General features: G+C 49.8%; 49 protein-coding genes, 1 tRNA gene and 1 pseudogene (2 of these 51 cut by a window edge). 30 read left to right on the forward strand and 21 right to left on the reverse strand.

Annotation, left to right across the window (positions count from 1 at the left end):
• The 3 genes from JIN82_RS15515 to JIN82_RS15525 all read left to right on the forward strand — a co-directional run.
• On the forward strand, nt 1-376 hold the 3' portion of the coding sequence (locus JIN82_RS15515; RefSeq protein ID WP_200312586.1) for a Fur family transcriptional regulator. 113 nt of this gene lie to the left of the window's left edge; only the last 376 of its 489 coding nucleotides appear in the window; its start codon lies beyond the left edge, outside the window; its stop codon occupies nt 374-376.
• A gap of 73 nt (nt 377-449) precedes the next feature.
• A complete protein-coding gene (gene argH, locus JIN82_RS15520; RefSeq protein WP_200312587.1) occupies nt 450-1,802 on the forward strand; it encodes an argininosuccinate lyase in 1,353 nt (450 codons plus the stop codon).
• 165 nt (nt 1,803-1,967) lie between these two features.
• Nucleotides 1,968-3,050 carry a phosphate acyltransferase gene (locus tag JIN82_RS15525; RefSeq protein ID WP_200312588.1) on the forward strand — a complete coding sequence of 361 codons (1,083 nt, stop codon included), beginning with the start codon at nt 1,968-1,970 and terminating at the stop codon, nt 3,048-3,050.
• Nucleotides 3,051-3,193: 143 nt separating this feature from the next.
• On the opposite strand, the gene JIN82_RS15530 is transcribed toward JIN82_RS15525, so the two are convergent.
• Both JIN82_RS15530 and JIN82_RS15535 read right to left on the reverse strand, forming a co-directional pair.
• Nucleotides 3,194-4,093, reverse strand: a complete 900-nt coding sequence (locus tag JIN82_RS15530; protein WP_200312589.1) for an alpha/beta fold hydrolase — start codon at nt 4,091-4,093, stop codon at nt 3,194-3,196.
• Between the two features lie 229 nt (nt 4,094-4,322).
• Complete coding sequence (locus JIN82_RS15535; protein WP_200312590.1) at nt 4,323-5,210, reverse strand: transglutaminase family protein; 888 nt, start codon at nt 5,208-5,210, stop codon at nt 4,323-4,325.
• Nucleotides 5,211-5,695: 485 nt separating this feature from the next.
• Between JIN82_RS15535 and JIN82_RS15540 the strand changes: the two genes are divergently transcribed.
• The 8 genes from JIN82_RS15540 to JIN82_RS15575 all read left to right on the forward strand — a co-directional run bounded on the left by JIN82_RS15540 (nt 5,696) and on the right by JIN82_RS15575 (nt 13,623).
• Nucleotides 5,696-5,770, forward strand: a tRNA-Val gene (locus JIN82_RS15540).
• Between the two features lie 1,774 nt (nt 5,771-7,544).
• Nucleotides 7,545-8,408: a DUF2262 domain-containing protein gene (locus JIN82_RS15545; protein ID WP_200312591.1), complete on the forward strand. Its 864-nt coding sequence runs from the start codon at nt 7,545-7,547 to the stop codon at nt 8,406-8,408.
• A gap of 612 nt (nt 8,409-9,020) precedes the next feature.
• Nucleotides 9,021-9,683: a hypothetical protein gene (locus tag JIN82_RS15550; protein ID WP_200312592.1), complete on the forward strand. Its 663-nt coding sequence runs from the start codon at nt 9,021-9,023 to the stop codon at nt 9,681-9,683.
• 140 nt (nt 9,684-9,823) lie between these two features.
• Entirely contained in the window at nt 9,824-10,273 is a 450-nt protein-coding gene (locus tag JIN82_RS15555) for a hypothetical protein (protein ID WP_200312593.1), read from the forward strand.
• A gap of 435 nt (nt 10,274-10,708) precedes the next feature.
• Nucleotides 10,709-11,326, forward strand: a complete 618-nt coding sequence (locus JIN82_RS15560) for a PEP-CTERM sorting domain-containing protein (protein WP_200312594.1) — start codon at nt 10,709-10,711, stop codon at nt 11,324-11,326.
• Nucleotides 11,327-11,523: 197 nt separating this feature from the next.
• Nucleotides 11,524-12,213: a YndJ family transporter gene (locus JIN82_RS15565; RefSeq protein WP_200312595.1), complete on the forward strand. Its 690-nt coding sequence runs from the start codon at nt 11,524-11,526 to the stop codon at nt 12,211-12,213.
• Between the two features lie 191 nt (nt 12,214-12,404).
• Entirely contained in the window at nt 12,405-12,962 is a 558-nt protein-coding gene (locus tag JIN82_RS15570; RefSeq protein ID WP_200312596.1) for a hypothetical protein, read from the forward strand.
• A gap of 70 nt (nt 12,963-13,032) precedes the next feature.
• Nucleotides 13,033-13,623: an HD domain-containing protein gene (locus JIN82_RS15575; RefSeq protein ID WP_200312597.1), complete on the forward strand. Its 591-nt coding sequence runs from the start codon at nt 13,033-13,035 to the stop codon at nt 13,621-13,623.
• A 713-nt stretch (nt 13,624-14,336) separates the two neighbouring features.
• Here the strand turns inward: JIN82_RS15575 and JIN82_RS15580 are convergent.
• On the reverse strand, nt 14,337-19,343 hold the full coding sequence (locus JIN82_RS15580; protein WP_200312598.1) for an SUMF1/EgtB/PvdO family nonheme iron enzyme: 5,007 nt from the start codon (nt 19,341-19,343) through the stop codon (nt 14,337-14,339).
• A 444-nt stretch (nt 19,344-19,787) separates the two neighbouring features.
• On the opposite strand from JIN82_RS15580, the pseudogene JIN82_RS15585 reads away from it, so the two are divergent.
• The 11 genes and pseudogenes from JIN82_RS15585 to JIN82_RS15635 all read left to right on the forward strand — a co-directional run.
• Nucleotides 19,788-19,964, forward strand: a pseudogene (locus JIN82_RS15585) (HD domain-containing protein); the annotation flags it as partial.
• A 101-nt stretch (nt 19,965-20,065) separates the two neighbouring features.
• Nucleotides 20,066-20,464: a hypothetical protein gene (locus JIN82_RS15590; RefSeq protein ID WP_200312600.1), complete on the forward strand. Its 399-nt coding sequence runs from the start codon at nt 20,066-20,068 to the stop codon at nt 20,462-20,464.
• A 76-nt stretch (nt 20,465-20,540) separates the two neighbouring features.
• Complete coding sequence (pheA, locus tag JIN82_RS15595; RefSeq protein WP_234042098.1) at nt 20,541-21,641, forward strand: prephenate dehydratase; 1,101 nt, start codon at nt 20,541-20,543, stop codon at nt 21,639-21,641.
• Nucleotides 21,642-21,785: 144 nt separating this feature from the next.
• Nucleotides 21,786-23,978: a tetratricopeptide repeat protein gene (locus JIN82_RS15600; protein WP_234042099.1), complete on the forward strand. Its 2,193-nt coding sequence runs from the start codon at nt 21,786-21,788 to the stop codon at nt 23,976-23,978.
• Between the two features lie 9 nt (nt 23,979-23,987).
• Nucleotides 23,988-25,124, forward strand: coding sequence for a molybdopterin-synthase adenylyltransferase MoeB (gene moeB / locus JIN82_RS15605; protein WP_200312602.1), 1,137 nt, complete (start codon nt 23,988-23,990; stop codon nt 25,122-25,124).
• A 109-nt stretch (nt 25,125-25,233) separates the two neighbouring features.
• A complete protein-coding gene (locus tag JIN82_RS15610; protein ID WP_200312603.1) occupies nt 25,234-26,976 on the forward strand; it encodes a putative Na+/H+ antiporter in 1,743 nt (580 codons plus the stop codon).
• 21 nt (nt 26,977-26,997) lie between these two features.
• Nucleotides 26,998-27,582 carry a riboflavin synthase gene (locus JIN82_RS15615; protein WP_200312604.1) on the forward strand — a complete coding sequence of 195 codons (585 nt, stop codon included), beginning with the start codon at nt 26,998-27,000 and terminating at the stop codon, nt 27,580-27,582.
• A 113-nt stretch (nt 27,583-27,695) separates the two neighbouring features.
• The gene (locus JIN82_RS15620) at nt 27,696-28,184 is read left to right on the forward strand and encodes a redoxin domain-containing protein (RefSeq protein ID WP_200312605.1); all 489 of its coding nucleotides are present in this window, start codon (nt 27,696-27,698) and stop codon (nt 28,182-28,184) included.
• A gap of 307 nt (nt 28,185-28,491) precedes the next feature.
• Nucleotides 28,492-28,746 (forward strand): hypothetical protein, encoded by a 255-nt coding sequence (locus JIN82_RS15625; protein ID WP_200312606.1) that lies wholly within the window; start codon nt 28,492-28,494, stop codon nt 28,744-28,746.
• A gap of 149 nt (nt 28,747-28,895) precedes the next feature.
• Nucleotides 28,896-30,269: a protoporphyrinogen oxidase gene (gene hemG, locus JIN82_RS15630; RefSeq protein WP_200312607.1), complete on the forward strand. Its 1,374-nt coding sequence runs from the start codon at nt 28,896-28,898 to the stop codon at nt 30,267-30,269.
• Nucleotides 30,270-30,479: 210 nt separating this feature from the next.
• The gene (locus JIN82_RS15635) at nt 30,480-31,853 is read left to right on the forward strand and encodes a DEAD/DEAH box helicase (RefSeq protein ID WP_200312608.1); all 1,374 of its coding nucleotides are present in this window, start codon (nt 30,480-30,482) and stop codon (nt 31,851-31,853) included.
• Nucleotides 31,854-32,916: 1,063 nt separating this feature from the next.
• Here JIN82_RS15635 and JIN82_RS15640 read toward each other — a convergent pair.
• From JIN82_RS15640 to JIN82_RS15710, 15 genes are all read right to left on the reverse strand, one after another.
• Nucleotides 32,917-33,465, reverse strand: coding sequence for a transposase (locus tag JIN82_RS15640; protein WP_200312609.1), 549 nt, complete (start codon nt 33,463-33,465; stop codon nt 32,917-32,919).
• Between the two features lie 986 nt (nt 33,466-34,451).
• A complete protein-coding gene (locus JIN82_RS15645; RefSeq protein WP_200312610.1) occupies nt 34,452-36,908 on the reverse strand; it encodes a secretin N-terminal domain-containing protein in 2,457 nt (818 codons plus the stop codon).
• A 46-nt stretch (nt 36,909-36,954) separates the two neighbouring features.
• Nucleotides 36,955-37,536: a hypothetical protein gene (locus JIN82_RS15650; protein WP_200312611.1), complete on the reverse strand. Its 582-nt coding sequence runs from the start codon at nt 37,534-37,536 to the stop codon at nt 36,955-36,957.
• 56 nt (nt 37,537-37,592) lie between these two features.
• Nucleotides 37,593-38,141 carry a hypothetical protein gene (locus tag JIN82_RS15655; protein WP_200312612.1) on the reverse strand — a complete coding sequence of 183 codons (549 nt, stop codon included), beginning with the start codon at nt 38,139-38,141 and terminating at the stop codon, nt 37,593-37,595.
• Nucleotides 38,138-39,391, reverse strand: a complete 1,254-nt coding sequence (locus JIN82_RS15660; RefSeq protein WP_200312613.1) for a hypothetical protein — start codon at nt 39,389-39,391, stop codon at nt 38,138-38,140. The genes JIN82_RS15655 and JIN82_RS15660 overlap by 4 nt, the downstream gene beginning before the upstream one ends.
• A complete protein-coding gene (locus JIN82_RS15665; protein WP_200312614.1) occupies nt 39,388-40,245 on the reverse strand; it encodes a type II secretion system minor pseudopilin in 858 nt (285 codons plus the stop codon). Before JIN82_RS15665 ends, JIN82_RS15660 begins: the two co-directional genes overlap by 4 nt.
• A 103-nt stretch (nt 40,246-40,348) precedes the next feature.
• On the reverse strand, nt 40,349-41,113 hold the full coding sequence (locus JIN82_RS15670) for a hypothetical protein (protein WP_200312615.1): 765 nt from the start codon (nt 41,111-41,113) through the stop codon (nt 40,349-40,351).
• Entirely contained in the window at nt 41,091-41,510 is a 420-nt protein-coding gene (locus tag JIN82_RS15675) for a hypothetical protein (protein WP_200312616.1), read from the reverse strand. The genes JIN82_RS15670 and JIN82_RS15675 overlap by 23 nt, the downstream gene beginning before the upstream one ends.
• Nucleotides 41,511-41,522: 12 nt before the next feature.
• Nucleotides 41,523-42,065, reverse strand: coding sequence for a pilus assembly FimT family protein (locus JIN82_RS15680; protein ID WP_425511519.1), 543 nt, complete (start codon nt 42,063-42,065; stop codon nt 41,523-41,525).
• Nucleotides 42,037-42,492 (reverse strand): type II secretion system major pseudopilin GspG, encoded by a 456-nt coding sequence (gene gspG / locus JIN82_RS15685; RefSeq protein ID WP_200312618.1) that lies wholly within the window; start codon nt 42,490-42,492, stop codon nt 42,037-42,039. The genes JIN82_RS15680 and gspG overlap by 29 nt, the downstream gene beginning before the upstream one ends.
• A gap of 206 nt (nt 42,493-42,698) precedes the next feature.
• A complete protein-coding gene (locus tag JIN82_RS15690) occupies nt 42,699-43,154 on the reverse strand; it encodes an ExbD/TolR family protein (RefSeq protein ID WP_200312619.1) in 456 nt (151 codons plus the stop codon).
• A gap of 50 nt (nt 43,155-43,204) precedes the next feature.
• Nucleotides 43,205-43,480, reverse strand: a complete 276-nt coding sequence (locus JIN82_RS15695) for a DUF1232 domain-containing protein (RefSeq protein WP_200312620.1) — start codon at nt 43,478-43,480, stop codon at nt 43,205-43,207.
• A 108-nt stretch (nt 43,481-43,588) separates the two neighbouring features.
• Nucleotides 43,589-47,170, reverse strand: coding sequence for a DEAD/DEAH box helicase (locus tag JIN82_RS15700; RefSeq protein WP_200312621.1), 3,582 nt, complete (start codon nt 47,168-47,170; stop codon nt 43,589-43,591).
• A gap of 356 nt (nt 47,171-47,526) precedes the next feature.
• Nucleotides 47,527-48,216: a DUF3109 family protein gene (locus JIN82_RS15705; protein WP_200312622.1), complete on the reverse strand. Its 690-nt coding sequence runs from the start codon at nt 48,214-48,216 to the stop codon at nt 47,527-47,529.
• A gap of 13 nt (nt 48,217-48,229) precedes the next feature.
• Nucleotides 48,230-48,754 (reverse strand): rhodanese-like domain-containing protein, encoded by a 525-nt coding sequence (locus tag JIN82_RS15710; protein ID WP_200312623.1) that lies wholly within the window; start codon nt 48,752-48,754, stop codon nt 48,230-48,232.
• Nucleotides 48,755-48,793: 39 nt separating this feature from the next.
• Between JIN82_RS15710 and JIN82_RS15715 the strand changes: the two genes are divergently transcribed.
• The 4 genes from JIN82_RS15715 to JIN82_RS15730 all read left to right on the forward strand — a co-directional run bounded on the left by JIN82_RS15715 (nt 48,794) and on the right by JIN82_RS15730 (nt 52,959).
• On the forward strand, nt 48,794-49,399 hold the full coding sequence (locus tag JIN82_RS15715; RefSeq protein ID WP_234042101.1) for a hypothetical protein: 606 nt from the start codon (nt 48,794-48,796) through the stop codon (nt 49,397-49,399).
• Nucleotides 49,400-49,453: 54 nt separating this feature from the next.
• Nucleotides 49,454-50,560: a pyridoxal-phosphate-dependent aminotransferase family protein gene (locus JIN82_RS15720; protein WP_234042102.1), complete on the forward strand. Its 1,107-nt coding sequence runs from the start codon at nt 49,454-49,456 to the stop codon at nt 50,558-50,560.
• 260 nt (nt 50,561-50,820) lie between these two features.
• On the forward strand, nt 50,821-51,321 hold the full coding sequence (locus JIN82_RS15725; RefSeq protein ID WP_200312625.1) for a sigma-70 family RNA polymerase sigma factor: 501 nt from the start codon (nt 50,821-50,823) through the stop codon (nt 51,319-51,321).
• Nucleotides 51,322-51,378: 57 nt separating this feature from the next.
• Nucleotides 51,379-52,959: a FecR family protein gene (locus JIN82_RS15730; RefSeq protein ID WP_200312626.1), complete on the forward strand. Its 1,581-nt coding sequence runs from the start codon at nt 51,379-51,381 to the stop codon at nt 52,957-52,959.
• Between the two features lie 45 nt (nt 52,960-53,004).
• Here JIN82_RS15730 and JIN82_RS15735 read toward each other — a convergent pair whose 3' ends face one another.
• The 3 genes from JIN82_RS15735 to JIN82_RS15745 form a co-directional block, all read right to left on the reverse strand.
• The gene (locus JIN82_RS15735; protein WP_200312627.1) at nt 53,005-53,655 is read right to left on the reverse strand and encodes a class I SAM-dependent methyltransferase; all 651 of its coding nucleotides are present in this window, start codon (nt 53,653-53,655) and stop codon (nt 53,005-53,007) included.
• Between the two features lie 20 nt (nt 53,656-53,675).
• The gene (locus JIN82_RS15740; protein WP_200312628.1) at nt 53,676-54,623 is read right to left on the reverse strand and encodes a hypothetical protein; all 948 of its coding nucleotides are present in this window, start codon (nt 54,621-54,623) and stop codon (nt 53,676-53,678) included.
• Between the two features lie 187 nt (nt 54,624-54,810).
• Nucleotides 54,811-55,017 carry a hypothetical protein gene (locus tag JIN82_RS15745; RefSeq protein ID WP_200312629.1) on the reverse strand — a complete coding sequence of 69 codons (207 nt, stop codon included), beginning with the start codon at nt 55,015-55,017 and terminating at the stop codon, nt 54,811-54,813.
• A gap of 179 nt (nt 55,018-55,196) precedes the next feature.
• On the opposite strand from JIN82_RS15745, the gene floA reads away from it, so the two are divergent.
• The 4 genes from floA to JIN82_RS15765 form a co-directional block, all read left to right on the forward strand.
• Nucleotides 55,197-56,228, forward strand: a complete 1,032-nt coding sequence (gene floA / locus JIN82_RS15750) for a flotillin-like protein FloA (RefSeq protein ID WP_200312630.1) — start codon at nt 55,197-55,199, stop codon at nt 56,226-56,228.
• Nucleotides 56,229-56,297: 69 nt separating this feature from the next.
• Entirely contained in the window at nt 56,298-56,819 is a 522-nt protein-coding gene (locus JIN82_RS15755) for a hypothetical protein (RefSeq protein WP_200312631.1), read from the forward strand.
• Between the two features lie 147 nt (nt 56,820-56,966).
• The gene (rplI, locus tag JIN82_RS15760) at nt 56,967-57,434 is read left to right on the forward strand and encodes a 50S ribosomal protein L9 (protein WP_200312632.1); all 468 of its coding nucleotides are present in this window, start codon (nt 56,967-56,969) and stop codon (nt 57,432-57,434) included.
• 199 nt (nt 57,435-57,633) lie between these two features.
• On the forward strand, nt 57,634-57,671 hold the start of the coding sequence (locus JIN82_RS15765) for an SLC13 family permease (RefSeq protein ID WP_200312633.1). 1,789 nt of this gene lie beyond the right edge of the window; 38 of the gene's 1,827 nt are visible here — the first part of the coding sequence; its start codon is at nt 57,634-57,636; its stop codon lies beyond the right edge, outside the window.

A 57,671-nucleotide genomic window follows, 5' to 3' on the forward strand; every position in this document is an offset into this window, starting at 1 on the left:
CACCGCTGATGAGCTCTGGGAGCGCATTCGTAAAACATCTCTAAAAGCATCGCGGGCAACTGTCTATCGTACTATCAGCCTGCTGGTAGAAGCTGGCTTGCTGCACGAGATTGATCTCGGTGGGGATCAAAAAACATACGACCCTAACTTCCTCGATAGCCCTAGCCACAACCACCTTATCTGCATCGACTGCGGTGAAGTGGTTGAGTTTGAAGATAGCCACATCGAGCTCCTAACTGACTGCATCACCCGCCGCCTCGGCTACCGACCACAAAAACAATCACTGCGCATTGAAGCCTGCTGCGACAAACTCAGAAATAATGGCTCGTGCCCGAACCTGCTGAAAAAACGCCTCGCGGCAAAACGCATCCACTAGCCACAGCTAGCAATTTCCCCCCAGCATGCGAAAACACTTGTAACCCAGCCCACTCCACTCGACACTCGCGCGCATGTGGAAAGGACGTTTTCAAAAAGCAACCGCCGACCTCGTACAACAATTTGGGGAATCTATCTCCTACGACTGGCGTCTCTATAAACACGACATCGCGGGCTCCATCGCCCATGCTAGAGCTCAGCTCACCGCTGGGCTACTAACCCAACAAGAATTCGACGATATCGAAAAGGGCCTTCGTGAAATCGAAGCTGATATCGACGCAGGAAACTTCGAGTTCTCTATCGCCCTCGAAGATATCCACATGAATATCGAATCCGAGCTGACCAAACGCATTGGCGCAGCTGGAGGAAAACTGCATACTGCTAGATCTCGTAACGATCAGGTAGCTACCGATACTCGCCTCTACTGCCGCGAGCAAGTTGGCAATATCATCGAACTCATCACTCAGCTTCAGACTGTCTTATTAAATAAAGCTGAGCAGTACGCCGAAGCCGTCGTACCCGGATACACTCACCTACAGCGCGGCCAGCCAGTTACCATTGGTCACCATTTGTTAGCTTACGTGGAAATGTTCCAGCGCGACAAGTCACGCCTTCACGGATGTCGCAAGCGCCTCAACGTTTGCCCACTCGGCTCAGGTGCTCTAGCTGGCTCCACTATCAACTTGGACCGCCACGCCATCGCCGCTGAGTTAGAATTTTCAGATGTCACCCATAACAGCATGGATGCCATCTCTGATCGCGACTACATCGCCGAGATGTTATTTATCTTCTCACTCTGCGGTGCTCACCTTTCCCGCCTCAGTGAAGACCTCATCCTCTGGTGTTCTAGCGAGTTTGGTTTTGCCACTCTCAGCGACGCCCACACCACTGGCTCATCATTGATGCCGCAGAAGAAAAACCCAGACGTTTGTGAGATCACTCGCGGCAAAACTGGACGCCTCTACGGCAACCTCACAGCTATTCTCACAGCTATTAAAGGTCTACCTCTAACGTACAACCGCGACCTACAGGAAGATAAAGAGCCACTGTTTGATTCCATCGACACCATCGACCTCACCTTGCGTGTGAATACCGAGATGATTGCAGACATGGAAATCAACGTCGACACCTGCCTAGCAGCTGCCTCAGACCCACTTCTACTTGCTACTGACCTCGCCGATTACTTGGTGAAAAATGGCGTACCATTCCGCCAAGCTCACGAGCTGGTAGGTCTCGCCGTTGCAGAGTCAGCCAAGTCAGGCATTCCTCTCGACCAGCTAGATCTCAGTAAAGTTTCTAGCGAATACAAACCGGATGCCAAAGACGTTTTCAGTCTAGCAACAGCGCTGAAAGCACGTACTAACCCAGGCGCTCCATCGCCAGAAAACGTACGTAAGGAGATCCAACGTTTACGTGAGAAAATCTAATAGACGCCTGTAAAACCCCCAGCACAGCTCATTGAAAAACAGTCAGCTAGCAATTTGAATCATCCATAAATGCACCGTGCTCCCATTCTGTTGCAACTTTTAGATTGTAGTAACAGGGTGCATGGTCGTAGTGTATCTTATTAATACGCGTTGCGGTTTCATAATATGTCAGAATCATCTCAAACACCTATCTTTTCCACTCCAAACATTCTCACTGGAAAATTATACGAGACCCTTAAAAGGCACCCAAAGCGAATAGTATTTGCTGATGGTGAAGACGAACGAGTCATTCGTGTCGCCTCCCGTATGGTAGAGATGGAAATCGGTATTCCTATTTTGCTAGGCAACCGTGACCGCATTCGCCAAATGGCTGCCGATCTAGATGCTAGCCTGCTTTTTGTTAATGTGCTGCAGCCAGATCTATCTAGCGAGCTGCCATTGTTCATCAAGCGTCTGAAGAAATCTGAGCGCTACCGTGGCCGCAACATCCTCAATCCTGAAGACGTCGTTACCCGCCCGCACAACTTTGCCGCTTTGATGATTCAATACGGTCACGCCGATGCTATGGTGGCTGGTAATAACTCCATCCCAGCGTCCGTTTTCCGTGCTGCTTTCAGCATGATCAAACCTGACGCTAAGGTGGAAAAAGTCTTTGGTGCTAACATCCTCGTTGCCCAACACCTCACTAACTTCGGCCGCGACAACATTCTTTTCCTCGCCGACTGCGGTGTGATCCCTGAGCCTAACATCAAAGACCTAGCAACCATCGCTACCGTCACAGGTCAGTTTGCTCACCATTTCCTCGGCCGCATGCCTCGCGTCTCACTACTGAGCCACTCGACTAAAGGCATCTCACAAACACCATCAGCCAAGAAAGTAGCCGCCGCCACCGAGCTCGCTACCCAAATGGTCACAGATGCTAGACTCGATATCAAAATCCGTGGTGAAATCCAAGCTGACGTTGCTCTGGACCCAGCCGCTGCTGAGGTAAAACTCGAAGATAGCGACATCAACAACCCCTCAGACGTGCTCGTCTTCCCTAACTTAGACGCCGGCCACATGGCGCTCAAGCTACTGCAGCACGTTGCCGGAGCACAGAACTACGGCCAGTTTGTTCTCGGTCTAGAAAAACCTGTTGTGCAGGTTCCGCGTACCGCCACTGAAGAAACATTGCTAGGCTCAGCTGCCATTGCAGGTGTGCAGGCGATCCGCTTCAACGACATCTACATCGAAAGCCTGAAAGGTTAATTCATTTCCATAACAACAAAAATAACGAGTAAAGGTATCTGGCCTTTGCTCGTTTTTTTGTGCCTGGAAAATCAGCCCCACTGAACTAACAACTCACCAGCTGGCAATCTAGCTGGATCAACTAGCTGGATCAACTAGCTGGATCAACTAGCTGGATCAATAACAACTGGTAGCGTGCGGTCTAACCATTCATCCAGAGCGGCAAATACCAAATGCGACCGCTCGTCGGCAAATGGCTCGTGCAACAACCCATCCAGCTCAAAATACTCAGCGCGCTCAGAGTCTAGGCTTTTAATGAATGCTTGAGCTTTTTCAGCTGGGCAAACTTCGTCGGCACTTCCCTGTGTTAGCAAGATAGGCAGCGACTTGGGCACCTCTGCCACACAGGCTTGCACCTTAGCGGCAAACTCCACTAACAACACAGCCCAGCCGATAGAAATTCTCGAATGTCCCAGCTGGCTATGTTTTGCTCCAGATCGCTGATCCACCTCCTCGCGGCTGCGGTCAGCCTGTGAGGAAACCGGCACCACCATGCGGCACATTTCCTCTTCCACGTGGGTATCTATCGTCAGCTCAGGGACTAGGCTGGCTAACCACCGCACCCCTCTGACAAACCACTTTGGTCTATCTTGTATAGGATCTAGCAGCGGCGAGCTCAGCCACATCATCTGCGGCCGCCTCAGCTTGCCTGCTAGAGATTGCTCAAGATGCCTGAGCGCTAACAACCCGCCCATAGAATGACCCGCCACTACCAGCGGCAACTCTTCCAGGCCCTCCATGCAGCTGGCGATAATCCTATCTAGCAAATCTTCATCGCTAATGTGCCCACGTCTTCCTGGGCTCCAGCCGTGTCCCGGCAAATCCATCACCACACACATGCCACCACGCTCGGTGAATGGATGCAGCACTTCCTGATAGCGGTCCGCATGGTCGCCCTGACCGTGATAAAACATCACCGCAAAACGCACCTCACCCACTGGCATCAAAGTAAGCTGATGCAGCAAATGGCCTTCCACGGAGACGCGTTTTGAACTCGAAATCATACCGACAAACTAGGCGCGATCCAGCCATTAGGCAAAGCCTGAATCCCCACATAAGCATACATTTTTCTCAGTTCTCTAGCCAAACTCAGCCGAGACACATTCATCCAGCCAAGATCTCACCATTTCCCACAGAAATGCCTAGCTAGAAATAGCTAGCCAGTTCCCCAGCTGATCCAGCTCTGCAGCTTCATCCACCCAGATCCTCTCAGCTAGCATCAACCGATTTCAGCTACTCACCCTTCTCGCCCTTGGCATCACCAGCGTGCGCATCCTCGCCTACACCATCTAGGCTGCGGCGTAGCTCGCGGAACAATGCCGCATCTTCATCCAGATTTTTTGCCGCGTAACTATGCTCCAGCTCGTGCACCACACGCAGCAGAATTTCACCTAACGGACAGGCATGAGAAGCCGCATCTTTGGCATAAGGGGAAATCTCTGGGTGCTTGCGCAATAGCTCAGCCACCTCAAATTTCCGCCCACTATGAAAACAATCTACCAAGAACGCCTTGCCGTCCACATCCATGCGCGCCAGAAAGTGCCCTGGGTAGTTACACCCCTCCACATTCAGCTGGAAACGTCGCGCTAACAGCATGAACAAACACGCCAGACTCGTAGGATTTCCCTCGCCACTCTCTATCACGCCGCACAGATCGTAATGATGCACCGCATCCACCTGCTTAGCTGCCCCCTTATAGCGCTTTTTGGCAAATAACCACTTGCGCATTTCATCCGCCGTTGGGTTCGCATTCACCTCGCGCAGCTCGTCAGCTAGCAAATCAAGCTCGTCTGGCAGTGACGGGCGCAGATCCACACCATCGTGGAAAAAATCAGCCAGCACACCTAGCAAATCTTCAAATCGCTCCCAGTCGTCACACAGCTCACGGCCTCCACCAGTAGGCACCTGCCACTCGTCGCGCAAGCGGCGGCGGCGACCATGCACCAGCAGACCAGATAAATAATTCTTCACCTCATCAGACATCCTAATGCCCAGCGCCGCCACGTCATCGCTGATGTCACCATCATAATCTTTAAACGCAGACTCCACAGCTGGACGCACCTGTGGGTCGGCGTCATCCAGCAAATGCAGCAAATGCGGTAAATCCTTTATAGAGGTCATATCGTTATTCTAGAAGCCATCCGCCATTTGCCAAACTAGAATTCTGTCTTATACGAAATTTCATCCACTACTAACGCTCCAATTCCCTATCAATACAGCCATAAGAGACCAAACAGCAGTTCGATCATTTTTCCTTAGCGGCTTAGAGATCAGCAAAATGCAAAAGTTTACACCATCATCCACCCGCCAAGCTACACACAGCAATGGCAATCTCCACTCACCCAACACCGCAACACATTCGCTCACCCCATAGCAAAAACTGCTAGCCACCGCGCCAGCCAGCCAGCTGGAAAATATCCCATCACCCATTCACACCACATTTTCTGGCTAACTCATTCACACTTACTCAGAAAAACCACTCCCTCCACCACACCCACCAGCTAGCTAGAAATAAAAATCCCACTTCATACAAAAAAATACTTGCATCAAAGCGCCCATCCAGACTAGCTTTCGCCGCCCTCGCAAGAGGCCAACAGCAAATGAAAGCTCGGTTAGCTCAGCGGTAGAGCGCTACCTTGACATGGTAGATGTCACAAGTTCAAATCTTGTACCGAGCACCATTTGAAAATAAAGGACTTAGCAGCAAATGCTAAGTCCTTTTTTTGCGCCTTATTGAGAAGCTAGCAAAAGCACGGCCAGAGGCCTAAGGTGCGCAACGCTGCAAAAAATGCACAGAGAGTATAGTAAAAGCCCAGCAATCTAGCTAGCCGCGTCCTATCTCGCAGGCACTCACTCATCTCTCTTCTCCACTCACTATTCAATCCCGCAGGGATTGCAGGCATCTAGACTGCGTGCGCTTTAGCGCCGCTCTCAGCTTCCAGCCACACGATAAAGTATTTGTGGAGAAGCTAGCAAAAGCCCGGCCAGAGGCCTAAGGTGCGCAACGCTGCAAAAAATGCACAGAGAGTATAGTAAAAGCCCAGCAATCTAGCTAGCCCCGTCCTATCTCGCAGGCACTCACTCATCTCTCTTCTCCACTCTCTATTCAATCCCGCAGGGATTGCAGGCATCTAGACTGCGTGCGCTTTAGCGCCGCTCTCAGCTTCTAGCCACACGATAAGGTATTTGTTGAGAAGCTAGCAAAAGCCCGGCCAGAGGCCTAAGGTGCGCAACGCTGCAAAAATGCACAGAGAGTATAGTAAAAGCCCAGCAATCTAGCTAGCCCCGTCCTATCTCGCAGGCACTCACTCATCTCTCTTCTCCACTCACTATTCAATCCCGCAGGGATTGCAGGCATCTAGACTGCGTGCGCTTTAGCGCCGCTCTCAGCTTCCAGCCGAACGATAAGGTATTTGTTGAGAAGCTAGCAAAAGCACGGCCAGAGGCCTAAGGTGCGCAACGCTGCAAAAATGCACAGAGAGTATAGTAAAAGCCCAGCAATCTAGCTAGCCGCGTCCTATCTCGCAGGAACTCACTCATCTCTCTTCTCCACTCACTATTCAATCCCGCAGGGATTACAGGCATCTAGACTGCGTGCGCTTTAGCGCCGCTCTCAGCTTCTAGCCACACGATAAAGTATTTGTTGAGAAGCTAGCAAAAGCCCGGCCAGAGCCCTAAGGTGCGCAACGCTGCAAAAAATGCACAGAGAGTATAGTAAAAGCCCAGCAATCTAGCTAGCCGCGTCCTATCTCCCAGGCACTCACTCATCTCTCTTCTCCACTCTCTATTCAATCCCGCAGGGATTGCAGGCATCTAGACTGCGTGCGCTTTAGCGCCGCTCTCAGCTTCTAGCCACACGATAAGCTATTTGGCTAACTCCCCCGCGAGTAATTCCAGCTAGCTGGGTTTCATCATTCAGGAAATCATGCTACAAGTTCAGGAAATAATTACAAAAAAAGAGCTCAAGGCATGGTTTACCCCATTGGCTCATAGATGGCTGAAATTCAGCTTTGTCAATGCCATGAAAAATAGATCCACTCTATAGCCAAAGAATAGAATTCACTCTCCTCTCGTCAATCCCCCTAAGGACCCACAGGCTCCTGAAGGTTCTGCATTCAAGCGTATATAGTAACTGCTAAAACCTGCCTGCCTAGCCGCCATCTAGCTATTTCATTGACTCATTAGAGGTTTCTAGCAACATGAGATTAATTCACAAAAGCGACCTATCAGACCATATCCCGAAGGCTTCATTCACTGAGCACTGAAAACTTTCCACTGCTAACTAAGGGCGTAGCCCGCCATCCTTTCCGATCATGAAAATTATCAATCTAGCTAAACATCCCGCCCGCCAGCTCAACAAAATTAATGGTCGTAGCCTCGGCTAATCGGATTTCTAAAATGTTAAATTACTCAACCATTACTACGAACCAATACTGTTCTGCCAAGAAATCTTCGATGAGTGAGCTCACACCGTTTCTGCAAGAGGAGAAGCGCAAGTCGGAGGAAGACCTGCAGCGCCAGCGTGATCTATGCGCCGAGTTAGCGGAGCAACCCAAGCAGGTGATTAATGGCCTTGTGTCACCGAGCGGGGCGTGGTCATCCAACCCTCGCAGCCTCCTCGATCATTGGTCATTCCTCTTCTCTCTCGACGCGTGGACGGATGCTGAGGGAGCACTTCATACCGACAAAATGACCATTCGGAAGGTTGTCGATGGTGACGAGCTTCAAAGGTTGGAGGAATCGATCAACGCCGAATCTATTATTTCGATCGCGCTTCACATTGGGCAACTCGAGGGATTCGATTGCCGTCAGGGTGCTTTGGTCGAGATTGTCGAGTCTGGGGTGGACGACGAAGACCTTAAGCGATTTGCCGCAGATTTGGCGACTCCGGTAACCGTCGATTCTAGAGGTCTCGGGCGCTTCACACTGGATCGTCGAGTTGGTTGGTTTGAGGGTGAAGCGAGATGGGGGCTGCGTAAGATTCGCCTCAATCTTACTCCTACGGACGTCTCTGATCCCTCAGGCGTCATTGGTAGAGCTGAAGAGCTCTGGGGGCAGCGGAAGACTCTGACTCGGCAGGCGTGCGAGGTTGCGGCTAGCACATTGCTCGAAGTAAAGAACGCAAGCTGGCTCAACGAAGGCGAGCAGCCAATGTCCAAGGATAAATTCATGCGCAAGATGAAGCTGGAATCGATCACGGTTGAAGAGGATGGGAGTTTCGACTTCTGGTTTGAGGACGGAGACATTTTCTGGGGACACTCGATCGAAGTTCGCGGCGATCCAGAGCGAGGGTTCTTCGATGCGGGCTTCCACGGATAGGGCTGAACAAGCGGGTGCTACCAACAGGCTACTCGCCGGGAGTCGAAAGCGTCATGATAATCACAACCTCAACCTTGAAGTCGAAGGTGCGCTGCCTGTAGCCTGTGGCAGACTCTTGACGTTCACCCCATCACATACACCAGCTCCCGCAGCACCGAGCGCGTGATGCCTTTGTTACTGTTGCAGCAGCAGATGTGGTTCTGCATCGCTGCCGAGGCATGTTTGAAGCGAAAGCTGCAGTCTTGCAGAATCGCGTATCTCTCCACCTCGGGCCGCGCGCCTAACTTCCACTACTGCCAGATTGATCGACTGTAGGATGGTTGTAGAGAGTGTGTGTGATGCAACATAACTACCTATCAGCTAATTACGCATTGACTCATTAGATATTTCTAGCAACCTCTATTAGATTCACTGGAGACTAAAAACTTTCCGCTACTAACTATGGGCGCAGCCCGCCATCCTTTCCGATCATGAAAATTATCATTCTAGCTAAACATCCCGCCCGCCAGCATTACAAAATTAATGGTCGTAGCCTCGGCTAATCGGATTTCTAAAATGTTAAATCACTCAACCATTACTACGAACAAATACTGTTCGGCAAAAAATCCTTAGATGTCGCATACCGATGAAATAGCCCACCGATTGGCTGAAATCCTCTTGCTGGAGCTGCCGGAGTTTCGATACACGCGATCAAGGACTCAGCTACGGAAGAGAACCGCAGATTTTTCTGACAACCTAATTATTGATGTCACAACTAGGAATGGCACCGACTATTCACTCTCCTTTTATTTAGGTGTAGCTCATACTGAGACCGAAAAGCTGATTTCTGAAATCGAAGAGCGGAAGATCACTCCATACGACAGAACCGTGTTTCTTTATTCAGTTAACCAGCAGAACTTTGAGTTACTAGATTTCACAGGTGATACTTGCTGGTATGGTTTGAAACGAGACACAGACTTTTCAGAGGTGTCTAGTGGAATTCAACGATTCATTCGTGAGTGCGCTCAATCATATTTTCAGCATTTTCATGACCTCCTGACTATCAGGGCCTCCTTGGAGGCCAGAGATGGACTAGGCCAGAATCAAACACCTTTTAAGCAGGTGTTGGCGATTGATGCTCTCTTAGGGGACTCCGATCACATTAGGAGCTATCTTGTGCTTCTTCAGAGCGAATTGGACGGTGGATATCGCCATGATGTCCAGAGTTTCAATGAATTCTATCAAGCTATCTCAATTCGATTTCCCCATCTCTTTTCTTCGTTTGAGCTCAAATAGGTCAGAACGGGCGAACAATGCGCAGCACCACAAATCCGACCGCGCTGGCGACTTGGAGGATTGACGGGAGGAGGGAGCTTGATAGAAGTATTAAAAGCGCGCTGAGTCGGTCGGATTGGGTGTGCTAGACATACTAAAAAATGGAACGCCTTCACACATCATACAGTAATCTTGGATCTTGGCGTTTGTCGAAGTTAGCTGACTCCATCGCCATTAAGTACAATCCAGTTCCAGCAATTATCACTTGCTCTATTATTTGTATCCTTTGTGGACTCAGTGCCTACTGGCTATTTGGAGTTGTTACTGACACTAACCAATCCAAAATAAATTTGGCTATCGGCACACTAATTACAACTGCTGTTCTCTACCCCACTGCCACCTTACTATACATAGCCAGCCAATATAAGAAAGGTGACCTCATTCATTTTACCCCGTCGACGAACACACTCAATATTCCAAGAATAGGCCTATCCATTGATAACGCCATGAACCGAGTTTACTTTTCTCAAGAGCATTTTACTGATGGAAATAACCACTTCTTCGAATACAACATCGTCATTGATGGAGAGACACAAATTTCTAAGCTCTAGTGTTTCCAATGGTTTTAAGTCAGTTAGCTCCAAGCTAGATAAGTTGGGATTCCACACCCAAAACCACAAGATCCGCCTATAAATATACTCTGTATAACAAGGCGCTGCTCCCAAGCGCTTCCCCCCGAATTAATAAGCTTTATGATAATTGCAATCTTACCCCAAAAAGCTAGCACGCTGAGCGCTCAGCGCTTGGTGTGCTAGGCATCAGCTCAATGAGTTTTTTCACTGAACACCACTAAAGAGCAAGGCTGAAGCCAGGCTAACTGAATACTAGCTATTTCATTGACTTAATAGAGTTTTTCAGCAACACAAACTACAGCTTTAGCTAATAGCAATTTAGAAATTTTGGATTTACAAACAGCTAACACCAACAGAAAAAATAACTTGAATTGTTAGAATTCAGGTATGGTCTAGCTATAAACACCTACAAAGATGAAATACATTTCAAAACCAGTGAGAACTTTTAGTGCCTTCGCAGCCTCTATAGTATACCTCGCAGGATCAGCTAACGGAGCCCTTGTCCTTACCTTTACTGAAGACTTTGAGGGAGTAAATTTGGTTATCTCAGGAAGCGTTAATCTTGCAGCCACCTTGGGCTATGATGTTACGTCAGTTAACTCCAATGAGTTGATTGACCCAAGTGGAGGATTTATTTTGGGAGGGTCTTCTTCTCCCATTAACTCAGGCTCTCCATACAATAGCGACTCGTACTCGGTTAGTGACGCTTGGATGCCTTTCGGTACAGGTTCCCTCAGCTATGCTTCTTTAGGTAATGGAGATAGAGTAGCACTTTTTAGCAACGGCGCTATAGGTTTGCCCACCGGTTATGTTTCAGGCGAAAGCCTTTCCGCAACAAACTCATGGATAGGTAGCACGTTTGACAGCTTAGGTTTAACGCAAGGCTCCTACACCACGACGTTAACAAATGTATCCATAAGTGACACCGTGACAGTGAACGTAGGTGTGGTACCTGAACCCTCCACTGCCTTACTAATAGGTATAGGTATACTAGGTACTATTGTTCGTCGTCGGCCCAACTATAAGAAATAGCGCGTTGTATGTTTTCAGCTAAACCATCTGAATTCTGCTAACTGAACACTGATCACTACTTTTCGATCTCTTCGTAAAAGCCCAAATAAACCTGCTAGCTAAGCTCTGGTCCTCCTAGCTAGATTTCTCAGGCTATATAGGTTGACTCAAGTTAGAGTGCTAGGCTAGAAACATCTATTGCCCACCCAGGCACCTCTATGCCGCTAGCCTCTGTTATAGCCCTACTTGCAGCGCCAGTTTTATTGACGATTGCTGTCGGCTGCTTCCTGCTTCGGCGAGCATTTGCTCGTGACAAGCTGCTAGCTGAAGAGCTCGCTCTAGCGGGCGCGTATGTCTTTCTTGTTGGCAGCATGGTTTGGTTAGGCGTCTTTCTTAATGGCTCCACGCTGCTCGGTTTTGGCACGCCGTGGACGTGGATCACGGCGGCCCATTTTGCCTTTGCTGGCTTCGGCGCCCTAACGGTAACGGCCTTGAGCTGCCGAGTTGTTACTCATCCACGCTCTAAGAAACTATTGCGTATTCTTTTGGTCGTGCATCCCATAGCCTATCTGGTCACAGCGGCAGGCATTCTAGGCTACCGCTACTGCGACGAGCTGGCCTCGTCGGCCTATCTAATGATCTTTATCATCCAGCTGGCAGCGGTATTATTTGGCCAGCCGACACGGATGAACCGAGCGCCCTTGGCACTGCTAATCCTCGCGCTAACGATTCCTCTGTTCACCATGGTGCCAGCCTTAGCATGGGCCTGGGGCAAACCCATCTTCGGTATCCCCGATATGGTGCGCTACCATGGCATCATCAATGCGATCGGCCACGTTGGGCTCGGGCTGCTAGCCTTTGCCTGGGGGCGCCCCAAGTCGCATTCCAGCATGCGTAGAAACCCCTGATAGAAGCAAAAAAATCGACTCCTTAGCCTATGGCCATTTTTAGCTATCATCTGGTAGAAACAACATCCCTGACTACTGCTAGAGCTTTATGGAATCCTCCAACAAAGCATCAGGTGGCTGGATTGCATCATGCAGAGTGCACGGCAACGATGACTCTGGGCTCCCCTATCCTATCGCCAGCTAGATTTCATTTGAGACACCTTGCTGTATTTGCAGCGTGGGAAAATGAGCAGGCATTAGATGATTTCTTAACAAACTCACAGCTAGGAAATACTCTATCAGCTGGCTGGCATGTACGGCTCGAACTGATTCGCCGCTGGGGGCAATTTTCAGAATTTGATGATTTGCAGGTCAGCGACAACAAGGCGGAGAACGACCAGCCCGTTGTCGCAGTGACTCTGGCACGCTTGAAGCTGCCACAGCTGTTTCGTTTCATTCGCTGGGGCAGACCAGTGGAGAGACAAGTTAGAGATCACCCAGCCGCTAAGCTGGCGCTAGCCTCTATGCGCCCGCTGGGCACATTCAGCACCTTTAGCATTTGGCGCAGCCAGAGAGAGATGGCGGAGATGGTTCACGGCAAAGGTGCCAGCGCTGAAAATGACCAACATGCTAGAGCGATGACTGAGCGTGAGCGCAAAGATTTCCACTACCAGTTTACGACGCTGCGTTTCCGCGCGCTCGCCGAATACGGAGAATGGTTAGGACAAAGCTCTATCGTGCCGAATTTGGCTAAAAATCTAAACAGCTAAGTCTGATAGGTCCAATAGGAGCTAGATGCCGTTATTGCCATGTTTGGCTTGCTTCGCTATGATCGGTGGCATGGCAGATCTAGATCAGCAGCTGAATTTCCTCATTGAGATCGACCGGCTCAAGTCGGTGTATCGACAGAACTTGGTCAAATCTGACAATAACAGAAATGAAAATAGCGCCGAGCATAGCTGGCATATTTCCATGGTGGCTAACACGCTGCATCAATATGCCGCTGAGCCGGTGGACATTTCTCGCGTCATTCACATGCTATTGATCCACGACATTGTAGAGATTGATGCTGGAGATACATTTGCTTTTGCTGATGCAGGCCAGCAGGAGGCTCAGGAAAATAAAGAAATCGCCGCAGCTACGCGGCTCTTTGGTTTGCTGCCCGATCAACAATTTCTGGCGACAAAAAACTTATGGTTAGAATTTGAAGCAGCAAAAACCGCCGATGCTAGATTTGCCAAGGCAATGGACCGGCTACTGCCGCTGCTGCAGAATATGGCAAATGATGGCGGCAGCTGGGTGCAACATGGCGTGAGCAAATCGCAGGTAATCAAACGCAACCAGTTCCTTGAAGGACTATCGCCAGAGCTGTGGGACTACGCGCTTGGGCAGATCCAGCTGGCGGTAGAAAATGGCTGGCTGACAGATTAATGCAGCCCGCCACCATCATGAGATCTATCAATCTGACTAAACATCCCGCCTGCCAGCTCAACTGACCGCATGTACGTGATCTCGGCTAATCGCCCCGAAATGTTAGACCGTTTAACCAGCACTACGAATCAACACTTTTAGACTTAAAAATCAGTGCCTCTTTTCCCATACACTTTAGAGATAAAAAAGAATGCTGAAGGCTCACTCTCTCTGTACAGAGCAGGCTCTGGACCTTCCTCCTTCCTGTGTTATTTGCGAGATTCCCCCAAATTATTGTCTGACATCAGCGCTTCTATCTCTTCAAGTGTAGAGAACACTCCTAGACTAACTAAAACTCCCCTGCTCACAGCAAGGCGACTTTTATGGAGATCATACAAAGATTCTAAAATCTTCTCACAGACGGATTCAGGATTCAGTAAAATAGAGTTCTGGCTTTGCAGTACAAAAAAAGGAGATTTATTTTTGTTTCTCGATTGTAAGAACAACTCCCCCTACAAAGAGGAGGCCTTAGGTATTGATATACAACGAACCCTTGACGCATTCAACAAATCCTAACAAGGAGATACAGCCAACTATATATTCGCCTCCGAGTTTAAAAACGCCCAGTAACTTTAAACCAAAATCAAGTTGGATGGCGTTTTCTCAACAACCTGAGCCGTTGGCAGATGCCAACGGCTTTTTTGGCTTTCCGTCGAGGACGGGGCGAGAGCCCGCTACTCGTTCGGATGAGCGGGGCGGATGCAGCGGAAGCCGACCTCCCCATACGGGTCCTCACCGTCCGGAAGATATGGGATGCGATACATGACCCGTGAGTCGGAGCTGTTGTGCCACCATGCGCCACCGCGGAGGATGCGCCGCGGATCTTCTGGGGCGGTTGCAGGCCCCTTCGGATCGAATTCTTCCAGAGCCGAATACGGGCTGTACCAATCCCAAGTCCATTCGTAGGCATTACCAGCCATGTCGTAGAGTCCATAACCGTTAGCCATGTCCGCGGCTGTGCCGGAAGCGATATCCTGGTTTCCGTTAAAGTAGCCTACTGGTCGGGTAACTGGGTAGGGATCATTCTGCTGACCGACCGACACGAGGTATTGCCACGTGTTAGCACGCCCCTCAGCGGCTTGATTGCCCCATGGGAAATCCATGCCTTCAAGCCCACCGCGCGCGGCGTACTCCCACTGCGCTTCGGTAGGCAAGCGATAGCCGTTGCCGCTCCAGTTCACGTTTTCCGCTGTGAGGTCGTAGTCGCCGCTGCGGTAGACCTGCATACCGTCGGTATCGATGTAGTAGGTAGGAACGAGTCCTTCCATCTCGCTGCGGGCGTTGCACCACTTGACGGCATCGTACCATTTAACTGGCACAACCGGGTGGTCATCGGGTGGTGTATGCTGCTGAAGACCGGCCTCGAGTTCTGTCGGCAGGTCATAGCCGTTGTCGTTGGCCCAGAGGACCACCTTGCGCCAGTCGCCGCGCGTTACCTCGAACCTGTCCATATGGAAGGCCTTCAGGTTGACCGTATGTAACGGCGAGGCAGATCCGGAAACGTTCTCACCCATCGTGAAGGAGCCGGCGGGAATGAGGACCATATCGCGTTCAAAGTTAAGTTGAACCGCACCCGGAGATTGCGCAATCTGGTGGCTGTCGTTGATGCCGGCAGGTGTGAGTTCTACGCTTACACGATAGAACTGGCGGCTGCCCGATTTAGGCGTTGTGAAGACGATATGGGTACCTTGGCCCGAGATCGTCTGACTAGAGGGCTGCATATCATTCGTCAGGTCATCGCCGCTAATCACGGTATAATCACGACCGATGTGTCCCAGCCAATCGAGAGAAAAAGTACCATCCGACACGGAGGGATCGAGCATGACCCTGGCTCCAGTTCTGATACCAAAGACGAATTCCTGGGCAACTGTGAGCCCATTGCCGTCCACATCCGAATTTTCTACTGCATCGTAATTGCCGTTGGTTGCGAGACCGAGCACATCGAACCACCAGTGCGGGGTGCCACCAGCCGCAAGATGTGGCTCAAAATCAACCGTCAGTGTGCGCGGCTGATCCATCACTACCGTAATGTTAGATACGCTACCGTCGTTACCGCTCGGTAGATCCCCAGCCCATTTAAGGAAGCTGAACCAATTTCCGGGCTGTGCAGCAAGATCCACGGAGGAACCGAGCGGATACCATTGCGAGGCATTGTACGGCCAGACGCTCCCTTCAGCGCCGGAATCGATATCCAGCAGAACCTGAGTTTCCCAGTTCCATGTCAGTGCGATATTACCGGTTACCGTAACGGTTCCGCTGTTTCCGGCACCGCTGCTGATCACAGCTCCGCTTGTATTCCAGCCGGTCGGGATGTAGCGGGTGCGGCCCGCAGACACTGGATCCACAGAGACGTCAACCACCGTTCCGTAAGCGACCGTAAGTGGCCCTGCGGGAACCGGAGTACCGAATGGGGAGTTGACGGTCAGCGTGTACTTGTCGGTCGTAAACTCTGCAACTGCCGTGCCGAACGGGGCATTCAGTGAGTCAATGAGCAGTTGATTGCCATCTTCTACCGCCCCAGTTGTGTCACCGCTCCAACCGGTGAAGCGGGCATGGGTATCGGCGACGGCTGTAATCGATAATGGAGTGCCGGCATCGTGCCAGACCTTGGAAAGATCGACGGAACCCGGTCCGGATGCCGAGACATTCACGGAGTGTTGCGTGGCCCACTGCCAGTCAAAGACGAGGTCATCCGTCAGCGTCAAAGAGATCGAATTACCGCTGCCGTTAACTGGGCTGCTGTCACCGAGTACATAGCTGTATCCGATCGGCACATAGCGGGTGCCGCCAGAGACATAGGTGGAGGCCGTGAAGGTGATCTCGGAGTTCGCATTGTAGCTATAGGAGCCAGTGGCTGGACTCACGGCATTCACCGGGGAATTGACAGCCACACTGTAGGTCGAAGAGGCACTGGAGAACTCGGCGGTCACAGGTCCGCGGGCCCGGTCCATAGTGAATGAGATGGATGAGCCGTTGACGGTTGCTCCGCTTAGATCGCCGCTCCAGCGGATAAATGTGGCTCCGGCATCCGGCTGGGCCGTGATTGAAACTTTAGCGTCGGCGTCCTGCCAGCTTGAAGGAGTGGAAACAATGCCATCGCCCACCGTCAGGGTAGTCAACTGATACTGTGTGTTGTAGTTCCATCTCAAGGTGGCGTTGCCATCCATCGTCAGTACCGCGACATTGCCCTCGCCGTTGGTATTGCCTTTTTCCCCGATCAAGGACCAGCCGGAGACATGCTCGCGTCTAGTTCCGCTGACGACGTCCTGTGCACTGATAACCACTGGGGTGCCGTCGGCAATCTTGTGTCCCCCAACTGACGGAGTGACAGCAGATTGCGGAGAGATAACCGTCAGGGTCTTATCGAAACGTCCATCGAAATCGACAAGCATATCGAAGAAGCCACCGTTATAGCGGTCGTGCAGATTCGCCATCCCCTGGGAATCAGCGCCGAGGCTGGAGCTCCAGTCGCGTCCAAGCCAAGGCGAGTATGTGCTGTGCACCACCTTGCCTTCGGAAGGGCGATATTCCATCTGGCGAAAGAAGCCATTGCCCCCATTGGGAAGCGTCTGGTAGTCGACAATCACCTCATGCACGACATTTCCAGCCGCGTTGGTTTCCTCAAGGTTATAAATAGCGAAGTTGTGTCCGCAAATGACCATATAGATCTGATTGTTGGGGTAGACGAGTTTTTCAAAGACCTCGTTCGGGTTGTTGCGGTCGGAGCCGGAAACCCACTGCACCGGAACGCGACCGCGCTCGCTGGTGCCCGAACCGGAGCTTCCGCTGCCCTTCGATTCTGCAAGATAGTTATGCGTGGTCAGAACGGCGAGCGCTTTTGGATGATCATCCAGTACGGCCTGCGCCCAAGCGATGTCCTGGTCGCGGGCGTCAATATCCATGTGCAAGAACATCCAGTCGCGGCCATTCACGGTGATCACCTGATAGTCGCTCCAGCCGGTTGGGGAGACGCCCCGGTACCAGTCATAGTACTGGCCATTGACCGGATTTTTCCAGCGTCCGGAGTTCTCACCGTAATACTGGCGATAATAATCGTTGATGTCGTGGTTGCCCGGACAGGTTCCGTAGGGAACTAGGGCCGCCTTCGTGTTGTCGCCGTTCTCATGCAGCAGATCCATCGCCGCATTGGCATTCTTCCACTGTCCGGCATTTCCCGCGGTATTAACGATGTCTCCGAGATGGGTGACAAACTTGATATTCTCCTTCCGAATATTATCTACAATCCATTGCGTCTGGGAGTTGTAGATATCGGGGTAGGACTGAGAGTAGTTCTGTGTATCCGGCAGGGCGATCACCGAGAACACCTCCTCCGCTTTAAATTGTGCCGTGATGGTTCCGCGTGCACGATTCATCGGCAGCACGAGCGTGTCACCGCCGATCAACGCACCTCCGGTATCGCCGGTCCAGCCGTTGAAATAGTAGCCTTGCGCTGGTGTAGCAGTGATCGTCAACGGAATCTCGTCGCTGTACCATCCGTCGGCCACATCCACGCTGCCTCCGGAGGTGGATTCGGTATCCACCCGGTATTCCGTCAGGAAATTCCAGGTCAGCACGGTGTCGCGGGTAATATCGAAGGTGACGGTCGATCCTGTGCCCGAGACCGGGGCACTGCCGACAGCAGTCCAGCCGGTGGGCGTGTGGCGGGTGTCAGCCGAACTTTCGCCCGCAATACGCACGGTAACTTCCGTTCCAGAGCGATAACTGATTGTCCCGGCAGCCGGAGTTGAGGTTCCGAACGGAGATACAATCGTAAGGACCGGATCGGCAGTCGGATCCACCACGCTCACGTCCACCGTAATCGAAGTGGATGCCTGGCCATTGCTGACCTCAACACCGAAACTGTCCAGTCCAGCGTAGCCGGCGTTCGGCGTATAGCTGATCGTTGCTTCCGTATTGTTTTCCGCATCAATGGTGGCCGTACCTTTGGCCGCAGGCGTGCTAATCGACCAGTCGAGGTCGTTTCCATTGGCATCCACGGCATGCAGCACCACGGTCTGAGCCCCACCGTCCTTTGTCGCGTTCATGGCGAATCTTTCGCCCTCAGTAATAACCGGCGGCGTATTTCCGGGATTGCCGCCGATAACAGCCTCGAGTCGGATAGAGGAAATTCCGGCTTTGTAGGAATTCATGCTGTCGGTGATTGTCAGTGTATCCGACGAGAAAGTATGCGTTGCACCATCGCCTGACCAGTAATCGCTGTTTGATACACTCTTCACGAGTGTGATCGTTTCCGCTTCTCCGCCAACCCGGATCTTGGAGGGAGTTCCGATAAAGGCACTCTGGCCGTTCGCCCCAGCGTAATGCAGGGTAACCTCATATGAGCTAGCTCCCTGCGTTGCAAGCCAGGCGCTAAGGCCGCTCAAGGTGACGGTGACGTTCTCCTCCAGCACGGCATAATAGGGGTGACCGAGGACAGCAAAACCGTCTTGCCAATAGTCCCCGTGAACCATCCTGTAGCCGACGCCGTTCAAGTTGCCCGACTGCGTGCCGGCATTGCCTGTAACGTTGACCAGCGCGTCCGCCCCCACACTGGAGGCGCTTGGAATGTTGTTGCCAGAGGTTTGACTGTAATTGAAAAGCAGCACCTCTCCTGCCGCCGCCCCCGACAAAATTAATCCGGCCGCAATCGCGCCTATTACCGCCTTAAATCTAATACTCATACTTTTATTTACCTTCGTATTTCCAGTGATACTAACTGATGTGACAAAATCCAATTAGGTTATACAGACCTCCCATTGTACAAACAAAAATTAAGCCCCAGTGAAACAAGTGTCACACGCCTAACAATCGCCTGTTGGGAAATTAGGTTATGAGGAGAAAGTCAAATCATCGCTCACAGAGAGATTCCTACGAGCTAATGCTGGCGGGATATATCGCGCGCCATGAAAAACGTTTTTTTAGTACACCTAACCTGTATCAAATGAGTTTTTTAACTGAGCACTGACTGCTAGATGAGGTGATTAACATGCTTGGCTAGCTTCGCTAGAATTGGCGGCATGGCAGATCTAAACCAGCAGCTGAATTTCCTCCTTGAGATCGACCAGCTCAAAATCGATTTATAGTCAAAACTCGGCCAAACCTAACAATAAAAAAGTACCGAGCACAGCTGGCATATTTCCATGCACGCCCACACGGTGCACCAATATGCCGCTGTGCCGGTGGACATTTTTCGCGTCATTCACATGCTCATGATCCACGATTTTGTGGAGATTGATGCTGGAGATACTTTTGCTTTTACTGATGCATGCTGCACACAAACCAGCTTAGATCTTATCGCATAGGATATGGCTGATCTCAGATTCAAGACATGCAATGCATTGTCACCCACCAGTGGATTGGTTATAAGCTAGCTGGTGATGATCACGATTTCCACTAACTGGTTATGATAGAAGTGTATTTATTAAAGCTTTCTGCAACTGAATGGCAGCTGACGGCGACTATTTTTCCCATGGGTGGTCATGGAGGATTGGCGCAGGAGGCGGCATTGGCTCAGCTGTGTGAGCCGACGTTTACAGCTGGTCTAGCAGCAATGAAAGATGATGGTCTGGCTGGATTTGGGCGTGACTCATTTATAGCTAACGATTCACGCTGGCCAGTGACCGAACCAAAATTTCAGATCGTCAATGATGGTAGCCACCCGGATCCAGCTGAGTTTGGCCACTACCGTGTGCAGCTGGCTAACAAAGAAATTCTCGGTCGGCTAGAAAATAGGAAGCGCAGCGATCTAGCTGGATTGATCATCGCGGCTACCGAGGTGTATTTGGCAAATCGGCCTGATTGATAAACAATAACTTAGCGGCTGAAATTTGATGATTGTGTGGACTTGCGCAGTCATTCGACGATTTTCTTTTGAATTTTTGCGCATTCTATGCCAATCAGGTGGCGTGCCGCTAAACGAGATCAGAAAAAAAATCGACGCCCTCGACAACAAGCTAATCGACTTGCTCGCTGAGCGCGCAGAGTTAGTTCACGAAGTGGGTGTGATCAAGAAGAAGGAAAACCTGCAGATTTATGCACCTGAGCGCGAAGCTTCGCTGCTACAACGGCTAACCGACATCAACGGTGGCCGCCTACCAGATAAGTCTGTGCACGCTATTTACCGCGAGATCATGTCTTGTGCGCTGGCGCTGGAAGATGACTTGAAGATTGCCTACCTAGCACCGGAAGGAACGTGGACTCATCAGGCTGCGATCAAGAAGTTTGGCCATTCTGTAGAGTACACCGCTGGTTCTAACTTCGCTGAAGTTTTTGACATGGTAGCGCGCCGCAAGTGCGACTACGGCGTGGTGCCGATAGAAAATTCTACCGAAGGCGCGGTGAGCCATACGCTAGATTTGTTTGTCGATTCCCCACTACACATCTGCGCACAGATTTTACTGCGCATCGACCACTGCCTGATGGCTGGCATCGAGCGCAAAGAAATCAAAACAATCTACTCGCACCCGCAGGCATTTGGGCAGAGCAAAAACTGGCTATTGCGCGAATTCCCAGAGGTTGACCTCGTGGAAGTTTCCTCCACAGCTAAGGCAGCTGAGCTGGCTAAAGAATTTGCCGCAGATGGCGCCGCGGCGATTGGCCCAGCGCTAGCCGCTGAGCTGAATGGCCTGAGTATTTTAGAAACGAGCATTCAGGATAGCGCCACCAATACCACGCGCTTCTTGGTGATTGGTGAGAAATTCTGCCCACAGACAGGCAAAGACCGCACGTCTATCTTGTTCAGCGTAAGGGACAGACCGGGATCACTAGTAAAAGCTCTTCAGTCGTTTGATCACCTCAATGTGAACATGTCGAAGATTGAAAGTCGCCCGTCAAAACAACGCGATTGGGAATACATTTTCTACGTCGATCTAGCTGGCCATTGTGAAGATGAGCTGGTCAGCCAAGCGCTGGAGGAGCTCGATACCCATTGCTCGATGGTAAAAATTCTCGGCAGCTATCCAGATATTTCTGAGAGCTAGGAATATCCAGCTGAAGTTCAACAAGTTCAATCTAAATCCGCTCAGCAACTGAGCGGATTTTTTGCGTTTGCATGCCTCGACGATTTTCCCTATTGAACACCAGTCAACATGGATAACTCTAGATTCACATCCCTTCTTTTAGTCATGCTCACGCTGGTACTGGGCGCGGTGCCTATTTCAGCACAGCAAGAAAATGATGTTGGAGACATCGATCCATCCCAAGTCTTCTACTATGCCTACCTCAACCGCAAAGAGGCTGAAACCCTAGCTGAAGGAGGCAAATTTCAAGACGCCATGACTAAGTATACTCAGGCTGAGAAATATTACATGAACCTGCTAGAAGCTTATCCTAACTGGAAAAATGCCACGGTTACCTTTGCACTAGACAAAACTCGCACCGCCAAACAAGCCATCGCAGGCAAGGCTCATCAAGAGCAAGAAAACCGCAAAAATAATGCCTTTGACTTAGTAGAAGGCGGCAAGGCTAGAGCCAATGATCCAGCGGCAAATCAAGCTGGTCAGGCGATTTTGCCCAATGCTCCGGCAGCTAATAATCCCACGGTCCAGCGACCGAGTGTGCAGCAGGCCAGACAGCAAGATCTAGCTGAAATCGCCCGCCTGAGAAACGAACTCAAACAAACTCAAGACGAGCTGGCAGCCAGCAGACGCGTGCGTGAAGATAGCACTAACAAGCAACTCGCTGCAGCCGAACAAGCAAGACTCAATCAACAAATCACTCAGCTCACTGCTAGAGTCAATCAACTCAATAGCCAGCTGATGACAGCGCGCGACTTGCTTACCCGTGCGCCCTTGCAATCTCAGCTCGACGAGCTGGAGCAACAAAATGCCATCAAAGAGCGCGAGATTCAGATGTTAGCACAAGAGACAAAACGCTCTCGAGAACAGATTGAAGCTGAAAAACGCAATACCCAAGCTTTCATTAGAGAGGCAGAAATCGCCCGAGCGGAGGTCTTAAAAGTGACCCAGCAGATGCAACAGCAACAAGACATCAATAACAAGCTGGTAGAGGCACTTCGCAACCAGCTGAAGACACTTTCAAGCACCCTTGAGGTAGTAGAAAAACAACTCGCTCAGTCAAATAATCGCATCACCCAGCTGCAGGAAAGTCTCAACGAGATGCACGACATCAACAACGAGCTGAAAGAAGAAAATAACATGCTGATGCGCGAACGTGACCTACTCAGGCAAACATTGGCGTCCAACAACGCCGAAAGCGTGCAAAAACTCATCGAAGAAAATATCCGCCTCGGCACCGAGCTGCGCGAAGCTGAAGGACGCGTGGAATTTCTCCTCCAAGATGGCAATGCCGCCAAAGACGAACTCATCCGCGCCAAGACTGACCTGTCTATCGCCAAAACCCGTATCCAAGACTATCAGGAAAAAACAGCTCAGCAGCGAGTCAATTTCCGTAGGCTAGAAAACGAGCTCGCACAAACACGCGCAGCGCTGGAGATCGCCCAAGAAAATAGCCCTGCTGGCCAAGACCCCGAGGCGGACGAAGAGGTCAAGATTCTCAAAGCCACCGTGTCGCGATTGATTGCAGCGCAAGAACGCCGTAAAGCCTCAGAAAAGATCCTCTGGGATGCCGCTCAAGCTGGCCAAATTAAGGGCGCTGGCAAAGAAGCAATCGCCGATCTAAGAAAAGCTCAGATCGCTCTATCAGAGGAAGAACGCCAGCTGCTAGATAGACGTCAGGCAGATCAAAATTTCCACGCCGTCGATCGCCCTAACGAATTTGTTCGCCAGCGCAAACTCAACCAGCTGGAGCGACGTGTAAGCTCGTACAATAACATGGTGCGCCGTGCCTTTGAAAACGAGCACTGGAATGCCGCCCGCGAGCTGCTCAAAGAAAGCATCGACATCTATCCTGGCCACTTCCCGTCGCTGTGCCACCTCGGCACTGTGGAGATGCGCACTAAAAACTATCAAGCCGCTAGAGAAGCTTTTGAGGAAGCGCTGATGCTGCGCGATGACAACTCCTACGCACACTTCATGTTAGCCACCTGCTTGTATCAGATGGAAGACATCGAGATTGCCCGCATGAGCTATGAAAAAGTGATCGACCTCGAGCCAGACCACGCTGTCGCCCACCTCTACCTCGGCAACATTGCCGCCCAAGGGGCGCGCTACAAACAAGCTGAAGCTCACTGGCGCAATGCGATCAAATACGATGTCACCTTAGCCGATCCGTATTTCAACCTAGCTAGACTGTGCAGCCAGCAGAACCGTAAAAATGAAGGTCTTGGCCTGTACATGAAGGCACTGGAAAATGGTGCCCTTCCCGACCCTGCGCTGCAGCGTTCGCTTGCTCAATAATCTCACCCCATGTCGACTCTATCAAAAGATGAGCTGGAACGTTACCAGCGACATTTCTCACTCAGCGAAGTGGGAATCCAAGGCCAAGAAAAACTCAAAGCGGCATCTGTGCTGTGCATTGGAACGGGCGGCCTAGGCTCACCCGTTGTGCTCTATCTAGCAGCGGCTGGAGTTGGCAAGTTAGGTATCATTGATGCCGACGTCGTCGACCGCAGCAACTTGCAGCGCCAGATCGTTCACGGCGAGAGTTGGGTCGGTCAGCCGAAGGTGGCTAGCGCCGCTGCTAGACTCAAAGAGATCAATCCACACATCGAGCTAGACCTCTATGAATGCCGCTTCACTGCGGCTAACGCCATGGAGATAGCCAAGCATTACGATCTCATCATCGACGGCACAGATAACTTTCCTACCCGCTACCTCAGCAATGATGTCGCTGTCATGTTAGGCAAAGCTAACATCTACGGATCTATCTTTAAATTTGAAGGGCAAATGAGTGTATTTGCCGCCCATCTAGGAGGCCCGTGCTACCGCTGCATGTTGCCAGAACCACCTGAGCCTGGCGCAGTTCCCAGCTGTGCAGAAGCGGGTGTCTTAGGCGTGCTGCCAGGCATCATTGGCAGCCTGCAAGCGATGGAGGCGATCAAGCTGATCGTCGGCGCTGGCACTCCTCCATTAGGCAAGCTACTGCATTACGACTCCCTAACAACTAGCTTCCGCGAATTTAACATTCGCAAAGACCCGCAATGCCCAATCTGCAGCGACCAGCCAAGCATCACTGAGCTGGTCGACTACGATGGATTTTGCGGTATCCCACAACCCACCCAAGACCCTATGACAACTAGCATGCAAGAAATTGACGTTCACCAGCTCAAAGCCAAACTCGACAATGGCTTCACCGGAACATTGATAGATGTTCGCGAAGAATGGGAGCACACTATCTGCAACATTCCCCAAGCGTGGCTGGTGCCACTAAATACATTTCCATCTATCATTCCCCAGCTGAAACCAGAAGATGAAATTATCATCCACTGCAAGGCTGGCATGCGCTCGGCGCAAGCTTGCGAATTCCTTATCAACGAAGGGTTCAGCAATGTCTCCAACGTAATTGGTGGGATGATGGCTTGGAATCAGGAAATCGGTAGTTAGTAAACCGTGTTAAACTCTAACTGGTAAAATCGATTGTTAAATAATAAAACTAACAATACGTTCATTTTGGTTGCTTAGCGACCAGCTACTCGCTATGGCGAGTAGCGTAATGAAAAGACTAATTGTTCCATTCGTCACTCTCATGTTGGTTCTGCTGGGCACACTGTCCATGCAGGCAGCCCAAGACAAACCAGCATACGACCACACCGACCCACGGTACAGCGAACTCGCTGATGACCAATTTGCCAAGTTCCCTACTCCCTTGGCGCTCTACGATGAGCCGGCAGACATGCCATTAGGCGAAATCCTCAAGTCACGCGCGCTAGCCAATGACGGCTTCAACCTCGTGTGTACCATCATTTTCTTGTGTGCGATTTTGCACACCTTCCTAGCTGGATATTTCACCAACATCGCGCACCGCGAGCAGCACGAGCACGAAGAGTTCATTGAGAAACATGGTCTCAAAGCGGAGGACAAAGCCTTTGAAGGCGCCCGCGACCACGTTTCATTTAAAGCGCACTTGTTCCATTTCCTCGGCGAAGTGGAGACTGTGTTTGGCATCTGGGTGATTGCCCTGGGCGCCACTATCATGTGGTACTTTGGATTTGCCCATGAAGGCATGGACGGCTTTGGCCAAGGTCTCAAACAGCTTGAGTACTACCTCGCCTATGACATCAACTTTACCGAGCCACTGTTTGTGGTGATCATCATGGCGATTGCGGCAACACGCCCTATCATCCGTCTATCAGAAAGAATCATTGGTAAAATCGCCGGTCTGTTTGGCGGTTCTCCAGCAGCTTGGTGGTTGAGCATTCTCACCATCGCCCCAGCGCTGGGTTCATTCATTACCGAGCCAGCTGCGATGACTATCGCGGCGATGCTGCTTGCAAAACGCTTTTTTGCCAAACAACCACCGGCATCATTTGCCTACGCCACTCTCGGCCTGTTATTTGTAAACATCTCAGTTGGCGGAACGCTCACTCACTTTGCCGCACCTCCAGTACTCATGGTTGCTGGTACTTGGCACTGGGGTACTGATTTCATGCTGATGAACTTCGGCTGGAAAGCGCTTATCGGCATCGTCCTATCTAACTTGCTCTACTTTGCCATTTACAAAAAACACTTCGCCAACCTCAAAGAAGTAACACGTGCGGAAAACGAGCGCATGCACTGGAACGAGCGTGAAGATCCAATTCCAAAAATCATCACCATCACCCATATTGTTTTCCTCGCTTTCACCGTACTGACTAACCACTACCCACCATTGTTCATCGGTGGATTCATGTTCTTCCTTGGTTTCACCCAAGCGACTGGACACCACCAGAACGACGTCAACATGAAGAGCCCGCTGTTGGTTGGTTTCTTCCTCGCTGCGCTGGTGATTCACGGTAAATGTCAGGGCTGGTGGATTGCTCCACTGATTACTTCTATCGACAGCGAACTCGTGCTGATGATTGGCTCCACCGTGCTCACCGCATTTAATGATAACGCGGCGATTACCTTCCTCGCCTCACAAGCTCCAGGGCTCAGTGCGGGGGCGAAATACGCCATCGTTGCCGGTGCGGTTACTGGCGGTGGTCTCACCGTTATTGCCAACGCACCTAACCCTGCTGGACAATCTATTTTGGGACACTACTTTAAAGGCGGCATCGCGCCAGTTGGACTGCTTAAGGCGGCTCTCCTGCCAACGCTCATCGTTGGCACCTGTTTCATGGTCTTACCATCTAAGGGCATGAAAGAAGATCCGCACCCAAGTAAGAAACCAGCAAGTACGCTGAGCTCACCGAAGAAGCCAGCGAAGCGTGGTGCAGCACCAACTCAGCAGCCAGCTGAAGTTGAGAACAACCACTAATTACACACTATATTAATCGCCATGTTCACAGGACTCGTAGAAGCTAAAGGAAATGTTATCTCACTCATTGAAAAAGGAGAATCAGCACGCCTGACGATTGCCATTCCCTTTGCCAACGAACTGGAACTTGGCGATTCAGTAGCCATCAATGGCTGCTGTCTTACCGCGACTCTCATCGAAAATGGCCATGTCAGCTTCGATGTTCTCAGCCAGACATTGCGTGTCACCTCACTCGGTGACCTGCAAGCTGGCTCAGTCGTCAACCTCGAGCGGGCGCTGCGCGTCGGCGACCGCCTTGGAGGCCACTTTGTACTCGGCCACGTCGATACCGTGGGCGAAATCATAAGCTTCACCGAGCACGGCCAAGACCACCGACTTGAAATTGCCGTTCCTCAAGACATTCAACGTCTGTGCATTGATAAAGGATCGCTCGCCATCGATGGCATTTCCCTCACCATCGCTGAGCTGCTTGATGATAGCGTGGTTTTCTGGATCATCCCTCACACCGCAGCTGAAACTAACTTGTGCCAAGCAGCTGCTGGCAAGCGCGTGAACCTCGAAGCTGACATGCTGGCCAAACACGCCGCACGACTTCTCGAGCACTAAAGCGTTTGGCTTCAAACATATCGCTAATTATTACGCATATTTTGCTCATGAGCAGTTGACTTGTGGGCGGAAGTTCCTATAGTTCCCGCACTTAATCCTCTTAAGTTAGAAACATGATAAAAACAGGCGATAAAGCACCCGATTTCACTCTCGTAACTCTCGGCTCAGAAGGCCCAGAACTTTTCACCCTATCAGAGCAGCTTGGTTCAGCCAACATCGTGCTTTTGTTTGTACCTATGGCGTTCACAAGCGTCTGTACAGATGAATTTTGCGACATTACCCAAGGCCTCTCAGCGTACGAAGATCTCGACGCTAAAGTCATTGGAGTTTCTGGTGACAGCCCGTTTGCTCAGCAAGCATGGGCGGAAAAAGAAGGCATCAAACTGCCACTGCTCAGTGACTACGAACACAAAGTAGCAGCTGATTACGGCATTGCTTACGAGCAATTTCTGCCTGAAGCCAACCTCATCATGGGTGGCGTGGCTAAGCGTTCCGCATTTGTCATCGATAAGGCAGGTGTCGTTCGTTACGCAGAGGTACAAGATCATCCAAAAGATCTGCCAAACTTTGACGCCATTAAAGAGACTCTCAAGTCACTCTAAGGCTCCTATACATTTATTTGCTCTTGAAAGGCCCGCAGCTCACCGTAGCTGTGGGTCTTTTTTTGCTCTTTCTAGCTGGCATCACAGCCAGCCAAAAAATGAAAAAGAAATCAATTTTTTGCACAACTCGTTCATCACCTTGGGGTTTCCACCAAATACAATGGCCATAAACCAGCCAAAAATCATTCATCCGGCACCTTTGTTCACATTTGCATTAGTTTGCAGAGTTTTACATAAATTTAAATAGTTGTTGCACAAAATGAAAACAAACCGTAATCTCACCGTGAACCCCCAATCCCCCCTTACCATGTTAAACTTGTTTACACCCATCTACTCGAAAGTCGAAGTTCTCAACCAAGTCTGCTATTTTGTTGATATCAATACTCAGACCGGCAGCAAAAAGGTCTGGTTTGTAAAAAACGACGGATCTCACTTCGAACCTTTCTTGATGTCTCAGTATGATAAAGAAAACTTAGGTCATGTAGCCAGCGCCATTAACGAGCATCGCAAGTACAACGATGATCTCAGCGAGGCACCCGTCTACATGTTAAAGAGCGCTTAGTTAGAAGCTATTACCCAACATAAGCACGAGAGTTAGCGTCCCCCATCGCTAACTCTCTCTTTTTTTAGTCGTCATAGAGAAATGATTTCCAGCTGGCGGCTGACTGATTTCACGGTTGCAAAAACCACACAGTTTAACAAAATGCAGCCATGAGGGACAACGTCGCTGTGATTGGCGCAGGTATCAGCGGATTATCTGCTGCGGTTAAGCTTTTCAGCAAAGGCCACGAAGTTGATGTATTTGAAGCCGGTGAGCGCATTGGTGGCGCCGTGCGTACCAGCCACTCGGAGGGATACATGGCCGAACACGGGCCAAACAGCCTGCTACTAAAAGACCAACGTGTCTCGCTCTTGCTCGAGCAAATTGGCCTCATGCGTCAGGAAGTGGTCGACGCCAACCCGCTAGCCAATAAACGCTACATTGTGCAAGATGGCCAAGCCATCGCCATGCCCTCGTCTCCTATGGGCATGCTCAAGAGCCCGCTATTTTCAGGCAAAGGCAAACTACGTTTTGCCCTCGAGCCATTCATTGGCAAATACAAAGGCGCTGAGCTGGAAACCTTTGCCGACTTTGTCACCCGCCGTCTCGGCCCCGATATGCTAGCTAGTGCGGCAGGTCCCTTTGTCAGTGGCATCTACGCTGGTGACCCCGATAGACTGGCGATCAAATATGCCTTCCCGCGTTTATGGAACCTGGAAGATAAATACGGCTCCTTCATCCGTGGCGCCATTGCCATGCAGCTCGGCGCTGGTGGCGACCCAAACAAGATCAAAAAATCGCGCATGATTTCATTTCGCCGCGGCATGCAGGCACTGCCTGAAGCCATGGCTGAGTTCCTCGCCGAGGATACCGTGATTACCAAAGCAAAAGTTTTGGGCATCAAAAAACAAGATGGCGGCTGGCAGCTGACCATCAGCCACGACGGTGGCGAGCCGATGAGCCACGTGTACAAACACATCGTCATCGCCGTGCCACATCACAAACTGGCTGAAGTGCCGATTGAAAATGTCGACGCTGCGGCGCTCCCGACCATCGTCAACATGGACACACCACCCGTCACCAGCCTGTTTCTCGGATTCAAAAAATCCCAGTGCAAACATGAGCTGGACGGCTTTGGCATGCTCGTCAAGCTAGCTGAAAAAAGCCCAATTTTAGGAGCTCTCTTCTCCTCCACCTTATTTGAAAAACGTGCGCCAAAAGATCACATCGCCATCACCACCATGATGGGCGGCATGCGCAACCCGCAATTTGCCCAGCTAGATGACGACGAGCTCTTAGAAACCGCACTCGCCGAGCTGCGTAAAATTCTCAAAATCGAAGGCAACCCGACATTCATGCGCATTCAGCGCTGGGACAAAGCGATTCCACAATACACCCGCAGCTACCCACAGGTGCTGCAGGCGATTGAAAAAATCGAAGCCAACGCGCCGGGCATTCACCTGCTGGGCAACTACCGCGGCGGCATCTCCGTGGGCGATTGCCTCGTCAATGGCATCCAGCTGGCGGAAAAAATCTCCAGCTAGCTGGAAAATGGATCCGCCGCCACCAGCGGCAATCCCCATCACTAGTGGATTCAGCTGGAAAATCTGCCTGTCGCGCGAAAAAAGTAGCTATTGTGGATTTCTGCGCTACGTTGCGCGGCCACAGCCCACTACGGGCACGGGGCAGATTTTTCATTATCAATCATCTAGCCTCCCAACTCCGGCATAATTTTGCCACCACAATAAAGCTACATGACTGAAAGCAAGCAATCCGCCGGCTCATTTGACGAGCTCGGCCTCCTCCCTTCCCTACTCACTACTGTAAAAAAACAAGGTTACACAACACCTTCCCCCATCCAGGCTCAGGCGATCCCGCCCGTGCTTGCCCGCAAAGACGTAATGGCTGCCGCGCAAACCGGCACAGGTAAAACTGCTGGTTTCGCCCTGCCAATTCTCGACATTCTCAGCCAAGGCCCTCCAGCCCGTGCAAGACAAGTTCGCGCATTGATCCTCACACCTACTCGTGAGCTCGCAGCTCAGGTAGCTGAAAGTGTGCGCACCTACGGTGAAAGCCTGCAGCTACGCAGCGCCGTGGTATTTGGTGGCGTCAGCATCAACCCACAAATCCGCAAACTCAAAGGCGGCGTGGACATCCTCGTGGCTACCCCTGGACGACTGCTCGACCTACAAAACCAACGCGCCGTGCAGCTCAACGAGCTGGAAATTTTTGTCCTCGATGAAGCCGACCGCATGCTCGACATGGGGTTCATTCACGACATCAGAAAGATCATCAAAATCCTGCCAAAGCGACGTCAAAACTTGTTCTTTTCCGCGACCTTTTCCGACGATATCCGCCGCCTAGCGCGCACCATCGTCAACGATCCGGTGGAAATTTCCGTCAGCCCAAAAAACCAAACCGCCAGAACCGTCACCCATAGTTTGTATGAAGTCGACAAAAACGACAAATCCAAGCTGCTCACTGAGCTAGTGCACGAAAACAACTGGAAGCAGGTTTTGGTATTTGTGCGCACCAAACATGGCGCCAACCGACTCAGCAAATACCTCGTTGGTAAAAAAATCAGCTCAGCGGCAATTCACGGCAACAAAAGCCAAGGAGCGAGAACTCGCGCGCTAGACGAGTTCAAGTCCGGCCACGTTCGTGTGCTAGTGGCCACGGATATCGCCGCGCGCGGTATCGACATCAGCCAGCTGCCTCACGTGATCAATTTCGACCTGCCAAATGTGCCGGAAGATTATGTCCACCGCATCGGCCGCACAGGCCGCGCAGGCACCAAAGGTGAAGCGATTTCATTGGTCTGTGCCGATGAATTTGAGCACCTCGTTAGCATCCAGAACCTCATCAAAGAAATCATCCCGCGTCACCAGCTGGATGGATTCTCACCTAGCCATAAAGTGCCTGAAGCCAAGATCGGCCAACGGGTACCAAAAGCGAAAAAGAAAGCCAAATCTGGCGGAGGCGGACAAAAACGCCGCATCAAACCAGAACACCGCGATGGTCAGAAATCCGGTGAAATGGCCAGAGGTAACAAACCGCGCGCCAGCAGCAAACGCCGCACCGGCGCCCGCAAAAACGCTAGCCGACGCCAGTCACGCGAGCATAGCTAAGATTTTCCAACCAGCTGGCAACACTCGCCAGCTGGTTTTTTATTCTCTAAACGCATCTAGAGTGCGCGTGCTTTAGCACCGCTCTTAGCTTTAACCAGCTCCCGCGTCCGCTAGAACCCAACACTTAACCTAAGTACAAGGGGCTAGCTGATTAAATAAAGCTAATCATCATCACAAACTAGATTGCATGCCCGTCATTTCTAGCCAGCTGGACATGAATTCCAGCTGGCCAATCCCCCATACACCTGCATCTAGAGTGCGCGTGCTTTAGCACCGCTCTTAGCTTTAACTAGCTCCCGCGTCTGCTAGAACCCAACACTTAACCTAAGCACAAGGGGCTAGCTGATTAGATAAAGCTAATCATCATCACAAGCTAGATTGCATGCCCGTCATTTCTAGCCAGCTGGACATGAATTCCCGCTGGCCAATCCCCCATACACCTGCATCTAGAGTGCGCGTGCTTTAGCACCGCTCTTAGCTTTAACTAGCTCCCGCGTCCGCTAGAACCCAACACTTAACCTAAGTACAAGGGGCTAGCTGATTAAATAAAGCTAATCATCACAAGCTAGATTGCATGCCCGTCATTTCTAGCCAGCTGGACATGAATTCCAGCTGGCCAATCCCCCCATACACCTGCATCTAGAGTGCGCGTGCTTTAGCACCGCTCTTAGCTTTAACTAGCTCCCGCGTCTGCTAGAACCCAACACTTAACCTAAGCACAAGGGGCTAGCTGATTAGATAAAACTAATCATCATCACAAGCTAGATTGCATGCCCGTCATTTCTAGCCAGCTGGACATGAATTCCAGCTGGCCAAGCCCCCATACACCGCATCTAGAGTGCGCGAGCTTTAGCACCGCTCTTAGCTTTACGCAGGTTTTGCATCAGCCAGAAACTAACACTTCACCAAATCACCTAACTATAGCCGCTAGTTGATTAGATCAAATGAATCACCACCAGGTAGATGACATTGGCTCAAGAGGAATGCATGACATCTCCTGACAAAAAGCTCCAATCTACCGAACACAGCGCCGCCCCCTGAAAGTGAGATAACACGTTGGAGGCTAATAGGGATCAATAACCCTTACCAGATCAGTATTAAAGTTAGAGACAAACTTATACTGGGCTCGCGTAGAATTTCGCATGAACCAAGCCATCGAGCACCAATCGTAGTCTTCAGATACGCGTACTAAGCCGTGCTTAACAGGGTTTTGGTTAATGTAGGCCAAACGAGCCAAATACGAGCTATGATGCGTTATTTCTGTATCCCAATAGTTATGCCAAACCTTGCGCCCAACAACATTATCTAGCTCATTAACATAGCGAGCGCTGCGTCCATGTAGGATTCTCATGAACTGCCCTAAGTGCTTATTTCCATCTTTAGGTGAGCTCGCTAGTATGTGATAATGGTTGGAGAAAACCGCCCACGCTTGAGGTCGCCAACCAAATTCTTCTGCCAATTCCAGAAGTTGGTTGCTCAGAAACTTTAGGCGCTTTCTTGAACCAAAATAATGAGCTTTAAGATATGTGCCGGCAGTAATCATATAGGCTCCTCTATCACCTTTGAGATGAGGTGGAGCATGAGGCCATTTAATGGTTGGGTTCTTCTCCATTTACTAATTTTACCATACAATAGCTAATCTGCTAGCGACAGGCTACTGACAAAGCCCACGCTACACTATTTTTAACATCGCGCTCATTTAGAGTTCGGATTTTGCAACACTTAACCTAGCAATACATATGCTATCCTTAAGATCATTTTCTATCGAATCGTTAGAATGGCGACCTGGATATTCATCTAGCCCAATGCGAGATCAGTCGTGACTTGTACTACTCGATAAACACTACCTTGCTGAAATAGTCTTGTTGTTTGCATAACATCAAAACTATGCCGCCTATTTGGCTAAGAGAATGACATTAGCTTTTGTAATGGGCACTAAAGTGCCTAACTAGCCGAAGCGGTATGAAGCTAGAACTAATGAAAGCGGTGCTAAAGCACGCGCACTCTAGAAAGAAGCACAGCTTGGTGAGTTAGTCATGTTGCTAGCTTAACATCAGACCTATTCCGACTAGTTGGCTAAGAGAATGACATTAGCTTTTGTAATGGGCACTAAAGTGCCTAGCTAGCCGAAGAAGCATTAAGCTAGAACTAATGAAAGCGGTGCTAAAGCACTCGCACTCTAGAAAGAAGCACAGCTTGGTGAGTTAGTCATGTTGCCAGCTTAACATCAGACCTATTCCGACTAGTTGGCTAAGAGAATGACATTAGCTTTTGTAATGGGCACTAAAGTGCCTAGCTAGCCGAAGAAGCAATAAGCTAGAACTAATGAAAGCGGTGCTAAAGCACGCGCACTCTAGAAAGAAGTACAGCTTGGTGAGTTAGTCATGTTGCTAGCTTAACATCAGACCTATTCCGACTAGTTGGCTAAGAGAATGACATTAGCTTTTGTAATGGGCACTAAAGTGCCTAGCTAGCCGAAGAAGCATTAAGCTAGAACTAATGAAAGCGGTGCTAAAGCACGCGCACTCTAGATCTCTTTAAACAAAAATGCCGAACCAGTGAACTGGTTCGGCATTTTTTATGATGATGATCTTGAGGCTAGCGGCGGCGCATATTGCGGTTCCACAATGACTCAGAATTCTTTTTCGCCTCCTGAGGTTCAGCTGGGTTGTAATTATCCAGCGCCTTAGCTGGCAACACACCAGCAGCTTCGTGGCTCTTAGCTTTATCGTCGATCACATAGCGTTGCGCAATGTCATCTTGCACGGCCTGTTCGTCAGATTTGTTAGCAACGATTTGCGGCTGAATAAAGATCAGCAGCTCACGGCGTTTGGTTTCAATTTTTGTGCTCTTAAACAGATTACCAATGCCTGGAATGTGGCTGATAATTGGAATGCCAGTCACATTGTCTTCGTGTGTTTCGGTGACCAAACCACCGAGTACCACGGTATCATTATTGCGAACTGTTACCGTCGTAGTGATTTCCTCAGTACCGATGATAGGCACTTCGTTAGTATCCACAGTTTGTGATCCAACAATTTGATCATTGAGCAAAGCAATTTCCATGGTCACCTCATTTTTGGAGTTGATCAATGGAACCACTTCCAGCTTGAGCACCACATCGCGGTACTCGATGTTAGTACTTTGCGTAGCATTAGATCCACCACCACTGGTGAAACTATTGGTAGGCACAGCGACTCGCTGACCGGATGAAATCACAGCCATGCGGTTGTTGGCGGTATAGACAGTTGGGCGTGAGATCACCTCAAAGTCGTTGTTACTTTCCATCGCCTTGATGTAAACATTGAGGTCGCCAGTCGTCCCGTAGAGGTTCAGGCCTGATGAGGTTGGGAAAGCACTTGCTGTCACTAGATCCTTAATATCAACACCCGAATTTGTCACGCCGTTGGTATTGCCACCAGCCCAGCCGTCGCCACCATTGCCACCGTAGGTTTGTAACCAATCAACACCGTATTGTAGATTATCAGTCAGGTTGAGCTGACCAAACACGGTGGAAATCATCACCTGCAGCGGCTGAGTATCCATTTCATCTAATAGACCTGAAATCACACGCAGACTTTCAGGCGGCCCTTGCACGATGATGCTATTTGTCAGGTTATCTGCTACTAACAATGTCTTACCAATCAACATGGACTCAGGGGCATCGCTAACCGTTGGGCTAGAAAGCGAATTGCCTCGCGAAGTGCCACTGCCTGAGCTGTTGTTATTTGAGGTATTGTTACGGGTATTATTGGTAGAGTTATTTGAGCGGTTATTATTTCCTCTCGAGCTACCACTGCTGTTAGCGTTTGTCCCTTGTAATGATTCCAATGCCGTTGCTGCCACATCCATGAAGTCAGCTGCACGCATGAAACGCAATTTACGTTTGAGGAAATTGCTGCGTTCTTGAGCTGAGTCAAACTCGTGAATCAGACGCTCAACAAACATAATGTCGATAGGACGACCCATCACCAGAATGCGGTTAGTACGCATATCTGGAATGATCTGCACAGGAATGTCTTCACCCGCTGAGCTACCGTCACCGCCAGCTGCTGCGCCACCAGATTGTACACCAGGAGGGCGCGCCGCATTGTTATTGCTGCTCACTTTTTTCACGCCAGCAGATGTCTTTGCTTGCTGCTGCGAGTTCATGATTTCGTTGAGTGTAGCTGCTAACTCCTCAGCATCTGCGTAGATGAGAGAAATAAATCGCTGTCCAACAGACTGCGATGGCACGTCGATGCTTTCGCGCACTTCTTCAAGAAAGCGAATCAGCGGAGTTTTCTCAGTGATGATCACCGCAGCGGCGTTAGGCACTGGCGTGATTTTCCCACCTTCACTGAAACTTCCCACCATCTGAGTGAAATTGCGCACCGCCTCTTCGGGTTTGATGTACTGCAAATTCATCTTGTAGGTGACAAAAACGTCGCCCTCTGGCAGGTCCTCGTAGTCAGTGATATAGAGTGTACCCTCTTGTGAGGCTGTTGTTGTTCCCGCTCCTTTTGGTACTAACTTTACTTCATTCTCACCACTTGGCACAAAAGCGTAGTTCTCCATATTCAGAAGCTTCTCTAGCAAAATTGCACCCTGTCGGTTAGTCAGCGGTCCACGTTGGTGGAAGCGAAACTCCATGCCCTGAGTAGACGAGCTCAGCAATACGCGTTTGCCAGTCAGCTGGTAATAAAGATCTGCCACCTCGATGTCATCCATGTTCATGCGCTCTTCCACTTTGCCTTTGGCAATGTAGATGCCGTTAGGATCAACGCTGTCATCTAGCTGGATGCCGCCATTCATGCGGTTAGCTCCAGGAAGTGGTGGCTGAGCTTGCTCGTTATTGACTTCTCTTGGTTCTGCTGGCCTTTCTACTGGCCTTTCTACTGGCTGAGCAGGTCTAACCACTGGGCGAGCTGGACGTATCACTGGACGCTTTGGCACTGCATGTTCCTGCTCGACTGGCTCAACGCCCGGCGGTGCTTCAGCGGGCTCGTTTTCCTGCGCTACCAGCAGTTGGCTGGCGCTCAGGGCTGATAAGAAAATCAGTAATGGTTTTTTCATACTATATGGGTGAGAAATTCGTGTTGTGTATCTTTTTTAAATTCTGCTATTTCTTAGGAGTCGGTCTAACGACACGTCTACGCACCTGCGTGGTTGGCTTTTTATCTGAGCTATTCTCGGCTCCTGGTGGTGTTGGCGGCCTAGCGACCACTGGTTTCTTTCCTTTTGCGGCACTACTTGGGGCCGAGCGCGGAGCCGCTCCAGCTGGCTGGATGAGCTTGTCATCATAGCCGAGCCACGCTTCTTGCCCTTGCAGGCTGACGCGTACTTTTGAGTTTTTATATGACTTCGGGTCTTGCTTAACATCTAGCAGCTTGAAGCCATCTGTATCGTAACCTTCAACAAAGCGAATGCGTTTTTTGCGGTCTTTTTTGTTAATCAATAAGACCTGATGACCTCCATCAGCTGCGGGTGAAATGCCGCCAAGCATCCATTCTTTATCGATGTTGTTAGCGGCCTGCACTGGCGCAGCAGCAGCCTGCTTGATGGTAAATGGTGAGTTATTTACCAAACTGGTAAACTGACCAATGGTAGGTTTACGAGGCGGTAGTGCCTGCGCCAAGGCCACAGACAAGCTGGTGACCAGAAGGCTGACTAACACGGGTGATTTGACTATAAGTCGCGACATAAAAAAATAGAAGCTAATCTTAGATTACGTAGATACAGGTTGAAGCATTACACATTTTATTCAATATCAAAGGATTCCGCACCAGCAGGTTTAAACCACTGTGTAATGACAGCGCGGCAATCCATTCTCGTATCATCACTTTTTGCTGGGGTGATAGTAATGCTAGAAACCGTGCGTGCTAGCGTTGGCTCATGCATTTCTAATAACCATCGATAGATTTCCATATCGCGTCCGTTGACGATTACCTCACAGCTGGCCGAGCGATAGTTGCCCACTTCATTTAGATTCTGTTGCAGTGGCTGCGGCTGTTTGGTCATTTGCACACCTTTAGCGGCCGCGCGTTTGATCACCTCTACCAGCTCACCACCAACTTTACCAAAAGTGCTCACCATTGGAGGATTGTTATTGAGCCACTCACGCTCAGACTCGGCTTCTACCATTCCCTGGATCATCGAATCAAAGGTGCTCACTTCCTCGAGCATCTGCTCGGTCTGCCTTTCCTTGGCCTCCATCTTCGCGTGTAACAATCTGAATCCAAAGAGGTTCAGCATTACAAAGGTGATCACCACCATCAGGCCCAACAATTTCTTTTCACGTTCACTCATGGCTGGCTTATAAAGGTTGTATTTTCTCCAGCTGAAGTAAATTTCCAGCGACCATTTTTATCGGCACTCGGCGTTGCCCCTACCCAATCGTAATCACGCAGGCTTCTTTTCAACTGGCTGCGGTATTGATCAACCTGCAGCGCTGACTCAGCTTCCCCTTGGATCGTAACGGTTCCACTATTTACATCAAACTTCGTAAAACGAACTTTGCCTGCTAGAGAGCCTTTTGGCGCCGCTTCCTTGAGCAAATTCATTGGCCATAAATCAGTGCGTACCACCAACGCGAGTTCGTCCCACTGCGCATTATGCTCCATCAAAGCGGTATGGATTGGCGCAATCTCCTCGTGCGCAATAGAAGCTTTTTCAAACTCCGTATTGATCTGCCAATAGTTAAATAACAGGTAGCCGATCGCCATCAAATAGACCAAGGCAAAGGCAGCAATGAAGATCTTGCGCTTCTTCGCTTCGGCCTGAGCCAATTGCTCAGCACGAGCATTCTCTGGTAGCAGCTCACTTAATACACGCGGCAATTGCGGGTCAGGTTTGCTATCTATCTGCAATGGCAGACGCAGCGCTGACTCCAGCGCATTGGCGACATCAACATCAATCTCACCATCTTGCTCAGATGCCCAAATAACTAATTGTTTGGCGTCTAGCTGGAGACCTTGAAGTTGCAACTGCATCACCGCCAGACTCACCTCACGTGAGGTATCTGGACCAAGATCTCGAAATGGTAAACTCTGGAAGTAGGCTAACTTATTACCTACAGAACAGGCAAAAACCCAACGGCCTAACTCACGCCATAAAACCACCGCATCATCGGGCAGCTGGAAAAATCTAGCGGATAGATCGTAGGCTTTGGCTGACTGTAATGGCATTTCATCATCTTCCGGTGGACTGAGAACCACTGGCAGCAATGCCGCGCTGTCGTCGTCTTTGCGCACCTCAAAAAGATCGCTCAGCTGGCCAGCTCCGTCAGCCACCCTAACACCAGCAGTTTCTAAATGCATACTAGCTAGATCGGCAAATAAATCAGAGTCGTTAGTCTGAGTGGTAAATGGCACCGCCAAAGCACTTTTCAGAGGGAATCCCATGACCATCTCCCCCTTGATAAACTCGTTAAATTCAGCGGCCTTGAGTGGCCCTTGCTCGACAGCCAAGGAATAACCGTCATCACGGTTTCCTTGCCATAATTGCCACCCTTCTGCCCCCGGCAGAAAGATTGTATTGTCCCCCTTCTTCTTACTCATGGAATAATTTCTTCTTTGCGCTCTAGAATAGCCGGCTTACCAGTACGGTTGCGCACAATGACAACTATTTTTCGTTTTACAACTCCTGTTCTGCCCACGCTTTCGATGCGAGTAGTCTCGTCTTGTACGGTTAGTCGTGGCTGAATTATCGGCCACAATGCCTCAGTAACACCTAACTGAGTCAGCACTTCCTCAACCGTCTGAAATTCGTAATCATCTTCTGTGTGACGTTCGCCGTCAGGCCCGAGAATCAAATCTACCAGATTCTGTGCGTCATCGATAGAAACCTCAGCGGCTTCGGCAATCAATTCTGGCTCGGCCTCATTCACATTGAGTTTGCCATTGCTCCACACGGTGAACCAATCACGCCACTGTGGGTTTAATTCGTCTAAGCGCCCCATGCCGCGGACCATCTCCATTTCGTCTAGGCTATAAAATGGTCTATTAAATGGCTGGTTCATTAATCCTAACGACTCGTAATATTCGTACTCAGCACCGTTCAGACTAACATTGTCGTCGCCGTCAACCCAATCACAAAGAGCGTCGACTAAGGCTTCAGCTTCATCTAACTCCATTTCCCAGCCAGTAAAAATGCTAACCAAAAGTGACTTATCTAGCCGCGCGAGAATCACATTGATATTAAAGCGAGCCGCCTCACTGCGCAGTTGCACATCATAACCAGTTTCATTCTCGGGATCGAAGAAATTCAAGATTGGATCGCCCTGTTCCACACTTGGGTTCGCGCCGATGGCAATGCCCTTTTCGGCCATCTGTCTTGCCTCAAACCCATTGATCTCAGAGGAAGCAACGTCAGAGGCAAGATAGACAACTTGGACGGTCGCAAAAATGGCCAAGCCCAAAACAGACATCAACCAAAACACAGCGATCAAGGCACTGCCTTGCGCTAGCTTTTGTTTCTGTCTGAGTCTGCTCATCATCATTATGAATTTCTAAAAATTATTGTACTACAGGAGGTCGATGCGACCCGTTGTCGTCGTCGCCGCCGCCACCAGTTCCGCCGCCAGTATTAGTATCCTGCGGGCCACCTGGGTTTTGTTGCTGCACACTTTTCATGAAAACCTCCGGGTTTTCTTTTGGCACAATCCAAAATGCTTGCTCCACCAGCGAGTCGTTAGGCTCGTAACGATAGAAAAACTTCACTTGTACTGGTAGGTTGCTGGTATCATCCCATTCACGTAAAGTTTCCATCGTTCTACCATCGATGACATCGACCTCAAACAGATAGAGACCATCGACAATGATAATCTCGGCGATCGGATCATCATTGTTGGAAACCGTATTATTCTCACCTGTGATCACCTTGTTTTCGTAGAGACGCAGCACAATATCTACCAAATTGTCCCGCCGCAGGACCGTCGCCAGCTCGATGGACTCAGCCGCCATTGAGCGCCCGCCCCAGTTGAAGGCCATCGGCACATTTTCAAATGTGAGTCTAGGTAGGTTGTGTGAACTGGTTTCTTCTGTTTCTAGCTGGAGAACTGCATTGCCTGGCAGTTTTTGGAAATGATCTTTCAGCAGTTCATTAAATGCCTGTCTTTCGCCATTGATGTTGGTATTTTCTATCACCGCAGTGGAGAGAGAGAGTGAGCCATCAGCTAGAGCAAAAACACCAGCTAGCACGAGCGCGGAAATGCCCAGCGCCATCACCATCTCCAACAGCAAATAGCCTTTGCGTATTTTACAGTTGATAGAGGCTCGCATAACGATAGGTTTCTGCACTTTGCTCATTCAGCTGGCCTTCATCGTACCAGTAAGCAATCACAGTGATTTTGTACATTTGTTGGAGAGCTTGACCATCCTCGTTCTCGAGCTCAAGCAGCTCGACGATGGTTTCGATTTCCATTTCATGTTCTTCGATGTCCCTAGTCGTGGTGCCTTCCTCTATGGTTGGCATAGAAAGCGCCTCGGTAAGCGCTGAGTCTAGGATGCGAACGATAGCAACTTCGCGCTGCATCATGTTAGCCAGCTTGCCCGTTTCGTTGAGCGCACTGATTAGAGAAACACCAACGATAGCAAAAACAGTCAACGCCATCAGCGCCTCCATCAGCATAAATCCGCTGTGGAGCTTTGGCTTCTTGCTTGGTTGTGTGATTTTCATCTTACTATCGAATTATTTCAGCTCGTATTCTTCATCGCGCACACCAGCTGTTAGCGGGTGGTACTCTTGGCTGATATAATTATCCTCAATGCTATAACGAACGGACACTGGTTCAACGATGCCCTTAGGTTCTAACTTCCAGACAAATTCGACGTCACGTTTGAGAGTGGTCCAATCGTTTTGCCCCCAGTATTTAAAGTCGAATTGCATCTCGCCAGGAAACTCGATGCGGCTGATTTCCTGATAACTCTGGCTGGGAACATAATCTTCATCCGAATCTAGCGGCCTCTGATAGCCGTACAGAACGGCGCTATTATCTGAGACTTTGATTTGATAAGGTTTATGCTCCTTATTGGCCATCATGCGGCCACGTTTTGCCATCGACTCAAATTCAATAGCGAACTTGCGCAATGAATCTGAATCTTGACTTCCAGCCATCGCGACGAGCCCTATGCCAGTCAAAATGGCAATCATGGAAATCACGATGACCACCTCCAGCAGCGTCATACCGCTGGAGCAAGTCCGCCTACTTCTTGTCCAGGCTGCTGATATCATCGCCTCCACCTTCTACGCCATCAGGTCCTTTTGAGATAATCTCATAGCTACGTGGATCTTTTGAACTTGGATATTTATAAACATAATCACCATCCCAAGGATCTTTAGGAATGCTAGTGAGCAGCTGCACCCAACGGCGCGGAACTGGGCTGCTTGATGGTTTGTTGACCAGCGCTTCGAGGCCCTGGGCTTGAGATGGATAGCTGCCTGCATTCATTTTGTAGGCTTCCAGCTTCGAGGTGAACTTCTGCATGTCAGCATCCACAGCTACATATTTAGCCGTATCTTGCATACCTGTCATCATGCCAATCGAGAGGCCCAAAATCACAGCGATAATACCAAGTACGATAACCATCTCGAGCAAGCTGAATCCCTTACTCGTCATGCGTCCCGACTCCTTCAATGACATTTTATGTGTTTTCATCATGTATGTTTCTCTACCTTGTGCATCTTATTAAACGTGGATTCTCAGATTAGTTGTTCAGAAAATAATGAACAAATGTAAGAAATGACATTTAATGGGTGATATCAACGATCAGCACGATAACTAATCACGCTAGAATCTCACGATTTAAATGCAAAAAAAAGCGACCTAATTTGGTCGCTTAACTGGCAATGAAGTCCAGCTGACAATTATTCAGCCAAAGTCACATTCTGCACCCCTGCTTCAGCCAGCGCATTGAGCACATCAATGTATTGCTGCTGAGGGACTTTATCTGAAACTTTCAAAGTCACCACCGCTGGGTCAGCTGGGGATAAAGCTGCGAAAATTTTCAAACGATCAACTAATTCAGGGATCTCACGACTCGTTGAATCTTTGGTGATCACCTCCGGTGCGCTCGCTGGGTTCAGAGTCAAAGTACCGGACTCATCCAGCTGGATAATCATCGCCTGTCGTGCCACTGGCGCGCCTTGCGCAACTGAGGGAATTGACATTTTAAGATCTTGCTCACGCGGCAAAATAGTCGCGGTGACTAGGAAGAAAATGAGCAAAAGAAAACTCACATCAACTAGTGATGAGATATCCATTTCACTTTTATCGCCCTGTTGGGCACTGCGTAGCTGAAACATCTGGTAGGTTCGTGTCATATATACCTAACCCATCCAGCCAGCATTTTATTAGTATCAAAACCAGAAACTTACTTAGGCTCAGCTTTATGCAATGATTTCCCCCGCTCTATCGTCTCGTCCAGCTGGGATTGCGCGCGTTTCACCGATGGACTCTGGCTGAATAGCTTAGACACATCGATGCCAAAGTACCCCAGACAAGCTAACAAGATTGCTGTCGCCATCGCTTCATCGAGATTTCCAAAGATGGGAATATTATCAGGAATCAGCTCCAATAGCCCAGCTGTAGGGTTGAGGATGTAAGTTGCGCTTATAATCGCCAGCAAGAGAACAGCAAAAGTTTTCATACATACTAACATACACAGGGCTGCTGACCGCGCAAGTGACGCCGAGGGTAAAAAAAAGCGGGAGCCAGCTGGCTCCCGCTTGAAATTGATTTTGATGAGATAGCAGAATTACTCTTCCTCGGCAGAGGTACGAGTTTTCTTGCGAGCTGCTTTTTTGGCAGCCTTCTTGGCGGCTTTTTTAGCAACCTTCATCGGCTCTTCTTCTGGCTCAGCAGCGCCAGAGAGGATGAACTGGAGATCTTCCACACCGAGGCTGCTAGCAAACCCTTCATCACCGAGGATGTTGGTAACCAGCGCAGTCTTCTGGTGCTGCAGAACGCGAATCTTCTCTTCCACAGTGTCACGGGTCAGCAAGCGATACGCGATCACCTTGTTTTTCTGACCAATACGGTGAGTTCGGTCAATCGCCTGGTTTTCTACCGCTGGGTTCCACCATGGATCGTAAAGGATCACGTAGGACGCAGAGGTCAGGTTCAGACCAGCACCACCCGCTTTGAGTGAGAGCATGAATACTGATGGATCTTTGGTTGTCTGGAAGCTTTCGATCACAGCCTTACGGTCTTTAGTCTGACCAGTGAGGTAGTGGAACGGACGGCTTTCAACTTCCAAGCGAGCCTTGATGATATCCAGCATGGAAACAAACTGTGAGAAGACGAGCACTTTGTGGCCCTCCTCACGCAGCTGGTCGAGAAGGTAGAACAGAGCGTTCATCTTCGCGCTTTCCTCTTTGAGGAATTTTGGATCAATCAGGCCTGGGTGACAGCAAATCTGACGCAGACGCATGAGGCCTTGCAAGATAGCGAAGCTGTTTTTCTTCACTGTCTCGTCGGAATCAAATCCGAGCAATGATTTCTGAATGCGCTTAAGTTCAGCCTTGTAGAGCTCTGACTGAGTTCCCTCCATCTGGGCAAATACTTCCTCCTCAGTACGAGGTGGTAGATCTTTAGCCACTTGCAGCTTAGTACGACGAAGCAAGAATGGACGCAGACGTGATGCGAGGCGGTTTTGCGCGCCAGGATCTTTGCGTTTATCAAAGCGTTTTTTGAAGTAACCACGGCTACCAAGTACACCCGGCATCGCAAAGGCCATCAGTGACCACATGTCCATCAAGCGGTTCTCAATAGGCGTACCTGTAAGAACGAGTCGGTTCATGGAGTTCAGCTCACGAGCTGACTTAGCTGCCTTAGAATCTGGGTTCTTAATCTGCTGACCCTCATCGAGAATCACAGTGAGCCACTTGATCTTAGCTAGCTCTTCGCCGCTGAGACGCAGCTGAGCGTAGTTGAGAACCAAGAGGTCAAATTCGACACCCAGCTTGGATGGGTCGAGGTCTTCCTTAGTACGCATGACTTGCACGCGAATCTCAGGAGCAAACTTGTTGGTTTCTGTTTCCCAAACATCAATAACTGATTTCGGACAAACCACCAGTGATGGCAGATTGGTCTTCGATGTCTTAAGGTGTTCTTCACGTAGCCACAGCAAGTAAGTAATACTCTGGATGGTTTTACCCAGACCCATGTCATCCGCAAGCAAGCCACCAAATCGGTTGGTCGCAAGGTATGCAAGGAATTGGAAACCTTCCACCTGGTATGGACGAAGTGTCGCATTGAGGCCTTTTGGTACGTCGGGAGCCACTTCCACCTGAATGTCGCGAGCGCGATCTTTGATGCGCTTCCACGCCTTCGGATCAAATACCTCAGCGGCTTTTGGATCAGCCAACTGGAGTGCGTGCATGCGGTGAGTTTCACCAGTAAGGTCAAATGGATCCAAGCCGAGGCGAGTAACCGCTTCACGCTGGTCAGCGTCGAGCTTGATTTCAAGACGCATCCAGCCACCGTCGTCCATGCGGACGTAACCACCACGGGCAGCTACCAGTGAGCGGATCTGAGCCTTGGTCAAAGTAACTCCTTCCACATCGATGACGATGCGGAGGTCGAACCAGTCGATCTCTTGGTTGACAACTTCGAAGCGGATAGCAGCCGTTACCGGGTCAGCCATCAGCGTATTGAGCTTGCCGTCCATCTGCACATCCATGCTCTCAGGCAGCTCTTTGGCCCACTCAGAGAATTTTTCAGGGAATAGCTTAGTAACGCGTGTCTTGAAGGCACCTAACTTATCGTCGTATGCGAGGCCCATCTCCGTGAGCAGCTCAGGCACACAGTAAAGTTCTTCGCGAGCGAAACGCAGCAGCTGCTGTCCTTTGACAGGTTTTTGCTCAACCAGCTCCCACACATCTTTGATGCGCTTTTCGGTGCGGCGGTCTTGCTTTTCCAATGCGTGAACTTCGATCACTAGGTGCTCGGTTTCAGCTGATGTGAGACCTTGCTCGATGCGCATCTTGAAGCGCGGATACAAGTCGAGGTCGACCACACGTTCCTTCAGAGAAGCTGGCAGGCTGGAGCCTACTTTGCGCAGGAACTCAACACCTTCCAAGCTGTCGATGACGTCTTTAGGAATGTGATAACGTGGCTGCACATCTGTCTCTTCCAGCCAGCGTGGTGGGCCAGGGAAAACAGTTTCGTCTGATTGATAGAGAACTTCGCGGCCAGGCAGCAAACGCACTGAGTGAGTCACGTTGTTGCCCTCTTGAGTCACCAACTGCAGCGCAAATGAGTCTGGCGCATATGGATCATCTTCACATTGCCAGCTGAGCGGGCGGTCCACCACCTTGAAGTATTTCTCATCAAGGTTAACGATGTACCCCTTCAGCGCTGGCTGACGGAATAAGCGGTTCATGAACGCGCAGGCATTCTCTTGATCCAAATCAAAAGAGGCATTGCCTTCAGAGGCGTAATAATTGTTGAATTGCTCCCAGATCACCTGACTTGGCGCATCCATGCGCAAGGCTGATTCGGTGAACCAGTTCTGCAAACGCTCGATGTCATTTTTCTCGCGAAGCGGGATCCATGCAGCATCTTCCACTTTAGAATCGCGGTATTCAACACGCGCTTCGTTGATGGTAGAAAGCAGACGGAATTCAACGTGAATTGGCTTGGTTACTGGTGGGCGCTCATTGATGCTTTCAATGCGGTCGTACCACTCAGCTACATCACGTTCACGTTCCCATTCGTGCATCTTCTTCTGCACGTTTTCCAGATTGGTGATGGCATTGAGGAAATCTGGGTAGGCGATACGCTTTTTGTAAAATGCGTAGGCGATGTAGTTCCAAAACTCAATAATATCACCAGGAGGCATTGGCCACAGTTCCAGTGGCTCGTAGCTGTTGATTTCCCACCTTGGGCTCAAACGCACCAAATCGTGATCGTGGATTTCACCTTCAATCACGTAACGACGGTAGCGTTTCTCAACTTTGCCAATAAAATCAGCTTCTTTATCGTCCAGCTCGCGATCGAGCTTTTCTTCGATCAAATCGATGATTGGCGTATCATCAAATTCATTTGGGCTTTCAGGCAGATCTTCGCCACGGTGCATGCGCTCCATCATGGTTGCGTACATGCAGGCTCCAGCGATATCTTGATCCTCTGCAGTACAGCTACCAAACCAGCGGTTACCTTGAAGGCGCAAACTGGTTCTAAAAGTGCCTGTTGGATCTTCTACCCGTCCTTGAATAAATAGGTGATTACCAAAAATCTGAGTCACTGCTCCATCTTGCTGGAGCGAGTCACCGCGACTTCTTGCTTTCTCGGGAAAGCTATTTAGGAAGTTTAATGTTGCTCTGTCGGGATTCATTTTGAAAATATGCGGGTCTATCTAATACCAAGCGGGTCTAGCTCAATATAAAGGAAATAGCCAAAAGGCAGCATCGTCATGTGACACACATGCTGCGGTTTGGCTACGAGAACCCTATGTTATACCCACAAACAAGAGATGCGCAACAAAAAGCTAGTCACCGTTCACAAAATAAAATGCGTTGTCGAACAAAAAGTTGTCACCTATCCGCAAACGCATTGAAATCACCAACTTACGGGCGCAGCTAACACACAATTTGTCAATACACCCGTTTACGAAAAAGCTCATCCATAGCAATTTTCACTTATTCACAATGATCCATTGCGGCCTAATGCACTCATCATTAGATCATACAATTAATACCAATCGCAGTCAGCTGGCGCAGTGATTTCACTAACAAAGTCACGACTAACCAATGATGACAATGCAGCTAACTCACCAGCGAGCACCTCATGGGCCACCTTGCCGCAATCATCTCGCCGCCCACAATGCGTGAAAGTGGCAAAGCCAGGGTATCCGGGCTGGGTTTGTGGATCCTTGTCGACCTGATGTAACTTTAGCGTCGCTCTAGCAGAGTCACGACCCGCTGGCAAAATCACTACAGGATGCAGCCAGCAAGTGATAGGTTTATACGACCACGGATGAATCCCCTCGTCATAAGCCAAACGCTGCAGGTAACAACGATTCTGCGGGTCTAGAAAAAGACATTTGGTATTGGGAAAATGAGCTGGGTAATCGTCAGCTAAGTCGTTGATCTCAGCTGCACGAGTGCGCGTTTTGCATTTCCCTCCAGACACATGCTCAATGATGCCGTTAGGTGGCAAATCGAAACCTAAGTTCGCTAGATCACCCTGCCTGTCAGTGACAAATTTCTCCAACACCTCGGCATCTTGAGAAGACAAAGTGACACCATCATGACAGCAGGTCGCCTTGCAAACACCTAACTGACAAGGCACCAAGGGCTGAAGAAAACTATCAGCATCGACAACACAATGGCGCAATTGCTCGGCTAGAGCATCTAGTGATTGATGAAAAATGGTATGCAAAACGGGCTCCATATTATAAGCCAGCTGATTTCCACTCTTCCCAACCATTAACGTAGACCGAGCACGGAACACCTGCAGCTGTCACCTCAGAAGCAAAACGATGCGCGTCTGGGCAATTTTCGTTTAGGCAATAAATTACAATCTGTTTGCCTTCCTTGTTAGCTTGGCTAATTTCAGCCATCCACGCATCACGGTGACGCTTCAAACTGCGCACTGAGCGGTTCACCGAACCGTTGATATGACCTAGCCGATAGACAAATGACGGTCGCGCATCGACCAGATAGACCGCATCACTCGCCAGCATCGCGTATAGTTGGTCAATCGTCACGGCGTGAACCTCGTGCTTCGGCTCAACTTTAGCAGTAGCAGCTTCAACTGGCTGATCTAACTCAGGTTTTTGTATTTTCTCAACTACCTGAGAACTCACCGCTAGCTCCTTGACCACAGGTTCGATTTCCTCATCCACTGGTGAGCAGGCGCTAGCTAACATAGCAACAGCGCCAGCCATAATTACCCCATATGCGTTAGCAAATTTCATGATTATACCATGCTAGCTAGACTGCCACTTGTAAAGTCTGTGAATTTTTATATCTTGTTGAGCATGCCAACGACACAATCAATGAAACTAACGATTACAGCTCTGCTCAGCTGCCTCATTCTCAGCTTCCAGCTGTGCGCCCAAGAAGAGGAAGAACACAACCACGACGACATGCCGAGCACCAAAGAAGCGCTTGGATTTATCGAGAAGAAATTCCCAGCCGCCTACAAAGAACTCAAGTCGATAGAAACATCTGACAAAGCGATGTACCAGCAAGCAGTCAACCGCTGCGTTACTAACTACGCCGACTATTTAGAAATGCTCAAAGCTGACCCAAAAGGCGCCGAAGCACTTCTAACCATGTATGTCACCGAGTACGAAGCCAGACAGCTCTTCAAGAAAAAAGCCGACAAAGAAGCTTACCGTGAATTAGCCAAACGTCACATCGAAGCCAGCTACGAATACGAAGCTGCTAACTTGCGAGTGATGCAAGCTGAGATCACCCAGGAACTAGAAACCATTAAGGCAAACAAAGAAAAGATGGATGATGAAGTCGACACCCTGCTAGATTCATTCCTCAACCAAAACTATAATCCCTACGACGCCGACAACGACCTCGGTGATACAGGAACCTATGTCGACTAAGGACAAACAGATTTGAAAAAATAACCCCCATCTAATCGCCTCCATCTATAAGATATGGCAATTGCTAAATTAACTACGACTGTGACCTTACCCAAACTATACATTCCAGGGCCGGTGAACATTTCACCACTCACCTATCAAGCGATGAACCAACCAATGATGGGGCATCGCGGCAAAGATTTTGCTGAGCTCTATGCGTCTATCCAGCCAGGGCTGAAACAAATCATCGGCACCACACGGCCAGTTTACCTCGCGCCATCATCAGCTTGGGGAGTCATGGAAGCAGCCATTCGCAATCTAACGCAGAAGAAGGTCCTTAACCTATGCTGTGGAGCCTTCTCGGATAAGTGGTACGACGTTGCGCTGCGATGTGGAATTCCAGCTGAAAAAATTCAAGAAGAATGGGGCAACTACATCAAACCTGATGAAGTCCGCAGCAAGCTAGCAGAGGGAGGATTTGACGTCGTCACATTAGTTCACAACGAAACCTCAACAGGGGTGATGAACGATGTTGCCGCCATCGCCAAGGTAGTCAAAGAATTCCCAGACGTTCTCTTGGTGGTTGATACTGTATCATCACTTTCAGCGGTACCTGTGAAAATGGATGAATGGGGAGTTGATGTCATCATCGCTGGGGTGCAAAAAGCATTCGCTCTGCCTCCTGGTCTCAATATTTTTGCCATCTCTGAAGCGGCGTTAGAACGCGCTAAGAGTACCCCTGATCGCGGGTATTATTTTGATTTTCTGGAATTTGAAAAACACGCTATCAACAATAATACGCCTACAACTCCAGCTATCTCTATCATCTATGGCCTGCAACATCAGGTGCGTGGTATGCTAGCTGAAGGATTAGAAAACCGCTACGAGCGCCACGCATTCCTCAATGCCATGGTACACAACTGGGTCGCGGCTAATGGATTCAAACATTTCGCTCCCTACGGCTACCAATCGAAATCACTAACTGCTATCAGTAACAACCGCGAAATCGATGTGCCAGCTTACATCGAGGCAATTCGCGCCAAACACAACATTCTAATCAATGGTGGCTACGGCAAAGCAAAAGGCATTACCTTCCGTGTTTCCAACATGGGTGACGAGACAGTAGAAACAATGAGCGAAGTGCTCGAAGCCATGAGCGATATTCTACCTGGCTTTATCTAATCTAGCTGACAAATCGTTTTACTTGCCACCTAACTCAGAAACTCTGAGTTGGGTGGTTTTTTTTGCTTCCCTACCAACAGCCCTGTCTGATTTAGTAAAAGGATAATAAAGAAAGAGATAATAACTATATTTAACACATCAATCTAAACCGACCCGCTGAAATTCAACCAACTGTATTATTCTTTATTTTGACAATCATCATCTAGCCTATCAAGTTGTCCCCGACCACGAGGTTCACTCGTCGTTTCTATCTAATTACAATGTCCCCAGATCTATCCCAGCAACTAGAGGAACTACAAAGCCAGCTACTTGGCTTTGTAATATCTAGTGGTGTCCCTAGATCTCTCGCTGGCGACGTTTTACAAGAGGCGAACCTGTATATTGTCAGGAATATAGCTGAGAAGTTTCAAGGAGGAAACTTTCGTGCATGGGTCTATCAGGTAGTGAAGTTTCGCATTATGAGCCACTACCGTGACCACAGCAGAAATAAAGAATTTCAGCTAGAAGAGGAAACTTTGGACAATTTATGTGTCGAATTTGAGAATCAAAGTTCATATACGAGCCAACAGACTGATGCTCTAAAACAATGCCTAGCTAAATTACCTGAAAAGTCCCGCTCGCTGTTCGAAAAATGTTATGCATTTGGTTATTCGCTGCAAGAAATTGCCGATAGCCAAGGCAAAAGCTACGCCGCATTGGCTAAGCAAATTTCGCGAATCCGTCAGAAAATCAAAACGTGCACAACTAGTTTGATAAATTAAGCAATTTTTTGTCAACTATGGCATCCTAAACGGAATACCATTTTAAGTAGTTAATTCATGAGCCCAGAGAATCCATCATCGCCCCAAGATGACCAACAGCCAGAAGTCTTTGAAAAAGACTTCGGTATGCTGCTGGAGCAAGCTCTGCTTGGGCCCTTGAATGACTCTGAGGAGAAATCTCTCAATTCTCATCTCAAAGACCCCGCCAAATTGACTGCCTATACGCAGGCATTTATCGACGAGGCCTTATTTACCGAATTTTTCAAAGCCAGCGATCTAGAAGTGCTGGCTGAGCCAGAAGAGAAGAAGAGCAACATCATAGCCTTCCGCGCCGCCTATGCCGCTGCGGCGATTCTCATCATCAGCCTGATCGCCTCACTCTTCTTCACAACAAGTGAAGATTCTGGCGACTACACGATTACCTCAAACTCTGGTGCTACTTGGTCTAGCGACAGTGATAAGCCAGAAGCTGAATCTAACTTCCTCGACACTGGCGTCAGATACAAACTTGAGTCAGGTCAACTTTCACTCACATCTACCAATGGCGCATCAATTAAGGTCACTGGACCGAGTGACTTCACCTTGCTAGATGACAAGATTGAGCTGCACACCGACTCAAAGATCCTCATCGACACAGCAAGCGCACCATTCCACACCCTCACACCAACTCACTACATTCAAGACATCGGCACCAAATATGGCGTAAAAGTCACAGGTGGCGAAACTCGAGTCGACGTGTATGAAGGTCGAGTTCTCTGCCTGAAGCGTGATGAAGGAAGCAAAATCAGCGAGCTGGTGCCAGGACAAGCGGTCAAGCTTACCGAAGAATCTGAAAAACCAAATATCTTCAGCAGCGATGAAACCATCCACTATGAAGAAGAAGAACTTCCAGTTCGCCAAGGCATCAACTTCAGCTTTGACGCCTCACTCTACGGAGCTGAGGGGACTGGTTTCTTAGGAGCCAAGTGGATTGATGTAGTAAAACCAGCTGGCTCAATCACGCTACCTGGATCAGGTGTTCAATTCGACTGGGCAACCACCAAGATGAAACACCGCCACCACGCGTCGACGACCACGATTGGCAACATTTTCAATACCAGCGTCAGGTCTAATGATCTGCCGGTGAGAAACAGGGCTCCACGAACAAATCCAGCCGTTGAAAAAGACGGCCTGATTGAAGTTCGCCACGTCAAATTCTACGAAAAGGACATTCCAGCTGGCATGCTCCTGCCTGAAGACGGCATTGGTTCAACATTTAGGCTCAGCAACATGGAAGAAGCCATGAAGCGCTATGATGCCGTGGCATACAAAATTCACATTCTACGCAGCCCAGACACTGTAGCTAACGCAGAATATCACTTTGTACCAACCTACGCACGCGTCGGCGACTCCACTACATCACCAATCGTGGAAACGTTAGCCAAAGAAGACAGAGTCATTGTTGACGAGTTCTTCAACCCACAAGGCGTGCCGATGCACCTGCAACTGAGCTTCAAAACTGAATTCACAAGTGATGACCTCACCATCACTACGGATACCAAGTTTGATGGTTTCGACATGACGCGCGAGCAGAAGAGGAGCAAAATTCCAGCCAAGCGCAATAGCATCTCAGCCATTATTATCGACTTCATTCGATAAGTTGCGCGGCCCATGCTAGCTAGCCAGCTAGCAAAACGTGCGCAGCTAGATTTTACGCCACAGCCTAGATTGCACAAATCCATTCAACTGGCTGAACTCCCCTACCAGCTCTGCATTGAGCCCGTCCATACTGGCGATTCGCCCTTCCAGCTGACCCACTGGAATGCCAGCTGAATAGTGGAAAAACTGATACATTACCCGCAGCAAACAGGTCGCAAAAATTCCCCCATCTGGGTGGTTTTCAAAATCTGTCACCACCAAGTAGCCAGCTGACTGGACCAAGTGGTCGAGTATTTCTATCCATTGGTCGAACTCGCTGCCACGGTACAAATCGAGCACAAAATGGCAAAATACCAGCTGGTAATCGGACTCGCGCCAATCGCGAACATCCGCACAGTGAACACGGCAAAATGGATAACTGGCTAGACGATGGCGCAGCTCAGCACACATGCCTTGGCTGAGCTCAACCACATCCACACGGACAATTTCATCAATCCCCCGGCTGACAATTTCCTCAGCTAACTGAGCGGCAAATCGTCCATCACCATCGCCAATCACGAGGATTTTTGCAGATTCACCGCCAGCGAGAACAGCCAAACTGGCTGGTAAATGAGCACAGCGAGCCAGCTGTAATTTATGGCCAAAAACGACCCGCTCCATCAGCTGGTAAATCGGGGCAACAGCGTCGAAGTTCATGGCCAGCTAGAAGGAAAAATCTAGTTAGAAAACCAGAATATCGGCAAGGGCAAGAGCAAGGCCAAATCAGCCAGAACCCGCTGCGCATTCATGGTGAATAGAGCGCGGTAGTGGTTTACCAGCTGCAAGGCTGCAGCAGACACCATCACCGCGTAATAGAAGTTCTTTGATGACTCGTCGGCCATAAAAGCAGCCGCATACAAACTGCCGCCAACTAGCAAAATCAAACCAAGCGTGAGGCTGAGCTCGTGACCGTATTCGGTCTCCTCATCCTCGGCATATTCAGCCTGCTCCCACAGGTCAATGGCAGTGATATTCATCACACAGAGCAGCGCAAAAACCACAATGATCAACTCGCGCACAAAAACCACGTGCAAGGTGCGAATCACCATCAGTCCAGTATTCCACAGCGCGTCCCATACTCCCGCCATGGCAATGCGAATGGTCACGCCATTCACCTCTTCTTGCAGTGGCTGGAAATATTGCTGTAGCGGGTAAATCACGTCTTCCAGACCAACACGCGTCAAACTCCCTTCATACGCCAATACTGGAACCGCCACGCCAAAGGCAAAAACAAACCCAGCAACAAAATTTTTCACATAGGGCACTTCCTGTCCACGGAACTTCACGGTGACAAAATAGACCAAAACCATGATGCCGCCGACGATGCCGCCTGAAAAAATCGCTGACGGCAGGAAATACAGCGCGCGGTGGATGCAGATTCCAGAAATAATCGCCAACAATACCGTCAGCGGCAGACGCCAACGACGATGAAATTCGTGGCGCGGTTGGCGTGTCAGCCAGCGGCCGCCAGACTTAGAACTATCGTAAATTCTATCGGCAACGTAAACACACCACACCGCTGCAGCTAAAATATAATAGGCCAGCGGCGAGATATAACTCACATTCATTGCCTGGCTGAGCATCCACATCCAGGCCACGGCAACTACAGGCGCATCCAAACTCATTAAGTTGGGCCATAACCATAGGGGACGTACCTTGCCGTTATTCATGAATGCATCTGTCAGCTTTGCTGATTTGTTAATAGCATGTGAACGCGAGCATGCAATAAGATCAACCGCAAAGACGAAAAATGCGACAAGTTATCAAACGTCGCATTCTCCAGTCAGTATTAAAGAATGAATATATCGCCAGTTAATGAGCTGGCTGCTCGTGTTTCTCTTCTTTGTGAGCGTCGCCATGATCGCCCGCTGCTTCGTCGCCGTGACCTTCAGCATGTTCGCCGTGTTCGTCATCGTGAGTTTCGAAGAGCACCTTGGTTTCGCTCCACTCGTGTCTATCGCAAGAAACCATGCCCAACAATCCCACGATGGCTGCTACTGAGAATAGAAATTTTTTCATGTCAAGCGAGTGCTTAAACACCTAGCTGGCATTTGGCAAGTCACCAATTACACATAAATTGCGGAATAAATGATAAAATCATATTTCTAGCTGACCGCTAAATGCAAAAATTTAACCGCTTCTAGCTTGCGAATAGCGCATCTCTCGTTAGTTTGGGGTCAGTTTAAACATAACAACCTATGATCGCTCTTCCGTTAGCTTTTACCGTGACCACCATCCTCTCCATCGGTGCTCTTATCTTCGTCGGCATCTTTGGCCTCATTCTTATGAATTTCTTTGGTCTGTGGATTCAGGCCAAATCAGCCGGTGCACCAGTCAGCATCATCAACCTCGTCTTCATGCGCTTCAGAAAAGTGCCACCAGCGCTCATCGTTAACAGCCGTATTACGGCAATGAAGGCGAACCTCGCCTACTCTACTGATTCACTGGAAGCTCATTACCTCTCAGGTGGTGACGTCACCAATGTGGTGCTCGCACTGATCGCCGCTGACAAAGCTGGCATCCCGCTAACATTTGAGCGCGCCTGCGCCATCGACCTCGCCACTAAGGACACTGGCAAAACCGTTCTCGAAGCGGTACGTACTTCCATTAACCCAATGGTTATCGATTGCCCGAGCCCAAATGCCACCTCCAATAAAATCACCGCGGTGGCCAAAGATGGTATCGCCATGAACGTGCGTGCTCGTGTCACTGTGCGTACCAACCTCGACCGCTTTGTCGGTGGTGCTACAGAAGAAACCATCATCGCCCGTGTGGGTGAAGGTATCGTGACTTCCGTAGGTTCTGCGGAAAACTACAAGTTTGTCCTCGAGAACCCAGACAACATCTCCAAGCTCGTGCTCGGTAAAGGTGTCGACTCCGCCACCGCCTTCGAAATCCTCTCCATCGACGTTGCTGACGTCGACGTTGCCGACAACGTCGGTGCTCGCCTGCAAGCTGAACAAGCTGAAGCCGACAAACAAATTGCTCAAGCGAAAGCTGAGATGCGCCGCGCTGCTGCGGTGGCCGTTGAGCAGGAAATGTCTGCCCGTACTCAGGAAATGCGCGCTAAAGTGGTAGAAGCTGAGTCAGAAGTGCCACAAGCAATTGCAGAAGCCTTCCGCAATGGCAACCTCGGCATCATGGACTACGTTAAGTACCAAAATGTCAAAGCTGATACTGACATGCGTGATTCTATCGCTAAAACCGAAGATCACAGCTCAGATCAATAATTAACTCAACCCGCTACTCAGCGTGCTAGCCATCCAGCTGGCGCGCTGATTTAGCCACCTCAATCATTTATGATTCCATTAGTGTTGGCAGAATCCGGCGACTACGGCCAAATCATCTTCATTTTGATTGCCATGATCGTTGGTGCCTTCAACTGGCTCAAAGAACGTCGTGCCGCCCAGCGCCGCGAAGAGTTCGATGACGAGTATGACTACGATGATTCTCCCAACGAGATCGACGACGTCTACGAGCAGTACCGCGAAGAAATTCGCCAACGTCAGGCACAACAGCAAGCTCAGCAAGAGCCCGCAGTGCTTTCTCGCCAGCCAGCCGCTCAGCCACCTGCGCTGACCAGAAATAAACCAGTAAGCCAGCCACCTGGATTACCGGCAAAAGCCCAAAAGCCGCGCACACTCAGTGCCGCCGAGCGCCAAGCACTTGAACAAATCAAACAACGCCAGCAGCAACAGGCACGTAAGAAGCGCCCACAAGTCGCTGGCACCAGCGCTAGAGCGCAGCTGCGCTCACCGCAGAGCCTGAAGCAAGCCGTTATCTTACAAGAGATTCTCGGCAAACCAAAAGCCCTGCAGTAAGCGATCTCAAAACATCATTATTTTCCAGCCAGCTGGTCCATCCAGCTGGCTGATTGTTTGAAAATACATGATTTATTCACAAATCGACTTGACTCATCACACTTCCCCCCCTATCTCCTCCGCCCCACGAACTAATAAAATTTTCTCATGGCCACTACTGAAGTCATTCTACGCGAAAAAATCGAAAATCTCGGCGCTGAAGCCGATGTTGTAAAGGTTAAGGCTGGCTTTGCCCGCAATTTCCTCATCCCACAGGGCAAAGCTTTTGAGGCTACTCGTGGGAACCTACGCCACCTCGAAGCTCTCAAAGCTGCTCGTGCTGAGCGCGAAGCTGCTGAGCGTGCTGAAGCACAAGAAGTTGCTAACAAGCTCAACAAAACTAAGCTTAGCTTCACACTGGAAACAGGTCAGGGCGGCAAAGCATTCGGCTCTGTTACTAGCATCGATATCCACAAGAAGCTGGAAGAAAAAGGCATCGAAATCGACCGTCACGCTATCGTCCTTGATAAAGCTATCAAGAACACTGGTAAGTTTGACGTTGAAGTTAAGGTCTACACAGACCTCCTTGCTACTCTCAAAGTAACCGTTAAGGCTGCTGAAGAAGAGGTTGCTTAATTTCTAGCGAATACCAATTTCTCAAACAGGAGGCTTCCATTACGGAAGCCTCCTTTTTTTTTGCCCTCAGATCACCACTAGATGCGCTTCATGCTTGGAATTGACGGCAAACACCTCTACCAATAATGTAAGTAGATGGCAGCGCCAAACAAACAGCGCCACCCACTGGACCATCAGACTCTAGAAATTCACCCAAAACATGTTCGAGACCTGGCAGCAAAGCTTCATCGCTATCCT

Source organism: Persicirhabdus sediminis (genome assembly GCF_016595495.1).
Classification (GTDB): Bacteria; Verrucomicrobiota; Verrucomicrobiia; order Verrucomicrobiales; family Akkermansiaceae; genus Persicirhabdus; species Persicirhabdus sediminis.

Bases quoted from the DNA above. Each gene is read 5' to 3' on its own strand.
- argH (WP_200312587.1), top strand. From the start codon at position 450: ATGTGGAAAGGACGTTTTCAAAAAGCAACCGCCGACCTCGTACAACAA.
- JIN82_RS15525 (WP_200312588.1), top strand. From the start codon at position 1,968: ATGTCAGAATCATCTCAAACACCTATCTTTTCCACTCCAAACATTCTC.
- JIN82_RS15530 (WP_200312589.1), bottom strand. From the start codon at position 4,093: ATGATTTCGAGTTCAAAACGCGTCTCCGTGGAAGGCCATTTGCTGCAT.
- JIN82_RS15535 (WP_200312590.1), bottom strand. From the start codon at position 5,210: ATGACCTCTATAAAGGATTTACCGCATTTGCTGCATTTGCTGGATGAC.
- JIN82_RS15545 (WP_200312591.1), top strand. From the start codon at position 7,545: ATGAGTGAGCTCACACCGTTTCTGCAAGAGGAGAAGCGCAAGTCGGAG.
- JIN82_RS15550 (WP_200312592.1), top strand. From the start codon at position 9,021: ATGTCGCATACCGATGAAATAGCCCACCGATTGGCTGAAATCCTCTTG.
- JIN82_RS15555 (WP_200312593.1), top strand. From the start codon at position 9,824: ATGGAACGCCTTCACACATCATACAGTAATCTTGGATCTTGGCGTTTG.
- JIN82_RS15560 (WP_200312594.1), top strand. From the start codon at position 10,709: ATGAAATACATTTCAAAACCAGTGAGAACTTTTAGTGCCTTCGCAGCC.
- JIN82_RS15565 (WP_200312595.1), top strand. From the start codon at position 11,524: ATGCCGCTAGCCTCTGTTATAGCCCTACTTGCAGCGCCAGTTTTATTG.
- JIN82_RS15575 (WP_200312597.1), top strand. From the start codon at position 13,033: ATGGCAGATCTAGATCAGCAGCTGAATTTCCTCATTGAGATCGACCGG.
- JIN82_RS15580 (WP_200312598.1), bottom strand. From the start codon at position 19,343: ATGAGTATTAGATTTAAGGCGGTAATAGGCGCGATTGCGGCCGGATTA.
- JIN82_RS15590 (WP_200312600.1), top strand. From the start codon at position 20,066: ATGATAGAAGTGTATTTATTAAAGCTTTCTGCAACTGAATGGCAGCTG.
- JIN82_RS15600 (WP_234042099.1), top strand. From the start codon at position 21,786: ATGCTCACGCTGGTACTGGGCGCGGTGCCTATTTCAGCACAGCAAGAA.
- moeB (WP_200312602.1), top strand. From the start codon at position 23,988: ATGTCGACTCTATCAAAAGATGAGCTGGAACGTTACCAGCGACATTTC.
- JIN82_RS15610 (WP_200312603.1), top strand. From the start codon at position 25,234: ATGAAAAGACTAATTGTTCCATTCGTCACTCTCATGTTGGTTCTGCTG.
- JIN82_RS15615 (WP_200312604.1), top strand. From the start codon at position 26,998: ATGTTCACAGGACTCGTAGAAGCTAAAGGAAATGTTATCTCACTCATT.
- JIN82_RS15620 (WP_200312605.1), top strand. From the start codon at position 27,696: ATGATAAAAACAGGCGATAAAGCACCCGATTTCACTCTCGTAACTCTC.
- JIN82_RS15625 (WP_200312606.1), top strand. From the start codon at position 28,492: ATGTTAAACTTGTTTACACCCATCTACTCGAAAGTCGAAGTTCTCAAC.
- hemG (WP_200312607.1), top strand. From the start codon at position 28,896: ATGAGGGACAACGTCGCTGTGATTGGCGCAGGTATCAGCGGATTATCT.
- JIN82_RS15635 (WP_200312608.1), top strand. From the start codon at position 30,480: ATGACTGAAAGCAAGCAATCCGCCGGCTCATTTGACGAGCTCGGCCTC.
- JIN82_RS15640 (WP_200312609.1), bottom strand. From the start codon at position 33,465: ATGGAGAAGAACCCAACCATTAAATGGCCTCATGCTCCACCTCATCTC.
- JIN82_RS15645 (WP_200312610.1), bottom strand. From the start codon at position 36,908: ATGAAAAAACCATTACTGATTTTCTTATCAGCCCTGAGCGCCAGCCAA.
- JIN82_RS15650 (WP_200312611.1), bottom strand. From the start codon at position 37,536: ATGTCGCGACTTATAGTCAAATCACCCGTGTTAGTCAGCCTTCTGGTC.
- JIN82_RS15655 (WP_200312612.1), bottom strand. From the start codon at position 38,141: ATGAGTGAACGTGAAAAGAAATTGTTGGGCCTGATGGTGGTGATCACC.
- JIN82_RS15660 (WP_200312613.1), bottom strand. From the start codon at position 39,391: ATGAGTAAGAAGAAGGGGGACAATACAATCTTTCTGCCGGGGGCAGAA.
- JIN82_RS15670 (WP_200312615.1), bottom strand. From the start codon at position 41,113: ATGCGAGCCTCTATCAACTGTAAAATACGCAAAGGCTATTTGCTGTTG.
- JIN82_RS15675 (WP_200312616.1), bottom strand. From the start codon at position 41,510: ATGAAAATCACACAACCAAGCAAGAAGCCAAAGCTCCACAGCGGATTT.
- JIN82_RS15680 (WP_425511519.1), bottom strand. From the start codon at position 42,065: ATGATATCAGCAGCCTGGACAAGAAGTAGGCGGACTTGCTCCAGCGGT.
- gspG (WP_200312618.1), bottom strand. From the start codon at position 42,492: ATGATGAAAACACATAAAATGTCATTGAAGGAGTCGGGACGCATGACG.
- JIN82_RS15690 (WP_200312619.1), bottom strand. From the start codon at position 43,154: ATGACACGAACCTACCAGATGTTTCAGCTACGCAGTGCCCAACAGGGC.
- JIN82_RS15695 (WP_200312620.1), bottom strand. From the start codon at position 43,480: ATGAAAACTTTTGCTGTTCTCTTGCTGGCGATTATAAGCGCAACTTAC.
- JIN82_RS15700 (WP_200312621.1), bottom strand. From the start codon at position 47,170: ATGAATCCCGACAGAGCAACATTAAACTTCCTAAATAGCTTTCCCGAG.
- JIN82_RS15710 (WP_200312623.1), bottom strand. From the start codon at position 48,754: ATGAAATTTGCTAACGCATATGGGGTAATTATGGCTGGCGCTGTTGCT.
- JIN82_RS15720 (WP_234042102.1), top strand. From the start codon at position 49,454: ATGGCAATTGCTAAATTAACTACGACTGTGACCTTACCCAAACTATAC.
- JIN82_RS15725 (WP_200312625.1), top strand. From the start codon at position 50,821: ATGTCCCCAGATCTATCCCAGCAACTAGAGGAACTACAAAGCCAGCTA.
- JIN82_RS15730 (WP_200312626.1), top strand. From the start codon at position 51,379: ATGAGCCCAGAGAATCCATCATCGCCCCAAGATGACCAACAGCCAGAA.
- JIN82_RS15735 (WP_200312627.1), bottom strand. From the start codon at position 53,655: ATGAACTTCGACGCTGTTGCCCCGATTTACCAGCTGATGGAGCGGGTC.
- JIN82_RS15740 (WP_200312628.1), bottom strand. From the start codon at position 54,623: ATGAGTTTGGATGCGCCTGTAGTTGCCGTGGCCTGGATGTGGATGCTC.
- JIN82_RS15745 (WP_200312629.1), bottom strand. From the start codon at position 55,017: ATGAAAAAATTTCTATTCTCAGTAGCAGCCATCGTGGGATTGTTGGGC.
- floA (WP_200312630.1), top strand. From the start codon at position 55,197: ATGATCGCTCTTCCGTTAGCTTTTACCGTGACCACCATCCTCTCCATC.
- JIN82_RS15755 (WP_200312631.1), top strand. From the start codon at position 56,298: ATGATTCCATTAGTGTTGGCAGAATCCGGCGACTACGGCCAAATCATC.
- rplI (WP_200312632.1), top strand. From the start codon at position 56,967: ATGGCCACTACTGAAGTCATTCTACGCGAAAAAATCGAAAATCTCGGC.